This is a genomic window from Corynebacterium silvaticum, from assembly GCF_002162115.2.
In the GTDB taxonomy this organism is placed as follows: domain Bacteria; phylum Actinomycetota; class Actinomycetes; order Mycobacteriales; family Mycobacteriaceae; genus Corynebacterium; species Corynebacterium silvaticum.
Genome location: NZ_CP021417.2, coordinates 1,555,176 through 1,612,846, shown reverse-complemented (window position 1 = coordinate 1,612,846; position 57,671 = coordinate 1,555,176). Strand labels below are relative to the sequence as shown.

The window sequence follows — 57,671 nt, the reverse complement described above, 5'->3', positions numbered from 1 at the left end:
TCCGTTGCGCGACCGGATCGATATTATTGTCCGAACTCAATCAAAGGGACCGTTGTTGTCTGCTGGATATGAGGAATCAAGTTCCACGATTGCACAGCGGGTGTCGGAGGCTAGAGAACGCGCGAGGTTTCGTTGGCAAAAAGCAGGGTACGGTGTTCAAACAAATGCGGCGATGAATCCGCACGTGTTGCGTCGAGAATTTCCGGCAGATTCTGCGGGAATGGCGCTCCTTACGGCTTACCTTGGCGACGGAAGTATAAGCCATCGAGGTGCGGATAGAGCTTTAAAAATGGCGTGGACGCTCAGTGATTTAGATGGTGCAGCTATTCCTGACCTGGGGCACGTAGCACAAGCACTGGAGCTACGCGATGATCAATCATTGGGGGGCATTGGTATGAACGACCGTTTGAAAGCATGGGCGTATTTATCGCGAGTATTTGAAGGGCAGAACCGAGAACTTCAGCGGTTGTTACGGAAAGGGATTGACCCAGAGCGAATAGCCCACGCAGTAAAAAACCGTGAAACTTGGCTTGGCGCGGCACTCTTGAGATCAACACAGGCTCGCTGCCACTGCGATAACGCGCAAGAGGATCTGAATCGGATTTCAGATCTTGGTGGTCGGCTTATCACTGCAGAGGATGATGAATGGCCCCGCCATCTTTTTGATAGTGCATTTAGCTTTGCCGAATCTGGAAAGAGTGACCACAACCGTTCATATCAAGAGGATGCGGTGATGCCGCATGCGTTGTGGGTTTTAGGAAGAAACGTATCGGAATGCACGCAGCAGTCAGTTTCGGTGGTGGGAACGCGCGCAGTGAGTACATACGGAAGGGAAGCAACGAAGCTCCTGGTGGCTGGTTTGGTAGATCATCAGTATTCGATTGTCTCCGGTGGTGCCTTGGGCATAGATACGCAAGCGCATACAGAAGCGCTTAATAGATCTGGAACTACAATCGTGGTAGCGGCTAGAGGGCTGGACAAAGCATACCCATCGAGCAACGCCGGCTTGTTCCGTGCCGTTATGCAAAAAGGATGCATGGTGAGCGAATATGCGCCAGGTCTGTCTCCGCACCGCCATCGCTTTCTTACTCGTAATAGATTGGTAGCTGCTTTATCTCTGGGGACAGTTGCAGTAGAAGCTGCGTGGCGATCAGGTGCATTAAATACGCTGAGCTGGGCAAGCGCTCTAGGGCGCGTGGCTATGGCTGTGCCGGGTCCAATTACTACCGTTGGCTCTCTTGGGTGCCATGAACGGATACGAAACCATGAGGCGGAACTAGTCTGCAGTGCAGATGAGATCCGGGCCTTGATTTCTAAAATTGGCGAGGTCGACGTTAATGAGCAATACGAGATATCGTTCGCCCCTAATGCTGTGCAGAAGTTGACCCGGAACGAACTCCGAATTTATGACTCTCTAGGTTTAGAAGCTGAGGTAACAGAGATTATTGCTAGGCGTGCCGGTGTTTCTATCGGCTTAGCCGTCCACTTATTACTTGAGCTATCAAGCAAAGGGATGGTGCAAAGAGAAGGCGCCGGTTGGCAACGCAACGCGCAGTTTTCTTAATGGTAGATAGACCATCGCCGTGAATAATTATCAATCTTTTTATTGCGAAGGGGTTGCATATTTTGTACCCACAGCTTAAAGTTAGTCAGGCAAGCCTAATTTAATCTCTGATCGGGTTCGGGCTGGTTCTTGATCGGAGATGCCGAGGCTGAAGGCTTTTTAGTGATCGTGATGCGGTCTTTTAACGCCAGACGTCTTCGCGCTATGGTTATGCACTATGGGTGAGTCAGATTCAAGAGCGGAGCTACCGGAAACGGTGGTCTCCGCTCTTGTCTATGTGGGGAGAGGCTAGGGCGCAATGGTCCAGATGGTAGCTCTGATAGACGACTTTATTGAGCACTTGGAACTTGTATCGGGTAGGTCTCCCGCCACTCTTAAAGGCTATCGCAGTGACCTTAATACTTTTGCTGGCCAGAAACCTGAGCTGAAAGATTTTACCCTGGACAACTTGCGGGGCTGGCTGGGGGAGGCGGTGGCAGAAGGAAAATCGCGTGCCACCCTTGCGCGCCGGGTGGCGGCTGCTAGATCGATGAGCTCGTGGTTGCTTAAGCAGGGATATATTGAGACTGATGTGGCTGCTCGGCTGGTCGCGCCAAAGGTGGGGCGGCATCTACCTAAAGTGTTAGCCGCGGGGCAAGCGGAGTCGGTGGTTGAACATCCGGCGTCGAAAAGCGAAGCGGAATTTGCGCGAGATCGAGCTGTCCTTGAGCTGTTGTATGCAACCGGGATTCGGGTATCGGAGTTATGCGGTATCAACCTTGAAGATATTGACTGGCATCGAAAAACGATAAAAGTCCTGGGTAAGGGAGATAAGCAACGAGTCGTTCCCTTTGGGCAGGCCGCGCACGACGCACTGGCTCATTGGCTGGAAATCGGGCGGCCGATAATGTGCAAGGATACGGTTGAAGCAGCGCTGTTCCTGGGGGTTCGAGGTGGGCGGTTGGATCCGCGCCAGGTTCGGAGGCTTGTCGACGCGGCGGGTAAGGAGGCCGGAATCGCAGGCCTGGGGCCTCACTCGGTGCGTCATACTGCCGCCACTCACATGCTTGACGGTGGTGCCGACCTGCGAATCGTTCAAGAACTGCTTGGTCATTCGTCGTTGAACACTACGCAAATTTATACCCATGTGAGCTCCCAGCGTCTCAAAGAAGCATTTAAACAATCACATCCGCGGGCATGAGATTGGGTTAGCCCGAGAGAGGTTTGAGCCCCGGATGGTGGGGGCGTCGAGAAGCGATAGGGGGTTCACGTAGTCGTAGTGGCCGGTGAAAGCGCCCCAGTGGAGTCCGGGATCGCCATTAGTGCTGGGGGCCAGTTGCCCAATCACGTCTCCTACCTGGACTGAGTCGCCTTTTCTTAGGACGGTGAATACCGGCTGATACGTGGTTCGTATTCCGTCGGGATGATCGATAGATAGTGTGGGGGTTCCGGCTACGGCTCCGGAGAATGCGACTATTCCGGTTTCGGCGGCAAGTACGTTTGCGCCTACAGCTAAGTCGAGGTCTACGCCGCGATGGCCGGGCAGCCAGTTATATTCGGGTTTTTTAAAGCCCTTGAGGACTTTTTGCGCAGATCTGTTTCCGGAAGCAGGGTCTATGTAGCCGTATGCGGCGGGAGAGGTGGAGAAGACTGCAGTAAAGATGAAGGCAAGAATGACTAGTTTTGGTGGAAAGAGTTTTATCTTTTCTGGCAAGGGGGTTCTCAAATGAAAAAGCGTCATGGATCTGATATTTTTCGGTGCTGCTTTGAAAAGGGAATAGGAAAAGTATGAGCTGTGGAATCTGGGACGAAAAGAACTTTTTGTTACTTATGGGGTCGTGGGGGTTATTGCATGTGTGGATAGGTGGAATATCTATTTTGTTTCCGGGAAAGAGTCGGTCTAGACTAGCTCGCTAGCAGTGTGTCCTGAGTTTGGCATGCTGACTACGCGCAGTTCTGGCGTCACTTTGCGGTGGCAGCGAAACAACGTGGTCCCGTACTTCTTGCCTTAAAGAAGCTATGGGTGTTGATTTTCGTTTCAGTTCTGCTAGGACACGGGGAGAACCCGTGAAAATATGACAACCACAATTTTTAGAGAAAGGAAGCGCTCATGGCAGTTGTAACCATGCGAGAGCTTCTCGATGCTGGTGTTCACTTCGGTCACCAGACCCGTCGTTGGAACCCGAAGATGCGTCGTTTCATCTTCACCGACCGTAACGGCATCTACATCATTGACTTGCAGCAGACCCTGACCTTCATCAACGAGGCTTACGAGTTTGTTAAAGAGACCGTTGCTCACGGTGGCACCATCCTTTACGTTGGCACCAAGAAGCAGGCTCAGGAGTCTGTGAAGAACGAAGCTGAGCGCGTTGGTATGCCTTACGTGAACCACCGTTGGCTCGGCGGTATGCTGACCAACTTCCAGACCGTCTCCAAGCGTCTGCACCGCATGAAGGAACTGCAGGCTATGGACGCTGCAGAGAACGGTTATGATGGCCGTACCAAGAAGGAAATTCTCATGCTTACCCGCGAGCGCACCAAGCTTGAGCGCGTTCTTGGTGGTATTGCAGACATGAACAAGACTCCTTCTGCAATGTGGGTTATTGACACCAACAAGGAGCACATCGCTGTTTCTGAGGCTCACAAGCTGAACATCCCTGTTGTCGCAATCCTTGACACCAACTGCGATCCAGATGTTGTTAACTTCCCGGTCCCAGGTAACGATGACGCTATCCGCTCCATCGACGTCCTTACCCGTGTTATCTCCAGCGCTGTTATTGAAGGCAAGAAGGCTCGTGAAGAGCGCGCTCTTGCTGCAGCAAAGGAAGCTGCCGGTGACGCAAACAAGACTGAGGTTGCCGCAAAAGTAGAAGCAACTGAAGAAGTTGCAGCAAAGGTTGAGGCACCTGCAGAGGTCGCAGCTGAGGCTGAGGCTAAGTAAAACTTCTTTTGCTCCCGCTGCTTTGGCAGTGGGTAGCATAAGCTAGGAGCCCCCAGCTCCAGAGCGAGGAAGCCAAAATAATTGAAGTTGGCTTTTGATGCTCGGGGTGGGGGCTCCTTGTGGTTTTATCTTTCCTTAATCTGCGAAGCATTTTTGGGAAAGAGCCACTGAGACTTGAGACCTTAGGGTCATTGTGATGAATAGTGTGACATCTTTCTGCACAAAGCGCGAGAGTCAGATACGCTAAACATCGAAAATCTTCAGAATTTTTCCTACATGAGGAGGATCGCCCCGATAATGGCGAACTACACTGCTGCAGACGTAAAGAAGCTCCGCGAGATCACCGGTTCCGGCATGCTTGACTGCAAGAAGGCTTTGGAAGAGAACAACGGCGATTTTGATAAGGCTGTTGAGGTTCTTCGTATTAAGGGAGCTAAGGACGTCGGAAAGCGTGCTGAGCGCAACGCTACCGAGGGCCTGATTGCTGTTTCCGGCAACACCATGGTCGAGATCAACTCTGAGACCGACTTTGTTGCTAAGAACGCTGAGTTCAAGGAGTTCGCTCAGAAGGTTGCAGATGCTGCTGCCGCTGTGAAGGCTAACTCTGCTGAAGATCTTGCTGCTGCTGACGTTGATGGAAAGCCTGCTGCTGACGCTATTCAGGAGCTCTCCGCAAAGATCGGTGAGAAGCTGGAACTTCGTCGCGCAGCGACCTTGGAAGCTGAGAACCTCTCTGTTTACTTGCACCAGCGTTCTGCTGACCTTCCCCCAGCTGTGGGCGTTATGGTTGCGTACACCGGTGAAGGAGATGCTGCTAAGCAGGCTGCACATGCTGCAGCTATGCAGGTTGCTGCTCTCAAGGCTGCATACCTGACCCGTGAGGACGTTCCTGCTGAGGTCGTGGAGAAGGAGCGCTCCATTACTGAGCAGATCACTCGTGAAGAAGGAAAGCCTGAGCAGGCTATCCCGAAGATCGTCGAGGGTCGTCTCAACGGCTTCTACAAGGATGTCTGTCTCGTAGAGCAGGCTTCCGTTGCAGATAGCAAGAAGACTGTTAAGCAGGTCATGGATGAGGCTGGCGTTACCCTGACCGGTTTCGTTCGTTACGAGGTTGGCCAGCACTAATTGGCCACTAGGCTTTGCCTAGTTTGTGGGAAGGTTCCCCCTAGGCGAACTATTTTGGAGTCAGACTGAGCGATCAGATCTGGACTTAGGAATAGCTCGCAAGGGGAGCCTTTTTGCTTTTTAATGAGAACCTACGCAGCTGTGCTACAGATACAAGTCCTATTCGGAGTGGGATGCGCTGTCGAAAGATATATGCGAGTAGAATCCTTTTCGATTCGTATTCTGTTGCCTTGCGCCCTGGATAATGGGGTTGGAGCAGAGCGGGCTTTATATAGTGCTGGGCGGTTTATTGCGCCCTAATAACCTATGTAAACGTCTTGAAATGCGAACTATCGTGCCAAAAAGAGAGCAAAATATGGCTCGGGCTACGTCAAGTGCCTGAGAGTCGGAGAGGTTTACTGCAATGGCTGAAGGTGCCACCAACTCGCGGACCGGATACAAACGAGTGATGCTGAAGCTTGGCGGTGAAATGTTCGGCGGTGGTTCCGTTGGCATTGATCCCGACGTTGTACAAAATGTTGCTCGTCAGATCGCTAGTGTTGCTCGGAATGGTGCAGAAATAGCTGTTGTTATTGGTGGCGGAAACTTCTTCCGTGGTGCACAGCTTCAGCAGCGTGGGCTAGATCGTAACCGTTCCGACTACATGGGAATGCTCGGAACTGTCATGAACTGCCTGGCTTTGCAAGATTTCCTTGAGCAAGAGGGCATCGACTGCCGTGTGCAGACTGCCATCAACATGGCTCAGGTAGCTGAGCCGTACCTGCCTCTTCGCGCTAAGCGCCATCTGGAAAAAGGCCGTGTGGTTATTTTCGGGGCAGGAATGGGTATGCCGTACTTCTCTACAGACACGACGGCAGCGCAACGCGCCCTGGAGATCGATTGTGAAGTGCTTCTCATGGCAAAGGCTGTGGATGGCGTGTACAGCGATGATCCTCGCACTAATCCAGAAGCAGAGCTATTCAGCGACATCACTCCTCGTGAAGTAATTGAAAAAGGTCTGAAGGTCGCAGATGCGACAGCCTTCAGCCTGTGCATGGACAATGATATGCCGATTTTGGTGTTTAATCTTCTTACAGAAGGCAATATCGCGCGTGCGGTGGCGGGGGACCAAATCGGAACCTTGGTCAAGTCCTGATAGATTAAGTACCTATTGAACTACCGAGTTTTTCCGAAATAGAAATACTCGTGGAAATGGGCGTCTGCGTTGACGTTTTATAACGCATGTGACGCTCCATGACACGTGGTCTTTTAAAAAGAGGGATTTTTTATGATCGACGATATTTTGCTCGAATCTGAAGAGCACATGGGCACAACAGTCGAAAGGACGAGGGACGACCTCGTTAACATTCGTACTGGACGCGCAAATCCAGCAATGTTCAACGGAGTCATCGCCGATTACTACGGCGTTCCTACGCCCATCACGCAAATGGCAACAATTTCTGTGCCTGAAGCTCGTATGCTTTTGATCAAGCCTTATGAGATGTCGATGATGGGCGAAATCGAAAACGCTATTCGGAATTCAGATCTCGGTGTAAACCCTACAAATAACGGACAGGTTTTGCACGTCACCGTTCCTCAGCTCACCGAGGAACGTCGTAAAGAGATGGTGAAAGTTGCCAAGTCTAAGGGTGAAGACGGAAAGATTGCGATCCGTAACGTCCGCCGCAAAGGCATGGATCAGCTAAAAAAGATCCAGAAGGATGGCGACGCCGGTGAAGACGAAGTTCAGGCAGCAGAAAAAGAACTAGACAAGATCACCGCCAAGTACGTGGCTCAGGTTGATGAGGTTGTTTCTAAAAAAGAAGCAGAGTTAATGGAGGTCTAGGACTCCACTAGGACTCCTCAGCCCACGGCGTGATGCGGATATTAATGTTACGCCGAGGAAAATCCTTATGCAGAGGGCATTCGCTATATGCGTGTGCCCTCCGTGTCTTGTTGACTTTAAGGATTGAAACCTTACATTGAGCGATAAGCATATGATGCTTATGCTTTACCAATTCACTCCCTCGGAGGACCTGCCACATGAATGATGCCGTTAAAGGATTTGAGCATCTTCCAAAGCCTAAAAATTCTGCTGGGCGAGATCTCAAAGCTGCCATTAGCATTGGCGTGGGTCTGGGGGGATTGGTTTTATTAACCATCTTTGTCATCCCAGATGCGTGGTATCCATTAGTTGCAGTTGCTATAGCTCTTGCTACTGCTGAGGTACACGCAAGGCTGAGCGAAGCAGGTTACTTAGTACAGCGGTGGGTGCTCATTATCGGTGGCCAGGTCATGCTGTGGCTCAGCTGGCCCTTTGGCACGCGAGGTCTTGTAGCTGGTTTTGTGGCCGCTGTTTTGGTCACCATGTTTAGCAGACTTTTCCACCATGGTGCGCACATGCCGCCGAAAAACTATTTGCGAGATACCGCGATGGCGATTTTTGTGCTGACGTGGGTTCCGCTTTTTGGCAGTTTTGCGGCTATGCTATCGCAGTTTCAAAATGACGTAGCCCCTGGAGCATATTTCATCGTAACCTTCATGCTGTGTGTGGTTGCGTCTGATGTCGGTGGTTATGTGGCTGGAGTGATGTTCGGATCCCACCCGATGGCTCCCGCAGTGAGTCCAAAGAAATCATGGGAAGGTTTCGCAGGCTCAGTTATCTTTGGGATGACCGTTGGCGTGCTGAGCGTCCATTTCCTGCTGGATTACACCTGGTGGTGGGGCCTGATTCTGGGGTTTGGACTGGTTATTTGTGCAACCTTGGGCGATCTGGTGGAGTCGCAGTTCAAACGAGAACTTGGCATCAAGGACATGTCCTCTATGCTTCCAGGCCATGGCGGCCTTATGGACAGGCTTGACGGAATGTTACCTTCTGCGATGGGCACATGGCTGGTTTTGAGTTTTATTTCTTCCGTTTAGGTTGATGTGCTTTAAAAAGAAAGATGGGGCGCTGCTGAGCAGCGCCCCATCTTTTTGAGACTATTGATGCTTGGTGATCTGGCGTCGCAGCTGGAACATACGTACTCCGCCGACGAGAGCCATGATCAACGCTCCCGTAATGGAGGCTAGGAGAAAACCAACTCCTACTGGCACGGAAAACTCCCACACAAACATGTGAAGAACCACTTTTTCCTGATTCTGCAAAATAAAGATAAGCAGAAGGATCAGCAATAAAGCGCCGATGATGAGGGCAATCCAGGTGCCTCCAGCAAACGTCTTTTTTACTGTTTGTTTGTTGGCAGGCGCGGAAGAATTCCCGATGGGATCTTGCGTCGTGACGCTTAGTTCTGTGGAGGGGAGTGCTTCATTGGATTCGTTGTGAGAACCTGAGGGAACAGAGGGGAGTGGCAGATCAGAGCCGGGCTCAGGTGAAGAAGAATCACGGAAGGCATCTTTGTTACGCATGCTTCCTATTCAACGTGATGGGCGTCCTAATATCCAATGAGAGGCGGTAACAATGCGGATACAATTTTCTTGGTAGCAGGCTGCAGAGGTATCGCAGAAGTCTCAAGGAGGCACCATTAGCATTGTTTGTTGCGATGCCGTTCCATATTTTAAGGCGTGACGTGACATGATAGTACTGATGACTACGCCCACTGACCCCACTCAGCCTGTTGAAAGTCCTGTAGCTGTACCTGAAGCACCTGCACCAAACGCCTCGGGTAACCGACGTGCCTCGACGCCGGTAAAGTTGAATTTTTCCCAGCCGTGCCGGAGCATGCCGCCGAAGCATTTCGCGGACTATTCGGTGGAAGAACGAATCAGCGCGTTGAGCGAATTGGGGCTTCCTAAGTTCCGAGCAAACCAGATTGCTCGGCATTATTATGGTCGCCTTGAAGCAGATCCTCGCACGATGACTGATTTGCCTGCTGCTGTACGCGAAAAAGTACAAGAGAAGTTGTTCCCAGCCCTTATGACACCAATTCGTGCCATTGAAACGGATGCTGGTGAGACTCAGAAGACGTTGTGGAAACTGCACGACGGTACTTTGCTTGAATCGGTCTTGATGCGTTACCCGAACCGTGCGACGTTGTGTATTTCTTCTCAAGCAGGGTGCGGCATGGCATGTCCGTTCTGCGCTACCGGACAAGGTGGATTGGATCGTAACCTATCCACGGCAGAGATCGTGGACCAAGTGCGTGCGGCATCGGCGATGATGAACGCGGAAGGTGGCCGGTTATCCAATATCGTTTTTATGGGCATGGGCGAGCCGTTGGCTAACTATAAGCGCGTAGTATCTGCAGTCCGCCAGATTACCTCTCCTATTCCGGAGGGCTTTGGTATCTCGCAGCGTAACGTGACTGTTTCTACAGTGGGGTTGGCTCCAGCGATAAGAAAACTTACCGAGGAAGATCTATCAGTTACCCTCGCTGTTTCCCTGCACACCCCAGACGATGAACTACGGGATACTTTGGTTCCTACCAACAATCGTTGGGAAGTTGCAGAGGTACTGGATGCCGCACGGTATTATGCCGATCGCTCGGGTCGGCGCGTATCTATCGAATACGCTCTTATTCGTGATGTCAACGACCAACCATGGCGTGCAGACATGCTTGGAAAGAAGTTGCACAAAGCTCTAGGCTCGCTTGTCCACGTAAATCTCATCCCGTTGAACCCCACGCCTGGTTCTGAGTGGGATGCGTCGCCGAAGGATCGGCAAGATGAGTTTGTTCGACGCGTCATCGCTCAGGGAGTACCGTGCACTGTTCGAGACACCCGCGGACAAGAGATCGCTGCGGCATGTGGCCAATTAGCAGCAGAAGAACGTTGATGCGCTAAAAACCAGCGGCCAAGGGAGGGGCCGTCGATAAGCGTTCTTCCCTGGACATAAAACAAAGCGATCCTACCTTGTATATCTAAGGCAGGATCGCTTTGTTAGTGATCTTTTAAGCTTCTGGGATGGAGCGCAGGTGGCGAACACGCTCAGGCTCAATGTTGAGGGCGCGCAGCTGGGAGTCGCTGAGCTTTGCGTACTCGCCGGTGCAGGTTGCCTGCTCGTAGGTCCAGTCCTTTTCCTTATAGCCGAGGGGCTGGTTGTGCGCGGTAAGGGTGCGCACCTGTGTGCCTTGAGGCTTAACCAGCAAGTAGATCAGGCCGGCCGCAATCAAAACTGCGAATGTAAACAAGAAGATGGTTTCTACGTGGCTCTGGTGATTACCAAAGTTGTAGCCGAGGAGGAAGATTACTGAAATCCAACCCGAAATCTGGATTGCTCGCATTCCGATGCTGTGCCAACCCCAAGCAGCAGAAGGCTCGTCCAAAGTGGACACGCCATGATGAATCTCAGGGGCGATTTCGTGGGAACCAGCCACGTTGTTCTCCTTGTCTCAAAGCACTGCGTCATCTCGACAAGCTCTGTTGAGCTTAAGTGGGTGTTGCAGAGTGGGTACGCGTAAAGATTTACCGCTTATTTTTGCATATTCCACTGGCTAAAGCGATTTTTGCCGGAGGGTTGTGAAGACGAAGAAGCGGCAGAGAAACGGCGTACAAAGCCTGTAGTAAGACATGACCGGGGCACTAGGCATCGTGCGATGATTATTTTAGATAATTCTTCGTCCAAAAGTTGGCTCCCATTAGGGGGTGGTGTGATGAAAATATTGATGCTCACAATCCCGCGTTTTTTGGTGTCTGTACCACTGATTTTGGTGGCAAAGACCGGAATGGGGCGATGGTTTTGTGTCGTTTACAGCCCGCGGAGAAGATGAAACGGATTACAGGTCGGAACTTTAATGTCTCTGGGGGGGCTCGGCGACAGACTTAGAGACAAGCTCCCAACAAGTCCCTCGCGTAGGAGGGATGGGGCTGTGTAGGAGCGATGATGCAGAAAAGACTGTAAATGAACAGGGGATAAACGCGGATCGCAAAATGCTGCGATAATAGCGGAGTGAGCAAGCGAATTTTAATCCTAGGCAGCACTGGTTCTATCGGCACTCAAGCCCTCGAAGTTATTCAGGCGAATCCGGAGAGGTTTCACGTCGTTGGAATTGCGGCAGGGGGGCGTGATCCGCATGCAGTGATAGAGCAGGCATGGATGTTACACCTTCCGGCTCATGCTGTTGCTGTTGCTGATCCGCAGGCGGCGCACGCTATCTCCGTTGCGCTTGGCGGCCAGGTGCTGAGCGGGGACGATGCAGCCACCCGGCTTGTTCAAAGCATTGAAGCCGATACCGTTTTGAATGGCTTGGTGGGGTCGTTAGGACTTTCAGCCACGTTAGCTACCATCGAGAGCGGGGAAATCCTTGCGTTAGCTAATAAAGAGTCGTTGGTGGCTGGCGGAAGATTCGTTACTAATAAGGCGCGTGCAGGACAAATTATCCCTGTGGATTCCGAGCACTCAGCGATGGCGCAGTGTTTGCGTTCTGGTACGCGCTCCGAGGTTGCACGGTTTGTCCTGACGGCTTCAGGTGGACCGTTTCGGGGTTGGACTAGGCAGCAGATGTGGGACGTGACTCCGCAACAAGCTGCAGCACACCCCACATGGTCGATGGGGCAAATGAATACGCTGAACTCGGCGACCTTGATAAATAAAGGGTTGGAATTAATAGAGGCAACATTGCTTTTCGACGTCCCCGCGGATCGCATTGACGTCACGGTGCATCCACAGTCAATCGTGCATTCCATGATTACTTTTTCAGATGGTGCGACTATCGCCCAAGCATCCCCGCCCTCCATGAAGCTACCAATTTCTCATGCCCTGGATTGGCCTGCGCGCGTTCCCGGCGCGCAGCCGAGCCTTGATTTTTCTTCTGCAAGTTCTTGGGATTTCATGCCGGTGGACGATCACGCTTTTCCTGCTATTCGCCTCGCGCGTGAAGTCGCACTGGCTGGGGGAACCTATCCGGCGGTGTATAACGCTGCTAATGAAGAAGCCGCTGCGGCTTTCCTTGCAGGAAGGATTCGTTTCCCTCATATTGTGGATACCGTTGAAGAAATCGTTCAGCATGCATCCGATTTCGCAGGTGAACCACATTCTGTAGATGAGATTTTGGAGCATGAAAAAGAAGCCCGACGCCGCGCAAACCTATTTGTGGATAAACTAGCTCAGAAATAGTTGAGATTACTCGTTGCTATACTCAGCTTTTCTTCAAATAAGGAGTTTTAGTTAGTGCTGTCTTATTTTATTGGTGTTGCCGCGTTTGCTGTTGGTATTGCCGTCACCATCGCGTTGCATGAGTGGGGGCATTACACTGCGGCACGAGCGTGTGGGATGCGGGTTCGCCGTTACTTTATTGGCTTTGGTCCCACGGTTTTCTCCTTCAAGCGGGGTCACACGGAGTACGGTTTTAAAGCTGTGCCCTTGGGTGGATTCTGTGATATCGCAGGGATGACCAACCAAGATCAGGTAACACCAGAAGAAGCACCGCACTCAATGATGCATAAGCCATGGTGGCAACGCATAATAGTGTTGCTCGGCGGCATTTTGATGAATATTTTGGTGGCTTTGATTGTCCTCTACGGGGTGGCGATTACTGCGGGGTTGCCCAATAATCATGTGGACACCACTGCCACGGTGGGAGAGACCTCGTGTGTAGCCCCTAAGCAGATTGATGCTGCAACTTTGGCTCCTTGCAGCGGCGCAGGACCGGCGGCAGAAGCTGGTTTGAAACAAGGCGACAGGATCGTCGCCATTGATGGACAAGCTATGCGCTCATTTGTCACGGTCAGAGAGTATGTCCGCGATAAAGCGGGAAAGACCATAGCCGTTACCGTGGATCGCGATGGATCGCAGCTCACGCTTAACGTTCCGGTGGCAAGCGCTTTGCGGTTAAACGCCAAGGGCGAAGAAGTCTCAGTCGGCGCGATCGGCGTATCTAGTGCGCCATTGAAAGACGTTATTCTTCATTACAACGCAGTCTCGGCCGTGGGCGGAACATTGAGTTATGCCGGTGACATGCTCGGGGCCACGTTCAAGGGACTTGCGTCATTCCCCGCGAAGATACCCGGTGTGGCGGCTTCAATCCTTGGGGGACAGCGCGACCAAGAGAGCCCAGTCAGCGTTGTGGGTGCCTCGCGCATTGGCGGTGAATTAGCGCAAAAGTCCCTGTGGAGCATGTTCTTTTTGCTGCTGGCCAGCCTGAATCTTTTCCTCGCTCTGTTCAACCTGATCCCGCTTCCGCCGCTTGATGGTGGACACATTGCGGTTGTGATCTATGAGAAGCTTCGCGACGCCCTCCGCAAGGCACGCGGCCTAGAACCCGCAGGACCCGCCGATTACACCAAGCTCATGCCGCTGACTGTTGGTGTTGCGGCACTCCTTATGGGAGTGGGAGCGCTGGTTATCATCGCCGATGTGGTCAACCCGATCAAACTATTCGGGTAATAACAGCCAGGCCGGCTTCGGCTGAAAACGATCTGCGTGGAGCCGGTCTGGTAGCGCTTATACACCGCGATGAGCGCGTGCGGTGCTAGAATTTGGATTCGTCTGATTTATCCCATTGTGATGGGTGTAGCCCATTTCTGTACAAGGAGCATGCTTAGTGTCAACCACCACTGGACAACCGATTGGTCTTGGCCTTCCGGATGCGCCGCCACCGGTATTGGCTCCACGTCGTAAGACACGCCAGATCATGGTTGGAAACGTAGGGGTCGGTTCTGACTACCCGGTGTCTGTTCAATCGATGACAACGACTAAAACGCATGACATTAATGCGACGCTTCAACAAATCGCGCAGCTGACAGCCAGCGGCTGCGACATTATCCGCGTGGCGTGTCCTAAGACTGTCGATGCTGAGGCGCTGCCGATCATTGCTAAAAAGTCTCCCATTCCTGTGATCGCGGATATTCATTTCCAGCCGAAGTACATCTTTGCTGCTATCGACGCTGGATGCGCTGCAGTGCGTGTGAATCCAGGAAACATCAAAGAATTTGATGGACGGGTAAAAGAAGTAGCTAAGGCCGCCGGCGATGCGGGAATCCCCCTCCGCATCGGTGTTAACGCTGGTTCCTTGGACAAACGTCTCTTGGAAAAGTATGGCAAAGCTACCCCGGAAGCACTCGTAGAATCCGCGCTGTGGGAAGCCGGGTTGTTTGAGGACTGCGGATTCGGTGACATCGCCATTTCCGTAAAGCACAATGATCCTGTGGTGATGGTTGAGGCTTATCGTCAGCTGGCTGCTCAGAGCGATTACCCGCTGCATCTTGGTGTCACAGAGGCTGGCCCTGCTTTCCAAGGCACAATTAAGTCTTCTGTGGCTTTTGGTGCACTCCTCTCGGAGGGCATTGGCGACACTATCCGGGTTTCTTTGTCTGCAGATCCGGTGGAAGAAATTAAGGTGGGCGATCAGATTTTGCAGTCGCTCAACCTGCGCGAGCGTGGCCTGGAAATCGTTTCATGCCCCTCCTGCGGACGCGCACAAGTTGACGTGTACACCTTGGCAGAGGAAGTCACAGCAGCATTGGACGGAATGGACATTCCGCTACGCGTTGCCGTAATGGGATGCGTGGTAAACGGCCCAGGAGAGGCTCGCGATGCGGACTTGGGGGTTGCCTCCGGCAATGGCAAGGGCCAGATCTTTGTTCGCGGCGAGGTCATCAAGACTGTCCCCGAATCACAGATCGTGGAGACTTTGATTGAAGAAGCAATGCGTTTGGCAGAAGCTGAAGGGCTAGAAATCAAAGAAGGTGCTGGCCCGCAGGTGAAAGTAACCCGCTAAAAACGACAAAACTCCCCGTAGTTCTATGCCTGACACGTGAGGTATAAGACTGTGGGGAGTTTTCTTATGTGGTTTTAGGGGACACCGTAGTTTTCCCACCACAAACATAGTGGTGTCGCGGATAAAGTTTGTTCACTAAATGTTAGCCTTACGCCCATGAGCATGCCCACTAATTCAACTCTGAAAACTATGGTCTCGCTGGTGATCTCAGTGTGTTTGTTTTCTGGAACATTGGTGGCATGCACGCCCAAACCTGCGTTAGCAGACCCCACTGCCAAGGCATTCCTTGCAGACCTTACAGACTCCAACTTCAGTGCCGCGGGCGCTCACACTGATAGCGCTGACAAAGTAAGTTCAGTGCTGGAGTCCTCGTGGAAAGGCCTCCAAGCGGAAAGATTGCGTACAGAGATCACCTCGGTGGATACAAAAGACACAATTGCGACGGCTAAATACACCATGACATGGGATTTACCGCGTGATAGAACTTTTAGCTATGAAACATCCATGACGCTTAATCGAATAAACGGAGAATGGAAAATCCGTTGGCAGCCATCTGCTTTGCATCCTCGTCTGGGTGCGAATCAACATCTAGAATTGCGGGCGATTAATGCGGAGCGCGCGAGCGTAGTTTCTTCCGATGGTGCGGAGATTTTGGTGCCGGGGATTAAATACCGATTGCTTATCGACGCCGCCAGCGTGGCAGATAAAGATACGGTTGCACGCACGGTTGCGGCCCATTTACATTCGGCTCGAAGCCATGATGAAACCATCCCCGATATCAAAGCCAATGAACTCGCAGACAATCTTAAAGCAGCAAAAGGGCGCTACTCTGTTGCACTACTGAGTCAGCAAACGGGAGAGGCCTTGCAGGGACAGCTTATTGGTATCACCGGGGTGACACTGAACAAAGAAGCGGCGTTGGTCAATAAAGACCCGCGTTTTGCCCCAGACATCATCAAGCGAGTCTCAAATATCGTTGATAGCCAGCTGGAAGGCGACAATGGTTGGACGGTGTCCTCGGTTACGGCTGATGGCGCGGCCTTGGAAAATATTGAATATCACGCCCCAAAGGTAGCTCCTGCCGTCAAAATCAGCATTGATCAAAAAGTGCAGCAGGCCGCGGAATCTGCCGTGAATTTGCGAAAAGACATGAAGACGATGATCGTTGCGATTCGGCCTTCTAGCGGGGAGATCCTAGCCGTTGCACAGACACCCAAGGCAGATGAGGAGGGTGATCTTGCGCTGAACGGTCAATTCCCTCCGGGATCGACGTTTAAGGTGGTCACGGCTTCTGCTGGTATACAAGACCAAGGGCTAAATTCTGGAAGCATTGTTCCGTGCCCGGGCACGATGAATATCTACGGGCGAACGGTGACCAACTATAATGCTTTTTCGCTGGGAAACGTCCCCTTGCAAAAGGCCTTTGCACGATCGTGCAACACTACTTTTGCTAACATCTCTGAAAAATTAGCGCAGGGACACCTAAAACAAATCGGAAGCCAATTTGGAATTGGCGTGGATTATGACATCCCTGGTTTGAACACGCTCACTGGCTCGATTCCAGAAGGGGAGACCCCGCTTGATCGCACGGAGGCTGGGTATGGGCAGGGGAAGGTTTTGGTCTCCCCATTTGGCATGGCTTTGATGTCCGCTACTGCTGCGGCAGGAAAAACACCGACTCCGACGTTAATCTCCGGGCGCGAAACAAAAATGGATAAGCATCCTGAAGCATTGCGGCCAGAAACTATCGATCAACTTCGTTCCTTAATGGGCGCAGTGACCAAACCCGGTGGAACCGCCGCCGGTATGAGGGCTGGTGGGGAGATCTTTGGAAAGACGGGTGAAGCCGAAATTAATGGAGGCTCTCATGCCTGGTTTACGGGGTATCGAGGAGACCTAGCCTTTGCCACCCTCGTTGTCTTGGGCGGCGGCTCTGAGGACTCCGTGGCAATAACCGATAATTTTTTGAGGAATCTCGATGAGCTTAATGCCCATTGATCAGGCTGGAAGCCTCAAGGTTGTGGGGTAACGGGAGGCGTCGGCAAGCTTAATTGCTTAAAGGGATAGCATGGGAAACATGTCTTATAATCGTAAACCCCTTGTTCCCGGAAAACAGAGTCCTACGCGTGAGGTCCCAGCACATATCGATCGCCCTGAATATGTATGGAAAGATACTGTTCAAGAAGCTATCGGAGAACCTTTTGTTCAGACTCCTGAAACAATTGAAGCCATGCGCGAGGCCTCCAAGATTGCTGCCAATGCTTTGCACGTGGCGGGGGCTGCTGTAGCGCCAGGGGTGACTACCGATGAGCTCGATCGCATTGCGCATGAGTATATGTGCGATCATGGCGCCTACCCATCCTGCTTGGGGTATCGCCATTTTCCTAAATCGGTGTGTGTGAGCCTTAATGAGATCGTCTGCCATGGAATCCCGGATTCCACGGTCATTCAAGATGGCGACATCGTTAACATTGACGTCACCGCATACAAAAATGGGGTACATGGCGACACCAACGCAACGTTCCTTGCCGGCAACGTGTCAGAAGAGCATCGACTGCTTGTCGAACGCACCAAAGAAGCAACGCTTCGCGGGATTCGCGCTGCAAAGCCCGGCCGTGAGATCAACGTGATCGGTAGGGTAATCGAATCGTATGCTAAGCGGTTTGGTTATAACGTGGTCACTGATTTTACCGGGCATGGGATCGGAACCACTTTCCATAATGGACTTGTAGTTTTGCACTATGATTCTGATGTTTATCAGGACGTATTAGAACCAGGTATGACGTTAACGGTAGAACCCATGCTTAATCTGGGAGGCCTCGATTATCGTATTTGGGAGGACGACTGGACTGTGCAAAACACCGATTACAAGTTCAGCGCGCAGTTCGAGCACACTTTGGTTATTACCGAAGACGGTAATGAGATTCTTACTATCCCGGATGCTGATCTCGAAGTTAAATAGTTCCCCTATCAGTCACTATTCTGGGTAATCTGACTGTTGTCTGCACATCAGTGCGGTGTTTCGCTAGATATCGGTTGTCGCCTTTTGGGGTTTATATGAAGTCATTTCTCGTTGCCGGATGTACCTCGGATGCTGGAAAATCTGTAGTGGTGGCTGGCCTGTGCCGTGCTTTCGCCCGACGCGGCATAAGAGTCGCCCCGTTTAAAGCCCAAAACATGTCCAATAACTCGGCGGTGACACCCGACGGCGGCGAGATAGGACGGGCACAGGCACTACAAGCGTTTGCGTGTGGGCTCGTCCCTAGCACGGCTTTTAATCCCATTCTGCTAAAACCAGGTTCGGATCGGACCTCACAGCTCGTGGTGAATGGCAAAGTCACCGGTAATGTGAGCGCTCGCAGCTATATTGAGCATCGCACCAATCTCAAAGCCGTAGCGGCAGAAGCCCTTAATGCGTTGCGGTCCGAGTATGAGGTAGTGATTTGTGAGGGAGCGGGATCACCTGCAGAGACGAATCTCAGGGATACTGACGTTGCAAATTTTGGGCTAGCTGAAGCCTGTGATCTTCCGGTGTATCTGGTGGGGGATATAGATCGTGGGGGCGTCTTAGCTCATTTTTTTGGCACTCATCAGATCGTGTCCGAGCAGGATCGTGCGAGGATCGCAGGGTTTGTTGTTAATAAATTCCGGGGAGATCAAACGATCCTCGAACCAGGGCTTGCCGACCTAGAGAAGCGACTCGGGGTGCCTACCGTTGCCGTTTTACCCTTCATCGAAGGACTGTGGATAGATGCGGAAGACTCACTCCAATCGCAGATAGGCGCTGCAGTTGGTCCGGCTGTTCCTGCTCTTGGCACGCAGCGTTTGCGAGTAGCAGCGGTGCGGCTTCCCCGGGTATCCAATGCCACCGACGTAGAAGCTTTGGCATGCGAACCTGGGGTGACTGTTACGTGGACTGTAGATCCTGACCAAGTGCATGAGGCAGACCTGGTAGTACTTCCTGGTTCCAAAGCGACGGTGAGCGATCTGGATTGGTTAAGGCGCACCGGTATCGCAGAAGCCATGAGAGAACGCGCCAATCGAGGGGCTCCAATTGTGGGAATCTGTGGTGGTTTCCAAATGATGTGCGCGAGCATCGATGACCCAGTGGAGTCGGGAGCCCAACAGCCAGTAGCAGGATTAGGGATCTTTGATATTGATATAGCTTTCCACCCGGAGAAGACCTTGATACGGCACGAGCATGGGGGCTATGAAGTCCATCATGGCCGAGTCGTACGCTCCACCGAGGATCCGTGGATAGGGGAGGAAGGGGCGGTTAAGGGCGCAAGCTTTGGTACGCATCGGCACGGATACCTCGAATCGGATACGGCGCGTAGAGAATTCCTGCAAAGAGTCATTGAGATGACCGGGCGAACGGGCTTTATCCTTGACCCTCGGACGTCTTTTCAGGGCGAGCGCGACAGACAACTTGATCTGCTAGCAGACAGCATCGAGGCGCATTGGAACCTTGATGCTTTCATCCGTGATCTTTCTAGCGACGTTGTCTCATGAGTCGCTAGTCATACATCAAAAGCTACCGTGACATTGTTATGCGGCCTGGATTTCTTGGCGGGAGTCCTCGATCTCGGATGGAGTAACTCCGCGTGATACTGAGGTCTCCAACCCTGGACGATATGCGGCAGCTTTGCTTTCTGCTCGAACATGATGGCCAGGTAACAACATGGCCGACATGATGCTAAGAAGGCAGCAACCGGCATAACTTAGCGTGAGAACATTCGCGTTGAGTGCTATTCCCGTGATGATGTGCACGCAGAAAAAAAGTTGCACTACGCCTAAAACGGCTGCTGCAGTGACCAACAAGAGAACGGAAACATTATTACGTAAAGACGTACGCAAGAGCCACGCTATCGACGCAATAAGGGCTGCCAGGGTAAGCAGCACCAGTGTCAAAGACAAGACCGCTGGGTACCCGGAGGCAGTAGAAAATTTCCCAGAAATAGAAAGCCATGCGTTGATCAGTGGTAAAAGCACCACAACTGTTGAAACCCAGCGTAATCGGGGCGGAAAGAACAACAGGCTGCCGATAAAAATTGCTAGGCCAGCGGAAGGCATTGCGATAGTGACCAAAATGATGTTGAGGTGCGCATACAAGGCGCTAGGAAAAACGCGGGAAAATACGATCAACATGCCCGTCGCCAAAATGACAAAGCTAGGCACAGCGATGAGAAAAGAGGAGAGAAAGCACTGTGATTTTCTGGAAAACGAATTTCTTATTGTGCGAGGAGCGCCTGGACTATTGACGAGGGCGACAAGCGCAGCAGCTGCCCCCGCTGCCATACTCATAGCCAACACGATTGCTGTGACGCGACTGTCGCGCATCGTCGCAGAAGCGAGCGTAGCTAGAGCAATACAAATGGCAGTGGACATGCTTACGACGGCACACCGAAGCCTACGAACCTGAGCAGTAGACCAGTGCGATGGAGTCTGATTGTGCAGAATAGCGGTCTTACGGTCGTATAAGCTCATATACCCTCGTGATCCATTGGTCTTTCGGCATGACATTTCCTCATGAAAGATGGCGCTAAGACCATGCTTCCATCGAGCCACAGAATGATGAAAGACTGCATCGGAAGATGAAGACGTCGACAAGCTTTCTGTGGAGTGTGTCTCATAGATTACGCTTCTGGGCTGAAATGTGGGCGAGCGCACGCCGAGGTGGAGCGCAAAATATGGGAGAAAGCAATAAAAGTCGCACATGACCAAAGTGGTAACACCTGCGACTTTTAGGTTAAGCCTCTGCTAAAGGCCTAAGAGAAATCAAGACCTAGGAGAGCATTTTCCGTTAATTCCGGAAGCGCTGGATGGATCCAGTATTGCTTGGTGGCTACGTCACGGACGTCAAGCTTAAAGGCCATAACAGTAATGAGCTGCTGCGCTAGCGTAGAAGCCTGTGGGCCGATAAAGTGCGCACCCAGCAACATCCCGGTATCTTTGTCCGCGATGAGCTTTGCAAAGTGCTCGGTGTCTTCCATCGCCCAACCATAGGCAACATCGCCATAGTTCTGGATCTTGACCGTGATGTTGTATCCGGCGGCGCGAGCTTCATCTTCCGTCAAACCAACCGTGCCGATTTGTGGATGGGTAAAGACCGCAGCAGGAACATTCTCATGGGGCATGGGCTGGAGATCTTCTGGGTGCACAAGATTGTGTTTTACTGCCCGCATTTCAGCATTGGCCACGTGCTTAAGCAAGTATGGGGAAGACACATCGCCCAAAGCCCAAACATCGGGAGCCGTTGTGCGTCCGTACTGATCAACCTTGATTCGGCGACCGTCCATTTCTACGCCAGCTTTGTCCAGATCCATGAGGTCGCCATTGGGGATTCGGCCGGTGGCTACCAGGAAGACTTCGCCTTCTGCGGTGGATCCATCATCCAGAGTGAGAGTAACCACGCCATCGTTTTCCGTGATGGAGTCGATGGTGCGTCCCAGCCTGCAATCCAGTTTTTCCTTGGTGATCTCAGTGAATCGATCAGAAATATCGGAATCAAGCTGACGCAGGAGTTTCTCGGATCGGTTTACCACAGTAACTTTTACTCCGAGAGCATCAAAGACATGGGCAAACTCCATGGCGATGTAGCCGCCGCCCATAACCACCATGGACGCAGGCAAGGACTCCAAACGCATGATGTTCTCGTTGGTGTAATAGCGCACGCCTGAATCAATGACTTTTTGATCGATAAACGGGCGAGAACCGGTAGCGATGACAATACGGTCACCAGAAATGATTGCTTCCTCGGAGCCCTGACCGGTGCGTATGGTTTTCGGTGCTATGAAAGACGCATGCTGGTCGTAGACATCGATGTTGGGAGTCTTGGGGCCGCGTCGATACTCTTCACCCGAGGCGGATATAGGGTCGATGCGGTCACGGAAAACTCGGTTGACAATAGACGGCCAATCCACAGCGGACACCTCAGCTGAAATGCCGTAGCGTTCAGACTCGCGTACCGCTAAAGCGATCTCAGAAGCGTACACAAACATTTTGGTTGGTATGCAGCCAACATTGAGGCAGGTTCCGCCAAAGGCGCCTTTTTCTACTATCGCAATGGACTTATCATGAAACTCAGGTCCAGGAATGGAATTCCCGGATCCCGTTCCGATAATGATCAAGTCGTAGTGTTTGTGGGCCTGCTCGCTCAAGGATTACTCGCTTTCTTAAAAAGTGACGCATGAGGTGATGTGTTAAGGACTGGCTATCTCTATGAGAAATAGCGTAAAATTGGCAAACGCAAAAGGTAAAAGGGCTACTCTTTTTGCCTTGTCGGATGCGTGCGTCTTAAAGTTCAACGCACCATAGCGTCAGCACATTCCCTCAGACATAAGAAATATTAATGAAAAACCTTTAATATTCCATATACTGCATCCGGGGCGGCGGTGCGTGGAAGGGAGCATGTTTTGATGTATCGGTACTTTAGTGGCCTAAGAATTCTCGGGATTTAACCATCGGTCACATGCCTGGAATACATGGGTAAGCGCGGCATGGCTCGATAGGAAGACATCATGTTTTGCTCCTGGAATGGCTTGAACCGTGACCTGTTGAGAAAGGTGGGGTCCCCACTGGTTGATGTGCTCTACGTTGATCACTGCATCGGCGTGGGCGGCCAGTGGCAGTGCCGATGCCGAGGAATCCGAGCTCAAGCACAGCAATGGAATGCCACAATCTATACGGCCTTGGTGGATAAGCCGTTGCGCCTTGTCGACGGCCGAGACCCAACCGACAAATTTTTTGTGGCCTCCAAAAGGTTTCCACTGAAGGTTGTAATCCCATTCGCCTTCGCCATGAACATGCAAACTTTTTCCGTAAACAGAGAATGATTTTGTCTTCAGTGCGACGCGCGGGCGGATTTTAGCGGTCATGGTAATGATAGGGCGAGCGATCCTGACGATGGGAGCAGGGGCCATCATGCTCAGCCAGGGGCTATTTAAAATCGCGCTGGGAAATCGGGCATGAGCGAGAGGGTTGGACACCCTCAGATAATTAAGCCAATGGCATGCGATCAATCCACCTGTGGAGTGTGCGATGGGGACGATCGTGGGATGCGTTTGCAACAGGGCTTGAGCTGCAATATCGAGTTCTTGAAAATAAATATTGAGGTGGGATGCGTAGTGCCATGTCTGGCCTTCGCGGTGTGACCTGCCACATTTCCTCAGGTCCAATGCGTAGACCGCAAAGCCTTGGGCGTAAAAGTGCTCTGCGACATGGCGGTGAAAAAAGTAGTCCGTCATGCCGTGTACAAAGAGCAAAGCGGGGCGTTGGTTGTACTGGTCTAGGGTGTTTTGGTCAGGGAGATGGCGCACGAGGCTGCCAAAAATCTCGCCCTCGTTGCCCTCTGAGGTTGGGTCGTCACCGAGACTGAACGTGGCGCATTGATAGTCGCGTCCGAGTATGTCGGTGTCCCAGTGAAGCTTCATGCTTATGACTTTAGATCGGATAATGCAGTGGGTGGGAGATGAAAGCGTGCAATATTACACAGTGGAGTGCAGTATGGAGAGTGTTACATCACTAGGAGCTTAACTTCTTTCGTTTTCTGGAATTGAGATATTGGCGCACGGTCACATTGAGGTCTGCGAGCGGATGTGAGGGACTGGGTAGGGTTTATTAAGGGGTGTTTGACGGGTTTTTCTAGTGAGAAAAAGCGCACAGGATTTGCATGAGGGGTATTCGCGATTTTGCTAAAGGAAAGCTGTTTGGGAGTGGGCCTGCCCATTTGCGTTTTGTGGATATGACAGCAATCCCGTTTATCGTGGACGGGTGTGCAAACTAGGGGTATTCGGGGGTGGGGAAATACTGTTTTGCGGGTGTATTTCATTGATGTATGCTCTCTTTTTCTTACCCCCAGTGGATCAGGCGTAAGCTGTTTTCTAGTGAACTGAAGAAATTCGGCCGGACTGATTTTTTGAGCTGGCTACTTAAGCTGTTGGACAGTGGATTTTATCGTTACCGTCTTCGGCTTTTGTTGACTGTCAGGGATAATGTTCTGATGGTTACGCGATGCGGATGTTGCTCTTCTGCGTCGCATCGAGAGCTCAGTTTCTCATGGTGTTAAGGCGCCGTGGTTATGAGTCATGCTGTTTTTCTAGTTCATGAACAATCCGGGAAATGCGGAAACGTAAAACTCAAGGAAGATTGAATATGGCAGATTCCACCAACGCGCAACGCGTCACGGACGAAGTAGACGTTGCCCTGATCGGTGGCGGCATCATGAGTGCCACCCTTGGTGCTATGCTCCGCACACTTGAACCTAGCTGGTCTCAGGTCCTCTTTGAGCGTCTCGACGCACCTGCTCAAGAGTCATCCTCGCCGTGGAACAACGCAGGAACAGGGCACTCGGCTCTGTGTGAGCTGAACTACACGCCGGAAGTGAACGGGCGTATTGAAATCAATAAAGCTCTGGGCGTAAATGAAAAGTTCCAAGTTTCTCGCCAGTTCTGGTCTTATCAAATTAACCAAGGGGTTCTTCCGAATCCTCGCGAGTGGATTAACCCTGTACCTCACGTTTCCTTTGCTCGCGGTGAATCGCAGGTTAACTATTTGAAGAAGCGTTACGACGCTCTAGCTAACCACCCGTTGTTCCCCAACATGCAGTACACGGACGACCGCAGCGTGTTCAATGACATGCTGCCGCTGATGGCTGATGGCCGCAGTGAATTTGAGAAGGTCGCAATTTCCTGGACTGATGCTGGCACAGATATTAACTACGGATCTCAAACTCGCCAGTTCCTCAAAGCAGCCGAGGCGAATGGCACCAATATCCGTTATGGTCACGAGGTCAAAGACATTACTCGTGATGGCGGTAAGTGGAAGATCAAAGTCAAAAACGTTCATACCGGTGATATTCAGGTCATTCGTGCGAACTTTGTCTTCGTCGGCGCTGGTGGGATGGCACTCCCTCTGCTCCAAAAGTCTGGTATCACGGAAATACGCGGTTGGGGCGGTTTCCCTGTGTCGGGTCAGTGGCTGCGCTGTACCAACCAAGAAATCATAGAGCAGCATTCGGCGAAAGTTTATGGCAAAGCATCCATCGGTGCGCCTCCGATGTCGGTACCGCACTTGGATACCCGAGTCATTGATGGGGAAAAAGGCTTGCTGTTTGGCCCTTATGCAGGCTGGACCCCAAAGTTCTTAAAGAAGGGCTCGTACTTCGACCTTGTTAAGTCGATCCGTCCGACAAACTTGATGTCTTATCTAGGCGTTGGTGCTCAAGAATTTGGCCTGACCAAGTACCTCATTACTGAGGTACTCAAGGATCAATCTGCTCGGATGGAGTCTCTGCGCGAGTACATGCCTAATGCTCGTGATGAAGACTGGGAGCTGATTACAGCAGGTCAGCGTGTGCAGGCTATCGAGCCTGTTGTGGGACCGCGATTCTCTTCTTTGGCTTTTGGTACTTCCCTCATTAACTCCGCTGATGGCTCTATCGCTGGCATCCTTGGCGCGTCGCCAGGCGCCTCTATCGCGCCAGCCGCAATGTTGGAGCTGCTTGAGCGCTGCTTTGGTCAGCGCATGGTCGAGTGGGGCGACAAGATTAAAGAAATGATTCCTTCCTACGGGATTAAGCTTGCTACAGATAAGCGACTATTTGAAGAGATTTGGGATTATACCCAGACAACGTTGCAGCTTGATCACGATTAAGCGGTCAGTTTTCAGCGTTGGGTAGGCCTTGATCTTGAAACGATTCCTAGTGGTGCTTTAATGAAAAGGCACTGCTAGGTTTTGTTATTTTCTAGGAGAAATTGAAGCACTATGGGCACTGGTGGACGTACGTTGTATCCGTTTTCGGCAGTTGTAGGGCAGGATCGATTAAGACTTGCACTCATTTTGTGTGCGATTTCTCCGCGTATTGGTGGTGTGATCATCCGTGGGGAAAAGGGAACAGCGAAGACGACCACGGTGCGAGCTTTTGCCAGTTTGTTGGGAGACGCTCCGTTAGTGGACCTTCCCATCGGGGCCACGGAGGATCGAGTTGTGGGCTCCCTTGATATGGAAACGATCTTGACCACGGGAAAAGCTCACTACAATCCCGGTTTGCTTAGCCAAGCAGACGGCGGAGTGCTGTATGTCGATGAGGTAAACCTGCTTGCAGATCACCTGGTTGATTCTCTCTTAGATGCGGCAGCGACAGGGCAGGTTACAGTCGAACGAGACGGTATTTCGCATTCTTCTCCTGCCAATTTTGTGCTTGTGGGGACCATGAATCCGGAGGAGGGGGAACTGCGTCCGCAGCTTCTTGATCGTTTTGGTTTGGCCGTCGATGTCGTGGCTTCCAAAGAGGTTGAGGTGCGCGCAGAGATCATGCGGCGTCGGCTTGCATTTGAATCGAGTCCACAATCTTTTGTTGAATCATGGGCACAGGAGGACGCATCAACGGCGCAGCTGATACACGAGGCGAAGCAACGAGTGCAGCAGCTGCAGCTTTCCGACGTTAACCTGAGCCGGATTGCGCATCTTTGTGCGGCATTTGATGTTGATGGGATGAGGGCCGATCTGGTTATTGCTCGAACTGCGCTAGCCCACGCTGCCTGGCGTGGGGCCTCGACGGTGGAAGATGAGGATATTCGCATAGCTGCAGAGTTGGCTTTGCCACATCGTCGTCGCAGAGACCCATTCGATGAACCTGGCTTAGCTCAGGACCAGCTGGATCAGGAAATGGACAATGCTCAGGAACAGCATCCAGATGTGGAAGACAATGCGGAAAGTAACTCGGAAGAGCCCCAGGGCGAGACAAACCAGAATGAGATAGAAGAAAAATCTTCGGAGGCGCAGTCGGAACAGCCCACCAGTGATGGTCAGGAGGAACGCGCTACTACTGGCGCTCCCTTTCGTCCCACGGGTGTTTAAGCGCAAAGGCATAGGTGAACAGGGAGTTCCAGGACGGCGCTCGAAAGCATATTCCTCGCATGGCGCAGATGTGCGCCCAGTGCGTTTTGGACATGGCTTGAATCTTGTGGGGACCGTTTTCGCGGCGGCTGATCGCGGGGCGCGATTGGAAGGAAAGATGATCGACTTCCGGCCAGAGGATTTGAGAGGGTCCTTAAGACGGGGGACGGAATCAAACCTGATTATTTTTGTCGTTGATGCTTCCGGCTCTATGGCCGCTCGGGATCGCTTGGCTTCAGTTACAGGTGCAGTCCTATCGATGCTTCGGGATGCGTATCAGCGTCGGGACAAAGTAGCCGTGGTGTCCGTGCGCGGCAGTGCCCCTGAGCTGGTGTTGCCTCCTACTGGCTCAATTGATGTTGCAGTGCGTCGTTTGCACAATGTAGTGACGGGTGGCCGGACTCCGTTGGGCGAGGGGCTTTTGATTGCCCATGATGTGATTCGTCGTGAGCATGTGAAAGAACCTGGTCGCCGCGCTCTTCTCGTCGTATTGTCAGATGGCCGTGCCACTGGAGCTTCTGGTTTGGCGGGATCGAGATCCGCAGCTCGCCTCATCGCCCGTCATGGTTTAGCTGGCTCAGTGGTGATCGATTGCGAGAAACCTGGGCGCGTGCGCCTGGGGTTGGCTCAGGAGTTGGCGTCTCACCTGGAAGGCATATGTATTCAGCTCAAGGAGGTGAATGCAGATTCCGTAGCTGGAGTCATCGACGCGGTGTGAGCGAGATACTTGGGAAAAGTGCGTGAGATGTCAGTCCGGACAAGTAGAATCGATGTGTCTTCCGATATCGATTCAAGCAAGGAAGGAGATCTTCTTATGCCTCAGGGGAAAGTAGATCCCGCGTCCATACCCGATGATGGTTTAACCACGCGTCAGCGCCGCATGCTGCCTGTTACTGCCGTTCATACTGGGCAAGGTAAAGGAAAATCGACGGCTGCCTTCGGGATGGCTATGCGCGCTTGGAACCAGGGGATGAATGTAGGCGTTTTTCAGTTCGTCAAGTCTGCTAAGTGGAAAGTTGGCGAAGAAGCCATCTTTAGGCAACTGGGTAAGCTGCATGAAGATTCTGGCATAGGCGGAGTCGTAGAATGGCACAAAATGGGGGAGGGCTGGTCGTGGACAAAGAAGCAGGGTTCTGATGATGACCATGCCCGCGATGCCCATGATGGTTGGGTTGATATCAAACGTCGGATAGCTGCGCAAGAGCATGATTTTTATGTTCTTGATGAGTTCACATATCCCATCAAATGGGGATGGATCGATGTAGATGACGTTGTAGAGACTCTGAAGAACCGTCCTGGCACTCAGCATATTGTGATAACCGGGCGTGATGCGGATCCGAAGCTTGTCGAGGTAGCCGATCTTGTTACTGAGATGACAAAAATAAAGCATCCGATGGATGTAGGACGTAAAGGTCAAAAAGGCATCGAATGGTAACTGCAGTACCAGGGGTTGTGATAGCTGCAACCTCGTCCGGGTCGGGTAAAACAACTATTGCGACGGGTTTGATGGCTGCGTTGGCTCAGCGCATGGTAGTTGCCCCGTTTAAAGTCGGACCCGATTATATTGATACGGGTTACCACGGGATGGCCGCAGGCCGGGTGGGTCGAAACCTAGATTCTGTCATGTGCGGCCGAGCTGCTTTGGGACCTCTCTACGCACATGGTGCGCAAGGAGCAGACATTGCGGTGGTGGAGGGGGTTATGGGGCTTTTCGACGGCCGCATAACCGAAGGCTCAAATACCGCGGATGCTCGCGCTCAGGGGTCTACCGCAGAAATTGCTGCTGAACTGGGTCTTCCCGTCATTTTGGTCGTTGATGTTCGTGGAATGAGCCAGTCTGTGGGGGCTGTGGTCCATGGATTTGCCACTGCCGATGATGCCGTGCGGGTAGCCGGTGTGATTTTGAATAAAGTTGGTACTGATCGGCACGCTGCGGTGTGTCGGGAATCGGTAGAAGCTGTGGGGATCCCAGTTTTGGGGGCGATCCCTCGGGTCGATGATGCAGAGGTTCCCTCGCGCCACCTGGGTCTGGTCACGTCTACGGAGCTTGTTCAGGCTCGTTCCGTTGTTGCCGAGATGGCTGCAATGGTAGAACAATATGTTGATCTTGATTCTTTGATTTCCCTTGCGCGCTGCACTTTTACGGGAGCTGCGTGGGATCCCGTGGTTGCAGTGGGGGATCGCGTCAGTGCTTCATATAGTCCACGAATCGCGTTGGCCGGTGGACCTGCATTTTCCTTTACGTATGCGGAGCACGTAGAGCTTTTGGAAGCCGCAGGGGCGGAGGTTCTTGCCTTTGATCCGCTGATTGATGATCTGCCGGATTGCGATGGTCTCATCATTCCGGGAGGTTTCCCGGAGGAATATTGTGAAGTACTGGCAAAGAGGGAAGACCTGCAGCACAGTATCGTAAGTCGCATTGAACAAGGCATGTCAGTTCATGCTGAGTGTGCGGGACTTTTGTGGCTGCTAGATACTCTCGACGGGCACCGGATGCTCGGAGTTATTTCTGCACAGGCGGCGATGAGGCGTCGCCTTACGCTGGGATATCGAGATGCCGTGGCACTGAGTGATTCGGTGATGTACCGTGCTGGCGAGCGCGTCACTGGACACGAATTCCATCATACGGCGCTGGTCAAAGCAGATGCTTCTGGTTGGGAGTCTGCATGGGGATGGCATACCTGGGACGGTGTGGCGGCACGTGAGGGGTTTGTCCACGGTAATGTCCATGCTAGTTATCTCCACGTTCACCCAGCGTCCGTACCGCGGGCAGTGAGAAGGTTTGTTGATGCCTGCCAGTGAAAAGCCACAGGCGTTGACCCTAACAACGCCTGATGGGCCCTTGAGCATCATAGGACATGATGGTTTTGTGCTGGCTAGTGGCTGGACTGAAGATATTGCGGCGCTGGCCTCTTTGGTGCACAAGGAGTTCGCACTGGGGCCCGTAGGGCAGGGAATTGATCATGTGGAGCTTGATGCTGCGCATGCCGTGTTGTGTGATGCGAGCGTGGCAGTCTCTGCTTATTACTCAGGGGAGGTAGACGCGGTGAAGCAAATTCCTGTCAAGCAACACTCGGGGCCGTTCCGCATGCGAGCATGGGATGTTTTACGGGAGGTCCGGCCTGGGGAAACTCTTACGTATACCGAGTATGCGATTCGATGCGGCAATGAAAAGGCTGCGCGAGCTGCTGCTAGTGCGTGTGCTATGAATGCTGCTGCGTTGTTTGTGCCTTGCCATCGTATTGTGCGTAGTGACGGAACCCTCGGCGGTTTCCGCTATGGCATCACGATAAAAGAGAGTCTCTTGAACCGGGAGTCCCCACATTTCATCGAATGAGGACCTGGCGGGGTAGTGGCTTGCGGAAGCTAGATGAAAAAGGTATTCATTAGTGAATGTCTTTCTCATCTACTCCAGTCACAGTGCTATCCGGATTTCTCGGCTCGGGGAAAACCACCCTTCTCAATGACCTGCTAGGAAATCGCGAGGGTCGCAAAATTGCGGTGATCGTTAACGATTTCTCTGAAATAAACATCGACGCAGCCCTCATTGCAGGAGAGGGACACCTGGAACGTGGCGAGGACCGATTTATTGAACTCACCAACGGTTGCATTTGTTGTACCCTGCGCGATGATCTTGTGGAATCAGTGGGGTCACTAGCTAGGTCGGGGCAGTACGACCACATCGTGATCGAATCAACGGGTATATCGGAACCCATGCCCGTTGCGGCTACGTTTGAATGGGAATGGGAAGACGGAACCCGCTTGGCGGATGTTGCTCCGATTGACACGATGGCAACGCTTGTCGACGCCACCCAGTTCCTGGACTACATGTCCAAAAAGACCTACCTGGTAGATCGCGACTTGGGAGCTACCCCGGAAGACGATCGTACAATCGCCGACCTACTGGTAGACCAGGTAGAATTCGCGGACCGGATCTATGTGACTAAAGCCGATCTGGTGCCCACAGAACACTACGAGGCGACTGTGGCTTTGGTGCGCAGAATGAACCCGCGCGCGAGCGTCGAAAAGCTTATCGACGGCCGCGTCATTCCAGAAAAAGGCGAGCCGCGATCAGCAATTTCTGATGTGTTGGGAGCCATGGCCTATGACGAAGCCACAGCTCGGACGTATCAGGGGTACATGGATGAGCTGACTAATCCGCACACTCCTGAGACAGAAGAATATGGGATTAGCTCTGTGGTTTTCCGTGGCGATAGGCCTTTTGATCGCGAGCGATTGATCCAGGCGCTGCATTCAATTTCCGGACTCGTGCGCTCCAAGGGGCACTGTTGGGTCTCGGATCGGATTGATATGGTTCAAGTGTGGCACCAAGCAGGGCCGGACCTGCGCATCGTCCCCGCGGGCTATTGGCAGCAGGCAGGCCTCGAACCGAGCAATGAGATCGTCCTTATCGGAGTGCATTTTGACCGCGAGGATGCGGTGCGCAAACTCAGCCAGGCAATGCTTAATGATACGGAAACAATGCTGCTCCTAGCTCAGCGGACTTAGCTTGGAGAACCCGGTACCCTCGGCGCGCTACGTGCCACAGTAGGTGATATAAGGGGCAGCGTCTTGAGGAGCAGGCTGTTCAAGATCTTCACTACCGTCGAGGCGGTCAAAAGGTGCGGTCGTGGCTGCAAAGAGCCGATGGAAATGCGAGAGATCCCCGCGTTCAGCATGCAACAACGCTTCCTCTACGAGGTGATTTCTGGGAATGTACACCGGATTGTGCGGGGGTACGGCTCCGCACATGTCACGGGTAGTACACCAGTCGCGCGCCCAGGGGAATTTTTGCTGTGTCGTACCATCGCTCAAACTTCGTAGGAAAGTCGTGAGATCCGCTGTATGGCGAGTCAGCAACTCCGGCAAAGCATCGAGAAGCTTTTCTGCACCAGCGTTATCGGGATCTACTCCTACCGCCTGACCCATTTCCGCCAACCACGCAGCGCGGTAGTGGGAAGCGAAACTATCGATTTCTTCCCTCGCTGACTCCATTCCGATGAACGGAAGGAGTGTCTCGGCCATCCGAGCAAGATTCCATCCAGCTATGGCAGGCTGCTGACCATAGGCGTAGCGTCCGCCCTGATCAATGCTGGAAAATACCGTTTGAGGATCGAAAGTATCCATAAAGGCGCAAGGGCCAAAATCGATACTATACCCACTCAACGTGGTGTTATCTGTATTCATCACACCATGGACAAACCCGAATCGCATCCACTGCGCGACTAAGCGAGCCTGTGACAGGACCGCCTGATGCAAAAGCTCTCGCGCGTTTTCCAGCTCATTGTCGCTAGGTTGAGCTAGGATCCGATGGCTCGCATAGCGCACGGTATCGCGAAGAATCTCGGGACCGCTGATCGCCGCAAACTGTAGCGTTCCCACCCGCAAATGATGAGGAGTGACTCGAACGAGGACGGCTCCCGGCTGGGGACGTCCCCTCATCACGGTTTCACCGGTTGTGAACACAGCTAACGATCTACTACTAGGCACACCGAGCGCGTGGAGAGATTCAGAAATGAGATATTCGCGCAGCATAGGCCCGAGGACGGCCCGGCCATCGCCCCCTCTAGAAAAATCTGTTGGGCCCGAACCCTTAAGGTGAACGTCGTAAAGCAAAGGCGCACCAGATGCCTCCCCGCAGAGGTGGCGATCTGCGCGTAGCTCTCCGACTAGCAACGTCCGACCGTCACCGAGCAGTGGGACAAAATTACCAAACTGGTGCCCAGAGTACGCTTGCGCATGCCCATCGGCATGGAATAGATCACATATATTTTCTCGCGTGATACCCAGCGCTGCTCCCACCTCATCATTAAAAACAACCAGCTGAGGATCAGGCCACTCACCAGAACGGTGAGCGACCGCAAGGCCGGGGAGTTGTTCTGCAAAGGTATGAAGAAACGTGGGATACGACATAGCTACTACCGTAGCGCGGATTCCCACCTATGATCTTTCCCTTATAGGGAACCCAAATAGGACTAAGCGCACTCACTGTTTAAACTTGTTCTTCATGACTTCCCAGCAGAATCAATGGCAGGCCCCAGTCTCACTTATCGGCGGTGGCCCAGGAGCATGGGACCTGATTACTGTCAGAGGGATGCGTCGGCTGCAAACAGTGGACGTAATTTTGGCGGATCATTTAGGCCCGGCGTCGGAGCTGGATAAGCTTTGCGACGTTGCCACGAAAGAAATCATCGACGTATCCAAGCTCCCATACGGTAGGCAAGTAGCCCAGTCGAAAATCAACGAGCTACTCATCCATCACGCACAGTTAGGAAAAAGAGTCGCTCGACTTAAAGGCGGCGACCCATACATCTTTGGCCGAGGCTTTGAAGAACTACAGGTTTGTGCAGCACAGGGGATTGCCTGCGAAGTCATCCCCGGAGTAACAAGCGCCGTTTCCGTACCAGCGCTGGCCGGTGTTCCCATCACCCAACGAGGCCTTGTACACAGCTTTACCGTGGTCTCTGGGCACGTGCCACCGCATCACCCGGAGTCTCTCAACAACTGGGATGCGCTAGCACAAACACAAGGAACCCTGAGTGTGATCATGGGAGTGAAAAACGCACCAGCCATTGCCGACGCGCTTATCTACGGCGGCCGGCCAGCCTCCACTCCCGTGGCGATAATCCAAGAAGGCGCGACGGAACAACAGCGCTCCTATAAATGCACGCTGGGAACCCTGGCCAGTACCATGCGTACACAGGAGATTAAGCCACCCGCCGTATACGTCATCGGAGAAGTCGCTGGACTAGACGCACAACCAGCACATACGTAAAAACACGCAGATATGAAAAGACGAGAGGGCGCTTCAAATTGAGGTGCCCCCTCGTGTAAGTGCCAGATCAGTTCCGAACCTCAAAAGTCAATTCTGTTGCTCCGGTCTGCTCTATTGCTAAACCAGCTTTTTGGGCGACCTTTTCTACCTCCTCAGTAGAGGAAGGGTGCGCATCACTGAGCACCAACACTCGCGCTAACTCACCTTTGTAATGCTTATTAAAATGGCTGATGACTTTTCGCACCCCATTAGGTTGCACCGACTCCACGCGCACCGTAGTCGCGCCGGGAACTTTCCCCAACTGCTGATAGGTGCCAGAGCGCAGATCCACGATAAAGTCGTCAGTATCACTTAACGCTGTGGTAATTGCTGAACCCCAGCGTTTTTTCATTGTTGGGATTGTTCCATCTGCGCTGGGGACTTTACTAGATCCAGATAGCCGGTATCGCGGGATAGGGTCTGAAGCCCCTATGACGCCAAACAACGCTGACCCGATAGCAAGGCGTGACCATGCAGAAGGCGGAAGAGTAGGCGCGTCGAGGGCGTCGTAAAGCACACCGGTATAGCGCAGTAGCGCTGGCATCGTAGGCGCACGAAGCAGCTCTGTATTAGCTACAACTTCTTCCCGAAGCTTCTCGCTTAATTTCAATAGTGTTAGGGCTTGATCGGGGGATAGTGAGCTCAGATCCTTAGAGATGGATTCCCTTATCGGGTTCAACGAGGGGAAGGATAAAGCATCCATATTGAGTGGAGCATCATCACCGCCGATGGCTTTAGTCTCTGAAGGAGGTAACACAATGAGCATGTCCATAACCCTAGCGGGTATATTTCTTACTCATGATCACACGTCTTTCCACGCTCTTCCTGCGCACCCTGCGCGAAGATCCCGCAGATGCTGAAGTTCCTAGCCACAAGCTGCTAGTTCGTGCCGGATACATTCGCAGAGCTGCACCAGGTGTTTACACGTGGCTGCCCTTAGGGCTGCGCACACTCAAAAAGATCGAAAATATTGTGCGCGAGGAGATGGATGGAATTGGAGCTCAAGAGCTACTTTTCCCAGCGTTGTTGCCCCGCGAGCCCTACCAGACAACTAACCGGTGGACTGAATACGGCGACTCACTTTTCCGACTCAAAGATCGCAAGGGTGCAGACTACCTTTTGGGCCCCACCCATGAGGAGATGTTTGCCGGAGCAGTGAAAGACATGTACTCGTCGTACAAGGATTTCCCCGTCATCCTCTACCAAATCCAAACCAAGTACCGGGATGAAGAGCGCCCACGCGCTGGTATTCTTCGTGGCCGCGAATTTGTGATGAAGGATTCCTACTCCTTCGATATGACAGATGACGGACTTGAGTCCTCATATCAGCGCCACCGGGGCGCATATCAGCGCATCCTTGATCGCCTAGGTGTTGAGTATGCGATCTGCTCTGCGACGTCTGGTGCGATGGGTGGGTCTGCTTCCGAAGAATTCCTTGCAATCAGCGAAAACGGTGAGGACACCTTTGTGCGCGCTACGCAGGGTGACTACGCCGCTAACGTGGAAGCCGTGATCACGCAGCCTGGCGTCGAACGCTCCCTTGAAGGGCTGCCTGAAGCTATGGAGTACGACACCCCTGCCTCTGAAACCATTGAGTCCTTAGTGGCATGGGCACAGACCGCTGGTATCACGGTTGAAGGCCGTGAGGTTGCGGCCTCGGATACTCTGAAATGCATCGTCGTGAAAATTACAGAACCCGGTGCTGAGGACCATGAGCTTGCCGGCATTCTGCTTCCAGGAGACCGTGAAGTAGACATGAAGCGCCTGGAAGCTTCGCTAGAGCCTGCAGCGGTAGAACTTGCTACTGAGGCAGATTTCAAGGCGAACCCCTTCCTCGTGAAAGGCTACGTTGGCCCTCGCGCATTGATCGCACATGGTGTTAAGCTTTTTGCTGATCCTCGTGTGGTCACCGGAACCTCATGGATTACTGGTGCAGACGCTGATCAACGCCATGTAGTTAACCTCACCGTTGGTCGTGACTTTGAGGTGGAAAACTACATCGAGGCTGCCGAAGTTCGTGAGGGCGATCCAGCGCCAGAAGGTCAGGGCACGCTCACCCCGGCTCGCGGTATAGAGGTCGGGCATATTTTCCAGCTTGGACGTAAATATACCGAGGCCTTTGACATGCAGATCCTTGATGAAAACGGCAAGCGGGCGATCCCCACAATGGGATCCTATGGCATCGGTGTCTCGCGACTCATGGCGGTGCTTGCCGAGCAGCGTCATGATGAGAAGGGACTTAATTGGCCCATTGAGGTTGCGCCTTTTGCTGTTCACGTGGTCGTGGCAAACAAAGATGCGGCAGCCATCGAGGCCGGGGATACGTTGGTTTCTGAGCTCGACGCAGCGGGCATCGAAGTGCTTTTCGACGACCGCCCTAAGGTAAGCCCTGGCGTGAAATTCAAGGATGCGGAGCTGCTAGGAATGCCGTATGTGGTAGTCCTGGGTAGGTCTTTTAAAGAAGGAAAAGTTGAGCTGCGCGTCCGCGGTAAAGAAGCTGTGGAAATTCCAGCTGCTGAAGCTACTGCACAGATTATCGATATGATCGGTGCTTAAGAGCGCTCTTAGGGGCCGGAAACCTTTGTGGTCTAACCACCCCTAAAAACGACTGCGTGCCCCCGTCGTGAGTGTCACTGGCGGGGGCACGCAGTCGTTTTTAGCGTGCTGGTCGGGGCTGTGGGAGCGCCAACCGCGGTCTGGGCTGCAAAGGCTAAAGCTAGTTCTTTCCAAGAAGTGGTTTTAGCTGCAGCGGCCGTAGCAATCCAATAATCTGTGGTGTCTTTGCGCAGGGCCTCAATGTAGTCGGCAGTACTTTGGGCATCAAAAGGCTGTTGGTACTTTTTCAACTCATAAGCAGACTCAGGTTTGGGGAACTCCCCAGTGGGCGCGAGGCTGCTTTGTAGGATGCTGATGCGATTTTGATGGGTGTCAATGGAATCGTTGACGGCTTGCTTGAGTAGGCCACTAGCAGATGCGGTGGCAATGCCCAGGCCATAGACGATGGAATATTCCCAGGCGAGGGCGTCTCGTGCCGCATCTGCGTCGATTTTAATGTCGGAAGACTTAAGTTTTTTATTCACCGAGGGGTCGAACAGTGCTCCTCCCGTAGTCGGTGCTGCTGCCCCTACCGATACGAGATCAACAAGTTGGTTGGCAGCGAGCAGCATAGATCCCTCTGGCAGATCGCCAGCGCTAGACACGAGCTCTTGAGCTGCTGCTGTAGCTGCATCTACGGGACTGCTGTTGCTATCGAAATCAAGGTGCGCTTTTTCTATAGCGGAATCTAGAGCCGAGTCGTCACAAGAAGAGGGGAGCGTACCGTCATTTTTGTGTCCGCACACGCGTTGGATCTCTGTGCGTAGTTCGGCAAGGCCGGCGCGTCGAAGCGCGGCATAGGGAGCGTCACTGCTATCAAATACTTTTGCCTCCGTGGAGGCTCGCGCTGCTAGGCGCGTCAGTGTGGTGTCTGGCGCGGGATGCGGAGTAAGGCTGCATGCACTAAGCATGCCGCCGGAAACCACTACGGCCAATAGGAATCGAGATGCTGCAGAACGAGTCACAAAAGGAAAGTGTACTTCCATACTCGGATGCCTTTGTGCGTCGGCTACGATAACGGGCATGGCATTTCCCTCTACCGAAGTCTTAACCGAGCTCATAACGCCGATCGCAGTGGCGCATAACATGGATCTTGAACACATCCGAGTCAACCGCGCAGGCAAGAAAACGCTTGTCGCAGTGTCCTTGGATTCTGAAAACCGGCCGGATTTGGATCAGCTGGAAGTAGTATCCACAGCTATCTCTGAGCTTTTCGACGCCCAAGAAGCTTCTGGTGCCTTAAGCTTTGGCCCGGGATACACGCTGGAGGTCGGTACTCCTGGAGTGGACGTGCCCCTTACCAAAGCACGTCAGTGGCGGAGAAATCGTCACCGCTTGGTCGCCCTTGACATTGAAGGAAAGAAATCGATCGAGCGGATTGGGGCAGTAAGTGATGATGAAACTCGAGTGATCGTGGTTAAGCGACAGGGGAAAAAGATCTCGGTTCGTTCGATTGAATTGGGAGAAAATACTCAAGCAGTGGTAGAAATTGAGTTCGCGAAGCCCGCAGAAGCGGAGCTTGAGTTCACGCAACTAGATTTTGATGCCGCCTTGGCTTTGGAAGAGGAAAACAAGTGAATATTGATATCCACGCACTTAAGCTCATTGAGTCCGAGCGGAAAGTTCCTGTAGAGGAATTGATTGAGACGATCGCTCGTGCGCTTCTTTTCTCCTACCGCGAGTTTAAAGACACCAACGTTGAAGAAAACACTCGTGCTCGCGTGGACATTAGTGCCACCACAGGGCTTGTCTCTGTCATTGTTTCTGAGCTCGATGAAGAGGGCAACGTTGTTTCTGAATATGACGACACACCCGCTAACTTTGGTCGTGTCGGCGCGCAGGCGGTTCGCGATGCAATCAAAAAGCGTTTGCGTGAGGCAGAAACCTGGAAAGCCTATGATGCATATAGCGAGTACGAAGGACGCGTAGTTTCTGGCATTGTTCAGGCAGACGCATATGCAAACGAGCGAGGAATTATCGTTGTTCACCTGGGAACTGAGGCTGAGGGGCAGGACGGCATCCTCATACCTGCTGAGCAAATTCCTGGTGAAAAACTAGTTCACGGCAACCGCGTAAAGTGCTACGTCGTAAGAGTGAACCGTACTCCGTGTAACCTTCAGATTAATTTGTCTCGTACCCACCCTGAGCTGGTGCGCAGACTCTTTGAGCTGGAGATTCCTGAAGTTGCTGACGGATCGGTAGAGATTATCAGCATTGCGCGCGAGGCTGGGCACCGTTCCAAGGTGGCTGTCCGTGCGAATGTTAAAGGCCTGAATGCCAAAGGTGCGTGCATCGGGCCTCGTGGCCAGCGAGTGAACAACATCATGAACGAGCTGAGCGGAGAAAAGATTGACATCATTGATTTTGATGAAGATCCGGCAAAGTACGTGGGTAACGCCCTTGCGCCGTCCAAGGTTGTGCACGTAGAGATCACTGATCTTGAGGCTCAAGCTGCTAAGGTCACGGTGCCTGATTACCAGCTTTCCTTGGCCATTGGTAAAGAAGGGCAAAATGCTCGTTTGGCTGCACGCCTAACAGGTTGGAAGATCGATATCCGTTCTGACGCTAGCTAGTCCTTTATATCGCTCCTTGAACTGCGATAGATGATGAATCTATACGGCAGTAAGAGGGGCGTTTTTATTCCTGCAGCCTGAAAATATGCCGGGTTCACTTCCCGATAAAGACGGCAAAGCGGAATTATTTGGTGTTTGACGTTTCCAACTTCATCTTTGTGGAGAATATGGCGTACACTACTTAACGGCCCATCTGCAGCTTGTGTGATGGACACTAGAACGGTGTTGAGCACAAGCAAAAGACAATATGAGATGTGAAGCGAAAAGGAGACGAATGCCAGCGGCTTTGTATGGTGACTCCCCCGGAGGAGATCTTTCTAAGCCTACGCGGACGCGTATCCGTACCTGCATCGCTACCAAAGAATCGCAACCCGCTGAGCAACTTCTTCGCGTTGTTTTGCGCAAGCAAGATGATGTAGCAGGGGAATCGCATCATTCTGTTTATTCGGTGATTGCTGACCCACGTAAGCGTCTGACAGGACGCGGAGCATGGATCGCGCCTACCATCGATGCACTGGAGCTAGCTGAAAAGCGCCGAGCATTCGCTCGCGCGTTAAGGGTGTCTGCGGAAGTAGACACAGGTCATGTACGAGAGTACCTAGCAGCGCTTGGCGCTGGACCCGACATTACAAGGAAGACCGAACATTGATGAGCATACGATGAAGCATCAGCGATGAACGTCAAAGTAACTTAGGTAGGAAGTCGACGTAAGCCCTCCGGGGTTAAGGCTTCCTTCCGTAACTCAAGGAGAGAAGTGCCCGGAAAGCTACGTGTACATGAGCTAGCTAAACAGCTCGGTGTAACAAGCAAGGAACTACTTGCCACGCTGAAAGAACAAGGCGAGTTTGTAAAGACTGCATCTTCGACCATCGAACCTCCGGTGATCAAGAAGATGAAGCAGCATTATGCTGCGAACGATGTGAGCGCTGATCAGGGATCTGCGAAGGTTGCCCCTGAGGCTGCAAAAGCTCCGTCAACGTCGGCTAAGCCTGCAGCGCCTAAGCCGGCTTCTGCGAAGCCAGCCGCTCCAAAACCCGCTGCCGCAAAACCTGCAGCACCCAAGCCGGCTTCTGCGAAGCCAGCCGCTCCAAAACCCGCCGTTAAGCCCGTACCTAAGCCAGGTTTCAGCGCTTCCCAGGCTGATGCGCCTAAGACTCCGGGTTCTGCTCCTAAGCCAGGTGCAGGAGCATCTCCTTCTGCTATGCCTCGTCCGCAGGCGCGCCCAGGCGGAAATGCGCCAAAGCCGGGTGGACGTGCTCCTCGCGTAGCCAACAACCCGTTCTCCAGCGGTGAGCGGTTCTCCAGCGGTGAGCGCCCAGCGCCTCGTCCTGGTGGCGGCAACCGCCCTGGAAATGGCCCACGCCCAGGTGGCGCTCCGCGTCCGGGTGCAGGTCGTGGTGCTCAAGGCGGCAACAACGCTGAGCGTCAGCCTCGCCCAGGTGGTCGCGGCGGTCAGCAGCGTCAACAAGGCGGCAACCGTCCGCAGCAAGGTGCTGGTCAGGAGCGTCAGGGCGGCGGACGTCGTCCAAGTCCTGCAATGATGCCTTTACACCCGAATCCAGGGCAGATGCCTTCTCGGAGCGCCGGCGGCCGCAATGGTGGCCGCGGCGGTGCGGGTGCCCAAGGCGGAAACCGTGGACCCGGAGGCGCAGGCTTTGGCGGCGGTCGCCCAGGTGGCGGTGGAGCTGCCGGTGGTCGCGGCGGACGTCGTGGCGGTACCGCTGGTGCATTCGGACGCCCAGGTGGCGCTCCACGCAAGGGACGTAAGTCGAAACGTCAGAAGCGTAATGAATACGAGGCAATGCAGGCACCAAACGTCATTGGTGGCGTTCGCCTGCCCGACGGTGGAGGCGCGACGATTCGTCTTGTCCGGGGTGCTTCGCTTTCCGACTTCGCTGAGAAGATTAATGCAGATGCTGCGGCACTCGTCCAGGCACTCTTTAACCTTGGCGAGATGGTAACGGCAACTGCATCTGTGAGCGAGGAGACATTGCAGCTCCTCGGCGAAGAGATGAACTACAAAGTTGATGTTGTCTCGCCTGAAGATGAAGACCGCGAGCTTCTCGAGTCCTTCGACCTGCAGTTTGGTGAGGACGAGGGAACTGAAGAAGATCTGGAGAAGCGTCCTCCTGTGGTGACCGTTATGGGTCACGTTGACCACGGTAAGACCCGCCTGTTGGACTCCATCCGTAAGTCCAACGTTGGTTCCGGTGAAGCAGGCGGCATTACGCAGGGCATTGGTGCTTACCAGGTCGCTGTTAACGTCGACGGCACCGATCGTAAGATCACCTTCCTTGATACCCCGGGTCACGAGGCCTTCACCGCTATGCGTGCTCGTGGTGCTAAGTCCACGGATATTGCTGTGCTTGTTGTCGCTGCTGATGACGGAGTTATGCCTCAGACCGTTGAGGCCATCAACCACGCTAAGGCAGCAGATGTACCGATCGTGGTCGCAGTGAACAAGATCGATAAGCCAGGTGCATCCCCGGATAAGATCCGTGGACAGCTCACTGAGTACGGCCTCGTTCCTGAGGACTACGGCGGAGACACCATGTTCGTTGATATTTCTGCAAAGCAGAACATCAATATCGATGGACTACTGGAGGCTGTTCTTCTTACCGCAGATGCTTCACTGGATCTGCGTGCTAACCCTGACATGGACGCGCAAGGCGTGGCCATTGAGGCTCACCTGGATCGTGGCCGAGGCCCAGTGGCTACAGTCATCGTCCAGCGCGGTACGCTGCGCGTGGGAGACTCTGTTGTCGCAGGTGATGCTTATGGTCGCGTGCGTCGCATGGTCGATGAGTACGGACATGATGTTGAAGAAGCAGGACCTTCCCGTCCTGTTCAGATGCAGGGCCTTAACGGTGTCCCCGGCGCTGGCGATAACCTCCTTGTGGTTGAAGACGATCGTGTTGCTCGTCAGATTGCTAACCAGCGCAATGCGCGCAAGCGTAACGCTCTGGCTGCAAAGACCCGCAAGCGCGTCTCTCTTGAGGATCTGGATGCAGTTCTTAAGGAACACAGCACCCTCAACCTCATCCTCAAAGGCGACAATGCTGGTTCCGTGGAAGCCTTGGAAGAAGCATTGCTCAAGATTGAGGTCGACGACGAAGTTCAGCTGAACATCATCGACCGTGGCGTCGGTGCTGTTACACAGACAAACGTCTCCTTGGCTGCTGCTTCTGATGCCGTGATCATTGCCTTCAACGTTCGTGCTGAGGGTAAGGCAACGGAAGAAGCCAACGCTGAAGGCGTGGATGTTCGTTACTACACCGTCATCTACCGTGCGATCGAGGAAGTTGAGCAAGCGCTGAAGGGCATGCTCAAGCCAATCTACGAAGAGCGAGAAGTTGGACGTGCAGAGATTCGTGCAATCTTCAAGGCTTCTGCAGTTGGCCTGATCGCAGGTTGCATGGTGGAGAGTGGAAAGGTGCGTCGTAACGCTACGATTCGTTTGCTTCGCGACGGCGCCGTAGTGGCAGACAAGGCGACTATTGAATCGCTACGTCGTGAGAAAGACGACGCCACCGAGGTCTCCGCAGGTTACGAGTGCGGTATGGTCTTGTCCTACCCGGATATCCAGGTTGGCGATATCATCGAGGTATTTGAACAGGTAGAGGTTCCACGTTCTTAATAGTGGCTGCTTAACCCGATAACTACTCAAAGCGGCGCTGACTCTCATGACTAATGTTGAGAGTCAGCGCCGCTTTTATCCTGTGTTTATCATGCAGATCGGACAAAGAAGTCCGTTTTGGATAAGACAGAGTACGTTTCCGCTTTGATAAAGCAGATAAGATAATTGCGTTAGTCGACAAAAGGCTGCAATAAATAGATGAAAAAGAGGTTGAAAAATGGTTGATCACGCACGTGCCGCCAGGCTGGCTAAGCGTATCCAGACGATTGTGGCTACGGCTATTGAACGAGAAATTAAGGACTACCGGCTGGAGTACGTCACTGTTACAGACACCCGGGTTACAGGCGACTTGCATGATGCAACCGTGTATTACACAGTGCGGGGCCGTTCCATTGAAGACACTCCAGATGTAGAGGGTGCAGCTGAGGCTCTCCACCGTGCGCGAGGCCAGCTACGAAAGATCGTGGGAGACCAGCTGAGCGTGCGTTTTACCCCAACGTTATCTTTCGAGCTAGATACAGTTCCAGAGTCTTCGGCGCATATGGAAGATCTGCTGGCGCGCGCTAAAGCACGTGATGCAGAGCTTGCTGAGCTGAAAAAGAATGCAAAACCAGCAGGGGAAGAAAATCCCTATAAAATGGACGTCGATGAGTAAAACCTGCGTTCAAACATCGTCGGACAAACCGTTGGATTGGTCAGCTACTGAAAGAATCATCAGCAAAGCTGAAAGAGTGTGCGTTGTAGGCCATATCAATCCTGACCCGGATGCTATCGGAAGCGTTTGTGCGACGACGCTTGCCCTGGAGCAGCTGTCTAAGGAAGCCATAGGAGTCATCGGCCAACGCACGCCCTTAGAACGCTCTTTGCTGGATATCCCCAGAGCCACGGATATTCTCACTGTGGATAGGCTTCCTGAGTGCGATGCAATTATTGCCGTGGACTGCGGCGCCGTGGGGCGGCTGGGAGCACTTCAGCCACAGGTTATGCGCGACATTAGCCGGGTCATTCTGATAGATCATCACAGTACAAATCGCGGTTTTGCAGGAGTCAACCTGATTGACTATCAGGCGGAATCAACAACGAGTATTTTGCGGGATTGGTTCCAGCACCTGAAAATTACGCTGACTAAAGATATCGCGTATGGACTTTATGCTGGGCTGGTGTCGGATACGGGTGGTTTTAGGTGGGGCCGGCCGGAAATGCATGCCCTGGCTCAAGAACTTGTTGATACGGGCCTTAAAATCCGGAGCATCGGGCAGCAGCTTTTTAGCAGTGATTCCGTCCCAGATCTTGCGATGATCGGTACGATCCTTTCTCGTCTTCGGGTGATGCATGTCAACAACGTATCGGTCGTTGTGGCCATCGCACAGTACGACGATGTCCAGGGGCATTCGACTCATGCTGTAGAAAAAATCGCGGATCTGATCCGCGGTTCAGACGGCACGGATATAGCCGTGGTCTTCAAAGAATATAAAAGAGGAGAATGGGCGGTTTCGCTGCGTTCGGAAGATCTCGATATTTCCATTTTGGCCCGTACCTTGGGCGGCGGTGGGCATATCAGGTCATCAGGCTACGTCACGTTTGGAACGGTAGATCACGTAGTCGCAGAACTTAAAGCGGCGGTTCAGCGGGTCTACTAAACGAAACTGTGGGGAACAATATAAGGCATACTGCTGTTGCAGTAAAGGCCTGTACGAGGCATGTTCTTCTAGGAGAAGACGCGGAGAGAAAGAGTATGTCCGGTGGGAAGAGCACAAGAAGAAATAGCAGAGATTAGTCCAGCAACGATTCTTCGCTTGGCGCTTCCTGCACTGGGAGTGCTGGCGGCTACGCCGCTTTATCTGCTTTTTGACACCGCAGTAGTGGGCAAACTGGGGGCGGCCTCCTTAGCAGCACTTGGAGCAGGGACCACGATATATGCCCAGGTGACTACTCAATTAACGTTTTTATCCTATGGAACAACGGCGCGTTCAGCTCGCCTTTTTGGTGCGGGTAAAAAGAAGGAAGCCGTGGCTGAGGGCATGCAGGCTACATGGCTTGCGCTTTTCGTCGGGACCATCTTGGCGCTTGTTGTTTTTATGGGGGCTCCGACGTTCACATTCTGGCTTAGCGGTTCCTATGAGGTGTCCAACGCAGCAACGAGTTGGCTCAGAGTAACAGCTATAGGTATCCCGCTGGTCCTTGTCGTGATGGCAGGAAATGGGTGGCTAAGAGGGATACAAAACACCCGGTTACCGTTGATTTTTACCTTGTCGGGTGTTGTGCCGGGGCTGGTGTTAGTACCAATCTTGGTTAACCAGCATGGGCTGGTGGGCTCGGCATGGGCGAATATCGTTGGGATTACTATTACGTCTTTGCTGTTTATTCTGTGCCTCTTTCGGGAGCATGAAGGCACTATTCGTCCGAATTGGACCATCATGCGTTCGCAGTTGTCCCTTGGTAGGGATCTGATCGTGCGATCGCTATCATTTCAGATTTCTTTTATCTCAGCAGCAGCGGTAGCTGGCCGCTTTGGTGCAGAGTCTTTGGCAGCACACCAAGTGCTGCTCCAGCTGTGGAGTTTTCTCACGCTTATTCTCGATTCGCTGGCTATTGCGGGCCAGACGTTGACAGGGGCTGCACTTGGTGCAAAAAATGTTGCTCGAGCGCGTCGTGTAGGACAAATATCTGTGTTGTATTCCACCATATTTGGCGTGGTGCTTGCCGTAATATTCGCTGGTGGTTTTCACCTGATACCAGGAATTTTTACGTCAGATGCAGGGGTTCTTCAAGAAATAAGTGGGCCGTGGTGGCAGCTGGTTCTCATGATCGTTGTGGGTGGCGTCGTGTTTGCCTTTGACGGAGTATTCTTAGGTGCCGCTGACGCCGCGTATCTGCGAACCGTATCTTTGTTGTCAGTGCTCGGAGGATTTTTACCTGGCGTATGGTTGGCTTTGCTCTTCGACGCTGGCCTGATAGGCGTGTGGTGGGGGCTAGTTTCCTTTATCTCTCTTCGAATGATCGCGGGAATATGGCGCTTTTATTCGATGAAGTGGGCTTATAGCAAAGATGTGGGAGACGGGAATATTCCAGCCCCGGAGAGTCGATGAGCGAATCCCCGCTGACAATTGCAATAATTGGTCTTACGTTTGAAACAACCTAGGTACGCAAGGAGGTCACATGGCACAGACCCTATGGGCTGTTGCGGACCTTCATGCAGCAGTTCGAGCTAATGGAGAACACATTGATTCTCTTAAGCCCAAGGACCCCTCTGATTGGCTGATTGTCGCCGGAGACGTTGCAGAACGCACCAGCGTAGTCGTGGAGGTTCTTCATAAATTACGTAAGCGTTTTGCCTGCGTTATTTGGGTCCCGGGAAATCATGAGCTGTTCTGCAGAAGAACGGATACGCATCAAGGGCGAGCAAAATACGACGAGCTCGTGCGTGCGTGTCGGAAGATCGATGTTCTGACACCAGAAGATCCTTTCCCAGTTTTCGGCGGTGTGACCATCGTGCCGTTGTTTACGCTTTATGATTACTCTTTCCGCCCGCGCGGAATGAGCATAGAACAGGCTGTTGAGGCTGCCCATGAAAAGCAAATTGTGCTTACAGACCAGTTTGCTATCGCCCCATTCGTGGATATCCGTGCGTGGTGCTGGGACCGTTTGGCGTATTCGGTTAATCGGTTAAGCAGAGTAAACGGACCTACGATCCTGATCAATCATTGGCCGCTTTCCCAAGAACCTGTGGATAGGATGCAGATCCCAGAGATTGGGCTATGGTGCGGAACTCGGCACACTATGTCATGGGGAAGCCGATACAGTGCGAAAGCAGTGATCTATGGGCACCTGCATCTTCCTGGAATAATGCGCATTGATGGTGTGCCGCACGTGGAGGTATCCCTGGGATATCCCCGGCAATGGCAGCAAAACATAGAGTCACGTCCCTGGCCTTTTCCTATCATGCATATCGATGATGCCGGAAAAGCAACCATGGGCCCGGGACTTGAGCCGGATGAATCGATGACACAGAGTGCGAACAAGGGGGAGTCGTGAACAACGAGATCCAGCTTGATCAGTCGCTCTTTCCAGAAGCTGCACGCTATGTGTCTCTTACCACCGATCCCGGAATCATAGACTTGGGCAAGTTTAATGAGCTGCATCCGCTGGAACGGGCTCTTGTCGCACACGCGGTTCCGCTCCGTAAAGCGGAATTTGGAGATGCGCGGTGGTGCGCCCACCAAGCCCTCGCTAAGCTGCAACGAGACACAGGTGAACCAATTCTGCGTGGTGAGCGAGGCATGCCGTTATGGCCAGCTTCTGTTAGTGGATCTTTGACCCACACTGATGGTTTTAGGGCCGCAGTTGTTGCTCCTCGGCTGCTTATCAGATCGATGGGAATCGATGCAGAAGTCGCCGAGCCGCTTCCAGAGGGCGTTATCGGTTCGATCGCTCGAGAAGGTGAACTCGAACAGCTTGAACGTTTGCGCAGCAATGGTATCTCGTGCGCAGATCGAGTTTTGTTCTGCGCGAAAGAAGCTACCTACAAAGTGTGGTTTCCGTTGACGCACCGCTGGTTAGGCTTTGAACAAGCAGAAATAGACATTAGAGACGATGGATCTTTTGTGTCTTATCTGCTTGTTCGTCCCACTCCCGTTCCTTTTATAGAAGGGCGCTGGATGGTGAAAAACGGCTACGTAATAGCTGCAACTTCTGTTGTATAAAAGGCCGTCAATATTTCGACTCGGCTAGGAGAGCGTGTTGGGACGCGCCACGAAAATGGAAGAAAGCCGCTTGCCTTTTTCCTTGATAAGCGCGATGGCCTGGCCATTGGGTGCTACCGCCGCGTGAACCTCTGCTAAGCCTCGTGGTTGGAGCCATTTCCCCATGGAGAGGTCTGTGGCCTCAGACTCTGTTACCTCTAATGTGGGGTAGCACCGAGTTAAGGATTCATCCAAAGAAAGACTGAGCTTGGGGGCAGCGGCGAGATCGTCGAGAGTGATGGCATCGGAAAGAGCGAAGGGGCCCACGGATAGGCGTCGTAAAGCTGTGAGGTGGCCACCCACGTGGAGGGCTTCTCCTAGATCGCGAGCGAGGGAGCGGATGTACGTTCCCGATGAACACGTGACCTCTACATCGATGTCAATAAATTCCGGTGACAAGGTGCGCGAAATATCGAGGACATCGAAACGGTAAATAGTGACCGGACGTGCAGGGATCTCCACTTCTTGTCCCTCGCGCACCATCTGATGGGCTCGTTTCCCATTGATTTTGATTGCGCTGACTGATGCTGGGCGTTGCATGATATCTCCAGTGAGATTAGCTATCCCAGCAGCAATTTCATCGTCAGTGATCGCGGATACCGTGGACGCATCGGCAGAAAAAACTGACTCGCCTTCTTTATCGTCGGTGGTGGTGGCCAGTCCGAGCCTGATAGTTGCTCGGTAGGACTTGGTCGATGCAACCATATGGGCAAGAAACTTTGTCCCTCTTTCGATTCCCACAACAAGAACACCGGTAGCCATGGGGTCGAGGGTGCCCGCGTGGCCAACCCGTTTGGTGCCAAAGATGCGGCGCAGGCGCCCAACTACGTCGTGCGAGGTTATGCCAGCGGGTTTATCTACGACTACGAGTCCAGAAGTGGAGAGGGGATCAATCATAGTTAGCAGTCTATGGCTAAACTGTCCAGAGTGGATATCTGGCATCATATTGAAGACATTCCGGCGGATCTAGACGCCTCGGTCATCACCATTGGCGTTTTCGACGGTGTCCATCGTGGGCACCGGACCCTGATCAGCGCTGTAACGCAACGAGCGCGGGCACTCGGTGTTCCGAGCATCCTGGTTACGTTTAACCCTCATCCTTTGGCGGTGCTGCGGCCGGAAAAGATGCCTCCACTTTTGGGGACGGTTACCCAACGTGCGAATCTCGTAGAAAATCTTGGCGTTGACCATATGTTTGCCATGAATTTTACGGCCAACCTTTCGCACCTGTCTCCGGAAGAATTCTTTGTCTCTATTATTAAAGACAAGCTCAAGGCCAAGGTTGTAGTGGTGGGGGAGAACTTTACCTTTGGCTATAAAGCGTCCGGTAACACGGAAACTTTGAAGACTTTGGGGGAAAAATACGGCATCGACATTCGTGTGCTGGAATTGCTGGCAGAAGACCAGACCGTGGTTTCTTCTTCTGTAATACGTAAAGCTCTCGCAGAGGGAGACGTGCGCCGAGCTAATTGGGGATTAGGGCGGGACTTTTCAGTCAGCGGAGACGTGGTGCGAGGCGCTGGTCGGGGCGGAAAAGAACTTGGCTATCCGACCGCCAATCTGTACTTCCCGGATTCTATTGCGCTGCCAGAAGACGGCGTGTACGCAGGCTGGCTACAGATCACCTCTGCAGCACCCATCGAAGGTGACATGGTTGCAGGAGTGCGGTACCCGGCGGCGATTTCTGTAGGTCATAACCCTACGTTCGGAGACCAGCGTCGTAGCGTTGAATCTTTTGTTCTTAATCGTCATGCTGATTTGTACGGGCATTCCGTTACCGTTGAATTCGTGGACCGTATTCGCGGGATGGTGAAGTTTAGCGGTATAGAAGAACTGCTGGAAGCAATAGCACAAGACGTGGAGACTACTCGCGAAATTTTAAGAGTTGACGAACCTCGTAAACCCTAAATAAGGAAGACAGAGAATGGCAAAGAAGGTAATCCTCGACCTGGACACTGGCATCGATGATGCGTTGGCACTGGCCTATGCTCTAGGTTCTCCAGAGCTGGAACTCATTGGTGTCACTGCGACATATGGCAACGTACTTGTCGACGATGGTGCGCGCAACGATCTAGCACTCCTCGAACTATTTGGGCGCCCCGATATTCCAGTTTTTGTTGGTGAACCTCATGCGCGGGCCAAAGATGGGTTTTCCGTTTTAGAAATTTCTGAGTTTATCCACGGAAAAAACGGCATTGGTGAGGCAAAGATGCAGCAGCCTCAAACCAGTGTGAGTGATAAAACCGCAGTTGATTTCCTGATTGAATCGGTGGCTTCCTATGGCGATGACTTGGTCATTATCCCAACAGGCGCCATGACTAACATCGCCGCGGCAATGGATAAAGACCCAGATTTTGCAGCTAATGCTCATATCGTTTTCATGGGAGGCGCGCTTACGGTTCCCGGGAATGTGAACACGTGGGCTGAGGCAAACATCAACCAAGACCCAGAATCCGCAGACATGATGGTTCGAGACTGCGCCGATGTGACGATGATCGGCCTTGACGTAACACTCCAAACGCTGTTGACGTATGAGGAGACTGCCACGTGGAGGACGTTGAACACCGAGGCCGCAACAGTGCTTGCCGACGCCACCGATTACTACATTCGCGCCTACGACACGATAGCGCCCCACCTTGACGGCTGCGGGCTGCACGACCCTCTGGCCGTTGCAGTAGCCGTGGATCCAAGTCTGGTCACTACTCTTCCTCTGAATCTTAAAGTGGACACCGAGGGGCCGACGCGGGGACGAACAATCGGTAATGAGGTCAAACTGGGAGATCCGCACAAGAATGCCCAGGTGGCAGTGGCAGTTGACGTAGAGCGCTTCCTCAAAGAATTCATGGAACGCATTACGCGAGTGCTGGTAGGAAACGCGGTCGGTAGATAAAACAGACCGGGAGAATCTACGTCTAGGCGAGGAAACTCGAAAATCCCTTTGTTTCTGTCCTTTCTATGGTAGTGTTCCTTCCGTTCTCTTCACTGCGGTCCACAGCAGTGATAGGAATGGTTTGATAATGAGAAACCCCCGGTTTCCTTTTATCAAGTCATATTTATGTGGACTGAAATAACTAGGAGTTTTCTCATGGCTTTGAGCAATGAGCAGAAGAAGTCCATCTTGGCTGAGTACGGTCTGCACGAGACCGACACCGGTTCCCCTGAGGCACAGGTTGCGTTGCTTTCCGCACGCATCAACCAGCTGACCGAGCACCTGAAGTTCCACAAGCACGATCACCACTCTCGTCGTGGTCTGCTGCTTCTCGTTGGTCGTCGCAAGGGCCTCTTGAAGTACCTCGCAGACAACAATGTTGATCGCTACCGTGATCTGATTGCTCGTCTGGGCTTGCGTCGATAAGCTTTTCGACGTTAAAGCGGCGCCCCGTGGTTTTAGGTAAAACTAAAAGCCACGGGGCTTCGCTATGCTTAAGATGCGAAAACGTGTTAAAATCCTGCCGTTGCATTAGACGCAAAACCTTTTTTGGAAACACGCGGCACCGATGACCGTTGTGAGAAGGAATATCCACGAGGAGACCTGCACTTTGAGCAAGGCAAAAAACATCGAATTCAACGTAGATGAAGAATTCGGTATTACCGAAGCGATCGCCACCATTGACAACGGCGACTTCGGAACCCGTACCATTCGCTTTGAAACTGGCCAGCTGGCCAAGCAAGCCGACGGTTCTGTCACCACGTACCTGGATGATGAGACGATGCTGTTGGCCACCACGACGGCCTCTAACCAGCCGCGTGAAGGATTCGACTTCTTCCCACTAACGGTGGACGTCGAGGAGCGCATGTACGCAGCGGGCCGCATTCCAGGTTCGTTTTTCCGTCGCGAGGGACGTCCCTCCACTGAGGCAATCTTGGCTTGCCGCCTGATCGACCGCCCGCTACGTCCGACTTTTGTTAAGGGACTGCGCAATGAGGTCCAGGTTGTTATCACCGTCTTGTCCATCAACCCAGAAGACTACTATGACGTTGTTGCAATCAACGGCGCATCAGCTGCTACCCAGCTTTCCGGTCTTCCGGTGTCGGGTGCGGTAGGCGGAGTTCGCATGGCTCTTATCGCGGATGAAGCACATCCCAAGGGTCAGTGGATTGCATTCCCGACCCATGAGCAGCACGAAAAGGCTCTTTTTGAGCTCGTTGTTGCCGGACGTCTTGTCGCTAAGAAGCAGGGTCGTAAGACTGTCGAAGACGTTGCCATCATGATGGTGGAAGCAGGTGCTACTGAGAACGTTGTAGAAAAGATCAAGGGTGGCGCTCCTGCGCCGACAGAAGAGATCGTTGCACAAGGCCTAGAGGCAGCTAAGCCTTTCATCGAGGTTTTGTGCCGAGCACAGGCTGGCCTGGCAGAACGCACAGCTAAGGAAACTCAAGAATTCCCACTTTTCCCACCGTATTCGGACGTTATTTACGATGCTGTGGAAAAGAAGGTTTCTAAGAAACTGCGTCAGCTGTTGACCATTAAGTCAAAGCAAGAGCGTGACGACGCCACCAACGAGTACATGGAATCGATCGAGGGCGAGTTGCTCGCAAAATTCGGTTCTGAGGATGAAGCTGCTGCATCGAAGGCTATTCGCGCTGCTTATAACGCAGTGATGAAGAAGCTTGTGCGTCACATGATTCTCACCGAGCACTTCCGCATTGATGGCCGTGGTGTGACTGACATTCGCGATCTTGGAGTAGAGGTAGAGCTGGTTCCACGTGCGCACGGTTCCGCTCTATTCGAGCGCGGTGAGACACAGATCTTGGGTGTGACCACGCTAGACATGCTCAAGATGGAGCAGCAGATTGATTCGTTGTCGCCTACATCGTCTAAGCGCTACATCCATCACTACAACTTCCCGCCGTACTCCACCGGAGAAACTGGCCGTGTGGGTTCCCCGAAGCGTCGCGAGATCGGCCATGGAGCGCTTGCCGAGCGCGCCCTTATGCCGGTGATCCCTTCCCGCGAGGAGTTCCCTTACACCATCCGTCAGGTTTCGGAAGCCCTCGGATCTAACGGTTCTACCTCTATGGGTTCGGTGTGTGCCTCAACGCTCTCGCTATACAACGCGGGTGTTCCTCTGAAGGCCTCAGTGGCTGGTATCGCTATGGGCCTGGTGTCTGATGAAGTTGACGGAGAAACCCGTTATGTTGCTTTGACAGATATCCTTGGCGCTGAGGATGCCTTTGGTGACATGGACTTCAAGGTTGCTGGAACTCGTGACTTTGTGACGGCCCTACAGCTGGATACCAAGCTTGATGGCATTCCTTCCAAGGTTCTCGCGTCTGCGCTTGCACAGGCTTATGAAGCCCGCGAAGCAATTCTGGACACCATGGCTGAGGTCATTGAGAGCCCAGATGAGATGAGCGACTATGCTCCGCGCATCACGACTGTCACTGTTCCACTCAGCAAGATCGGTGAGGTTATCGGGCCTAAGGGCAAGATGATCAACTCGATCACCGAGGAGACCGGAGCAAACATCTCCATTGAGGAAGACGGAACTGTCTATGTTTCCGCGACCTCCGGAGCTGCCGCTGAAGCAGCGATCGAAAAGATCAATGCTATTGCTAATCCGCAGTTGCCCAAGGCTGGTGAGCGATTCCTCGGAACCATCGTTAAGACCACCGCTTTTGGTGCATTTGTTTCTCTCGTACCTGGTCGTGACGGCCTCATCCACATCTCTAAGCTCGGCAACGGTAAGCGCATAGAGAAGGTAGAAGACGTAATCAACGTTGGTGACAAAGTCGAGGTGGAGATCCTCGATATAGACAACCGCGGCAAGATTTCCTTGGCACCGGTGAAGGAAGACTAGTCTGCACACACAAGGCTAAGGTGGGATCGCTTTAGGCGCTTTCTGCCTTATCCTTACTTCTGCTCCCCAGTGATGGGCATCGCTACTGTTGTATATGAGTGACGGGATCTTTATGGCCGCGTCGAGAAGCTTGTACGCCGTAGGGATACCCGCAGTGGGGAGCATTGGTGTATCCTCCACGAGCCTATTTTGTAGTCTACAAAAGCGGAATTGCTTAATGTTTTGACCCAACCACAAACGAAAAGGAACAGTGACATGGCCATTAAAGTAGGAGTCCTCGGGGCTCGTGGGCGCGTTGGTCAAGCCGTAGTAGCGGGTGTAAACGAATCCAAAGATCTTGAACTTGTTGCCGAGATCGACCGCGATGATGACCTGAGTGTTCTCGTTGACAATGGGGCAGAGGTAATCGTTGATTTCACCACTCCTGATTCTGTCATGGGCAACTTGGATTTCTGCATCAACCACGGTATTTCTTGCGTCGTGGGGACTACAGGTTTTACAGCAGAGCGACTCGCTCAAGTGGAAGAATGGGCGGAGAAAAATCCTTCGGTGGGCGTGCTGATCGCCCCTAACTTTGCTATCTCGGCTGTATTAACTATGGTCTTTGCCCGCCAGGCAGCTAAGTTCTTCGATTCTGCTGAAGTTGTTGAATACCATCACCCCAATAAGTTGGACGCCCCCTCAGGAACCGCTATCCACACAGCACAAGGCATAGCCGAGGCTCGTAAGGAAGCAGGGCTCGGCGAGCAGCCCGATGCAACAAAAGATTCGCTTGCAGGTTCCCGCGGAGCCGATGTCGACGGAGTTCCGGTGCACGCTGTGCGCATGACCGGCATGGTTGCGCATGAGGAAGTTATTTTTGGGGCCCAGGGTCAATCCTTGACTATTCGCCAGGATTCCTACGACCGTACGTCTTTTGTCCCCGGAGTTTTGGTAGGGGTACGGAAGATCCATGAGCATCCTGGTCTTAGCGTTGGCCTAGATAAGTACCTCGATATCTCATAATGGCTGTAGAAACTCATCTCGACGTGCAATTGGTGGCCTGCACGACGTTTATTACTCCTCCTACTGGTATCACGTGGGCTTGCGATCCTGCCGCTAAAGATTCTGAAGCGTTAGTGGAGTTTGCCGGCCGCGCATGCTACGAGACTTTTGATAAACCAAATGTGAGGACTGCCCAGAACGATGCCTACCTCCGACACATTATGGAGGTAGGGCATATGGCGCTTTTAGAACATGCTACGGCTTCTTTATATATCCGAGGTTTGTCTCGATCAGCGGCGCATGAGTTGATGCGGCATCGACATTTTTCTTGTTCGCAGCTCTCACAGAGGTTTGTCCATCACGAGGATTCTCACGTAATCATCCCGCCGTTGATTGCGGAAGACCCTGAATTGCGACGTCTTTTTCTCCACGCAGTAGATGAATCGCGCTTTGCTTTTATCGAGGTTTTGTCTGCGCTAGAAGAAAAATTAGCTAAAGAACCGAATGCGCTTCTTCGAAAGAAGCAAGCTCGCCAAGCAGCACGCGCGATACTTCCCAATGCCACAGAATCGCGAATACTCGTCACCGGGAATTTCAGAACATGGCGTCACTTCATTGGGATGAGAGCTACAGAGCATGCTGATGTAGAAATTCGAGCGCTGGCAATCCGATGCTTGCATCTGCTGAAGGAACAATCGCCGGTATTGTTCGGTGATTTTGAGGAGTCCACGCTTGCCGACGGCTCCTGCATGGCGACTAGCCCGTACGTCACAGATTTTTAATGAAATTTTTGCTGTGGAGAATATGAAAGCCGGAAGAGAAAGTAACTCTCAACGAGGGTGACTTGACCCGACACGCGGGAGAATCCTTGCCCCGATGTCAACTTCCGGCTCATTTGCGGGTAACCTTAGGGCACATGAGCACAGGTTTGACAGCGAATACGGGTAGCGACTACTTCGGTACCGTCACCGTAGCGATGGTGACACCGTTTGATGCCACAGGGAAACTCGATGTTTCTGCAGGGCGGAAGCTTTCCGCACACTTGGCTGACAACGGAATCGACACGCTGGTGCTCGCCGGAACCACCGGTGAGTCTCCAACTACAACGCTGCAAGAAAAAATTGACCTGCTCAAGGCCGTTAAGTCGGAGGTCGGTGACCGCGTTAAAATTATCGCGGGCGCTGGAACAAACAATACTTCGGCTTCGGTTGATATGGCTCGTGCGTCTGCTGAAGCTGGCGCCGATGCCCTTCTGGTAGTAACCCCTTACTATTCAAAACCTAGTCAAGAGGGGATCTACCAGCATTTTCGGACAGTTGCGCAAGCCACTGACTTGCCAATCTGCGCTTATGATATTCCGCCACGTTCGGTTGTTCCTATTCAACCGGATACTCTGCGTCGTCTTGCTGAGATCCCTACGATCAAGGGAGTGAAAGACGCAAAAGGCGATATTGCCGCTGCTACACCACTCATCGAGGAAACAGGACTTGCCTGGTACTCAGGTGATGACCCACTTAACCTCCCATGGCTGTCCGTGGGCGCGGTGGGCTTTATTTCCGTGATTGGTCACTTGGCACCAAAAGAATTGCGCGAACTGCATACAAGTTTTAATAACGGCGATCTTGCGCGTGCGCGTGAGATTAACGCAAAACTTTCATCATTAGTCGCCGCTCAAGGACGTTTGGGTGGCGTAAGCCTCACAAAAGCCGGATTGCGGCTACAAGGTATTGAGGTCGGAGACCCGCGACTGCCTATTGTCGCACCAAGCGAAGAAGAGCTTGAGCGTCTCCGACACGACATGAATAAATCTGGAGTTCTATAAATATGACTGAACCACGTAACCGTTCTCGAAAGGTTACTCGTAAAGCTGGCCCGCCGGAGACTACTGAAACACCAGTATTCCAAGCCCCTGACGCATCTGTAGAGGCACCAGCGAAGGCTGAGACGGAGAAGAAAGCTTCAGACGAAGGCTCTTCCAACCAAGATGCCAGCTCTAAAGGCAACCGCGGCCGCTCCAACTCGGGACGAGCCGGAAACGGGACGCGCAATGCTCGCTCACGCCGTGGTGACAATCCTCAGAATAATAAGAGCAACCGAGGCCGTCGTAACGTGGTCAAATCCATGCAAGGTGCGGATCTGACCGAGCGTCTTCCGGAGCCCCCCAAGGCGCCTAAGAATGGCCTGCGCATCTACGCCCTTGGCGGTATCTCTGAAATTGGTCGCAATATGACCGTTTTTGAGTACAACAACAAAATGCTGTTGGTCGACTGCGGTGTCCTTTTCCCCTCGTCTGGTGAGCCAGGCGTGGATTTGATCTTGCCTGATTTTGGCCCGATCGAAGACAAACTGGACAAGGTCGAAGCGCTCGTTGTTACTCACGGACATGAGGATCACATTGGGGCTATTCCGTGGCTACTGAAACTGCGCCCAGACCTGCCCATCTACGCTTCCAAATTTACGTTGGCTCTTATCGCTGCAAAGTGTCGTGAGCACCGTCAGCGTCCTAAGCTGATCGAGGTAAATGAGAAGTCTGATATTAACCGTGGGCCTTTTAACATCCGTTTCTGGGCCGTTAACCACTCGATCCCGGATTGCTTAGGTCTTGCCATTAAGACTGGTGCAGGTTTGGTGATCCATACCGGTGACATCAAGCTCGATCAGACCCCAACAGACGGGCGTCCTACCGATCTTCCCGCACTGTCTCGCTTTGGTGATGAGGGCGTTGACCTCATGCTCTGTGACTCCACCAACGCAACTACGCCGGGCGTTTCGGGCTCCGAAGCCGATATTGCGCCGACTCTGAAGCGCCTTGTCGGTGACGCAAAACAGCGCGTTATCCTAGCGTCGTTTGCCTCCAATGTTTACCGCGTTCAGGCTGCGGTAGATGCCGCAGTGGCCTCGGGTCGTAAGGTTGCATTCAACGGGCGTTCCATGATTCGAAACATGGAAATCGCAGAAAAGATGGGTTACCTGAAGGCTCCTCGCGGAACTATCGTCAGCATGGATGATGCAGCAAAGATGGCGCCGCACAAGGTTATGCTCATCACCACGGGTACGCAGGGTGAGCCCATGGCTGCCTTGTCGCGCATGGCGCGTCGTGAGCATCGCCAGATCACGGTTCGCGATGGCGATCTGATTATCCTTTCTTCTTCCTTGGTGCCTGGTAACGAGGAAGCCGTGTTCGGCGTTATTAATATGCTGGCGCAGATTGGTGCGACCGTCGTGACGAGCCGCGATGCTAAGGTGCATACCTCCGGTCACGGTTACTCCGGTGAGCTTTTGTTCCTCTACAACGCAGCTCGTCCGGTGAACGCTATGCCGGTGCACGGAGAGTGGCGCCATCTGCGGGCCAACAAAGAACTGGCAATCTCCACTGGTGTGGA

General features: G+C 52.8%; 50 protein-coding genes and 1 pseudogene (2 of these 51 cut by a window edge). 41 read left to right on the top strand and 10 right to left on the bottom strand.

Going from position 1 to position 57,671, the window contains the following annotated elements; all coding sequences use genetic code 11:
- From CBE74_RS19955 to CBE74_RS19945, 3 genes and pseudogenes are all read left to right on the top strand, one after another.
- Positions 1–373: pseudogene (locus CBE74_RS19955) on the top strand (YifB family Mg chelatase-like AAA ATPase) (its annotated part extends 1,154 nt beyond the left edge of the window); the annotation flags it as partial.
- Positions 374–394: 21 nt separating this feature from the next.
- Complete coding sequence (gene dprA / locus CBE74_RS19950) at positions 395–1,564, top strand: DNA-processing protein DprA (RefSeq protein ID WP_087454910.1); 1,170 nt, start codon at positions 395–397, stop codon at positions 1,562–1,564.
- A gap of 298 nt (positions 1,565–1,862) precedes the next feature.
- Positions 1,863–2,744, top strand: coding sequence for a tyrosine recombinase XerC (locus CBE74_RS19945; RefSeq protein ID WP_087454189.1), 882 nt, complete (start codon positions 1,863–1,865; stop codon positions 2,742–2,744).
- Here CBE74_RS19945 and CBE74_RS19940 read toward each other — a convergent pair.
- Positions 2,727–3,284, bottom strand: a complete 558-nt coding sequence (locus CBE74_RS19940; RefSeq protein ID WP_087454188.1) for a M23 family metallopeptidase — start codon at positions 3,282–3,284, stop codon at positions 2,727–2,729. The genes CBE74_RS19945 and CBE74_RS19940 overlap by 18 nt on opposite strands.
- Before the next feature lie 369 nt (positions 3,285–3,653).
- Between CBE74_RS19940 and rpsB the strand changes: the two genes are divergently transcribed.
- The 5 genes from rpsB to CBE74_RS19915 all read left to right on the top strand — a co-directional run bounded on the left by rpsB (position 3,654) and on the right by CBE74_RS19915 (position 8,510).
- Complete coding sequence (rpsB, locus tag CBE74_RS19935) at positions 3,654–4,484, top strand: 30S ribosomal protein S2 (protein WP_087454187.1); 831 nt, start codon at positions 3,654–3,656, stop codon at positions 4,482–4,484.
- A 297-nt stretch (positions 4,485–4,781) separates the two neighbouring features.
- A complete protein-coding gene (gene tsf, locus CBE74_RS19930) occupies positions 4,782–5,609 on the top strand; it encodes a translation elongation factor Ts (protein ID WP_087454186.1) in 828 nt (275 codons plus the stop codon).
- A gap of 403 nt (positions 5,610–6,012) precedes the next feature.
- Positions 6,013–6,744, top strand: coding sequence for a UMP kinase (pyrH, locus tag CBE74_RS19925; RefSeq protein ID WP_087454185.1), 732 nt, complete (start codon positions 6,013–6,015; stop codon positions 6,742–6,744).
- A gap of 132 nt (positions 6,745–6,876) precedes the next feature.
- The gene (frr, locus tag CBE74_RS19920) at positions 6,877–7,434 is read left to right on the top strand and encodes a ribosome recycling factor (protein ID WP_087454184.1); all 558 of its coding nucleotides are present in this window, start codon (positions 6,877–6,879) and stop codon (positions 7,432–7,434) included.
- Positions 7,435–7,631: 197 nt separating this feature from the next.
- Positions 7,632–8,510 (top strand): phosphatidate cytidylyltransferase, encoded by an 879-nt coding sequence (locus CBE74_RS19915; protein ID WP_087454183.1) that lies wholly within the window; start codon positions 7,632–7,634, stop codon positions 8,508–8,510.
- Between the two features lie 60 nt (positions 8,511–8,570).
- Here CBE74_RS19915 and CBE74_RS19910 read toward each other — a convergent pair whose 3' ends face one another.
- On the bottom strand, positions 8,571–8,996 hold the full coding sequence (locus CBE74_RS19910) for a LapA family protein (RefSeq protein WP_087454182.1): 426 nt from the start codon (positions 8,994–8,996) through the stop codon (positions 8,571–8,573).
- Between the two features lie 313 nt (positions 8,997–9,309).
- On the opposite strand from CBE74_RS19910, the gene rlmN reads away from it, so the two are divergent.
- A complete protein-coding gene (gene rlmN / locus CBE74_RS19905; protein ID WP_216605301.1) occupies positions 9,310–10,362 on the top strand; it encodes a dual-specificity RNA methyltransferase RlmN in 1,053 nt (350 codons plus the stop codon).
- Positions 10,363–10,477: 115 nt separating this feature from the next.
- Here the strand turns inward: rlmN and CBE74_RS19900 are convergent, their stop codons facing one another.
- Positions 10,478–10,903: a DUF2631 domain-containing protein gene (locus CBE74_RS19900; RefSeq protein ID WP_087454180.1), complete on the bottom strand. Its 426-nt coding sequence runs from the start codon at positions 10,901–10,903 to the stop codon at positions 10,478–10,480.
- Positions 10,904–11,475: 572 nt separating this feature from the next.
- Here CBE74_RS19900 and dxr point away from each other — a divergent pair.
- The 6 genes from dxr to CBE74_RS19870 all read left to right on the top strand — a co-directional run bounded on the left by dxr (position 11,476) and on the right by CBE74_RS19870 (position 19,756).
- Positions 11,476–12,642 carry a 1-deoxy-D-xylulose-5-phosphate reductoisomerase gene (gene dxr / locus CBE74_RS19895; protein WP_087454179.1) on the top strand — a complete coding sequence of 389 codons (1,167 nt, stop codon included), beginning with the start codon at positions 11,476–11,478 and terminating at the stop codon, positions 12,640–12,642.
- Positions 12,643–12,696: 54 nt separating this feature from the next.
- Positions 12,697–13,911 (top strand): M50 family metallopeptidase, encoded by a 1,215-nt coding sequence (locus CBE74_RS19890; RefSeq protein WP_087454178.1) that lies wholly within the window; start codon positions 12,697–12,699, stop codon positions 13,909–13,911.
- Between the two features lie 157 nt (positions 13,912–14,068).
- Positions 14,069–15,244, top strand: a complete 1,176-nt coding sequence (gene ispG, locus CBE74_RS19885) for a flavodoxin-dependent (E)-4-hydroxy-3-methylbut-2-enyl-diphosphate synthase (RefSeq protein ID WP_087454177.1) — start codon at positions 14,069–14,071, stop codon at positions 15,242–15,244.
- Positions 15,245–15,400: 156 nt separating this feature from the next.
- Positions 15,401–17,242: a penicillin-binding transpeptidase domain-containing protein gene (locus CBE74_RS19880; RefSeq protein ID WP_087454176.1), complete on the top strand. Its 1,842-nt coding sequence runs from the start codon at positions 15,401–15,403 to the stop codon at positions 17,240–17,242.
- A gap of 70 nt (positions 17,243–17,312) precedes the next feature.
- Positions 17,313–18,206: a type I methionyl aminopeptidase gene (gene map / locus CBE74_RS19875; RefSeq protein WP_087454175.1), complete on the top strand. Its 894-nt coding sequence runs from the start codon at positions 17,313–17,315 to the stop codon at positions 18,204–18,206.
- A gap of 95 nt (positions 18,207–18,301) precedes the next feature.
- Entirely contained in the window at positions 18,302–19,756 is a 1,455-nt protein-coding gene (locus tag CBE74_RS19870; protein ID WP_171483192.1) for a cobyric acid synthase, read from the top strand.
- Positions 19,757–19,792: 36 nt separating this feature from the next.
- On the opposite strand, the gene CBE74_RS19865 is transcribed toward CBE74_RS19870, so the two are convergent.
- From CBE74_RS19865 to CBE74_RS19855, 3 genes are all read right to left on the bottom strand, one after another.
- The gene (locus CBE74_RS19865) at positions 19,793–20,731 is read right to left on the bottom strand and encodes a hypothetical protein (RefSeq protein WP_087454173.1); all 939 of its coding nucleotides are present in this window, start codon (positions 20,729–20,731) and stop codon (positions 19,793–19,795) included.
- Between the two features lie 281 nt (positions 20,732–21,012).
- Positions 21,013–22,404, bottom strand: coding sequence for a mycothione reductase (gene mtr, locus CBE74_RS19860; protein ID WP_087454172.1), 1,392 nt, complete (start codon positions 22,402–22,404; stop codon positions 21,013–21,015).
- Positions 22,405–22,683: 279 nt separating this feature from the next.
- Positions 22,684–23,676, bottom strand: a complete 993-nt coding sequence (locus CBE74_RS19855) for an alpha/beta hydrolase (RefSeq protein ID WP_087454171.1) — start codon at positions 23,674–23,676, stop codon at positions 22,684–22,686.
- A 721-nt stretch (positions 23,677–24,397) separates the two neighbouring features.
- Between CBE74_RS19855 and mqo the strand changes: the two genes are divergently transcribed.
- The 7 genes from mqo (at position 24,398) to CBE74_RS19820 (ending at position 31,651) form a co-directional block, all read left to right on the top strand.
- Entirely contained in the window at positions 24,398–25,897 is a 1,500-nt protein-coding gene (gene mqo / locus CBE74_RS19850) for a malate dehydrogenase (quinone) (protein WP_087454170.1), read from the top strand.
- 111 nt (positions 25,898–26,008) lie between these two features.
- A complete protein-coding gene (locus tag CBE74_RS19845; protein WP_087454169.1) occupies positions 26,009–27,103 on the top strand; it encodes a magnesium chelatase ATPase subunit I in 1,095 nt (364 codons plus the stop codon).
- Positions 27,048–27,860 (top strand): vWA domain-containing protein, encoded by an 813-nt coding sequence (locus CBE74_RS19840; protein ID WP_216605259.1) that lies wholly within the window; start codon positions 27,048–27,050, stop codon positions 27,858–27,860. The genes CBE74_RS19845 and CBE74_RS19840 overlap by 56 nt, the downstream gene beginning before the upstream one ends.
- A gap of 96 nt (positions 27,861–27,956) precedes the next feature.
- Positions 27,957–28,577: a cob(I)yrinic acid a,c-diamide adenosyltransferase gene (gene cobO / locus CBE74_RS19835; RefSeq protein ID WP_087454167.1), complete on the top strand. Its 621-nt coding sequence runs from the start codon at positions 27,957–27,959 to the stop codon at positions 28,575–28,577.
- On the top strand, positions 28,571–29,944 hold the full coding sequence (locus CBE74_RS19830; RefSeq protein WP_087454166.1) for a cobyrinic acid a,c-diamide synthase CobB: 1,374 nt from the start codon (positions 28,571–28,573) through the stop codon (positions 29,942–29,944). The genes cobO and CBE74_RS19830 overlap by 7 nt, the downstream gene beginning before the upstream one ends.
- Positions 29,931–30,479, top strand: a complete 549-nt coding sequence (locus CBE74_RS19825; RefSeq protein WP_087454165.1) for a methylated-DNA--[protein]-cysteine S-methyltransferase — start codon at positions 29,931–29,933, stop codon at positions 30,477–30,479. The genes CBE74_RS19830 and CBE74_RS19825 overlap by 14 nt, the downstream gene beginning before the upstream one ends.
- Positions 30,480–30,535: 56 nt before the next feature.
- Positions 30,536–31,651, top strand: coding sequence for a GTP-binding protein (locus CBE74_RS19820; RefSeq protein WP_087454164.1), 1,116 nt, complete (start codon positions 30,536–30,538; stop codon positions 31,649–31,651).
- A gap of 27 nt (positions 31,652–31,678) precedes the next feature.
- Here CBE74_RS19820 and CBE74_RS19815 read toward each other — a convergent pair whose 3' ends face one another.
- Positions 31,679–33,055: a protein adenylyltransferase SelO family protein gene (locus CBE74_RS19815; protein ID WP_087454909.1), complete on the bottom strand. Its 1,377-nt coding sequence runs from the start codon at positions 33,053–33,055 to the stop codon at positions 31,679–31,681.
- Between the two features lie 94 nt (positions 33,056–33,149).
- Here CBE74_RS19815 and cobA point away from each other — a divergent pair, with 94 nt between their 5' ends.
- On the top strand, positions 33,150–33,917 hold the full coding sequence (gene cobA / locus CBE74_RS19810) for a uroporphyrinogen-III C-methyltransferase (protein WP_087454163.1): 768 nt from the start codon (positions 33,150–33,152) through the stop codon (positions 33,915–33,917).
- A 67-nt stretch (positions 33,918–33,984) separates the two neighbouring features.
- Here cobA and yaaA read toward each other — a convergent pair whose 3' ends face one another.
- Complete coding sequence (gene yaaA / locus CBE74_RS19805; protein WP_087454908.1) at positions 33,985–34,722, bottom strand: peroxide stress protein YaaA; 738 nt, start codon at positions 34,720–34,722, stop codon at positions 33,985–33,987.
- A gap of 32 nt (positions 34,723–34,754) precedes the next feature.
- On the opposite strand from yaaA, the gene CBE74_RS19800 reads away from it, so the two are divergent.
- Positions 34,755–36,512, top strand: coding sequence for a proline--tRNA ligase (locus tag CBE74_RS19800; protein WP_087454162.1), 1,758 nt, complete (start codon positions 34,755–34,757; stop codon positions 36,510–36,512).
- 74 nt (positions 36,513–36,586) lie between these two features.
- On the opposite strand, the gene CBE74_RS19795 is transcribed toward CBE74_RS19800, so the two are convergent.
- On the bottom strand, positions 36,587–37,516 hold the full coding sequence (locus CBE74_RS19795) for a DUF4439 domain-containing protein (protein WP_087454907.1): 930 nt from the start codon (positions 37,514–37,516) through the stop codon (positions 36,587–36,589).
- A 58-nt stretch (positions 37,517–37,574) separates the two neighbouring features.
- Between CBE74_RS19795 and rimP the strand changes: the two genes are divergently transcribed.
- The 9 genes from rimP (at position 37,575) to CBE74_RS19750 (ending at position 47,464) form a co-directional block, all read left to right on the top strand.
- Positions 37,575–38,129 carry a ribosome maturation factor RimP gene (gene rimP, locus CBE74_RS19790; protein ID WP_087454161.1) on the top strand — a complete coding sequence of 185 codons (555 nt, stop codon included), beginning with the start codon at positions 37,575–37,577 and terminating at the stop codon, positions 38,127–38,129.
- Entirely contained in the window at positions 38,126–39,124 is a 999-nt protein-coding gene (gene nusA / locus CBE74_RS19785; protein ID WP_087454160.1) for a transcription termination factor NusA, read from the top strand. Before rimP ends, nusA begins: the two co-directional genes overlap by 4 nt.
- 274 nt (positions 39,125–39,398) lie before the next feature.
- On the top strand, positions 39,399–39,773 hold the full coding sequence (locus CBE74_RS19780) for a YlxR family protein (RefSeq protein ID WP_087454159.1): 375 nt from the start codon (positions 39,399–39,401) through the stop codon (positions 39,771–39,773).
- Positions 39,774–39,878: 105 nt separating this feature from the next.
- Positions 39,879–42,761: a translation initiation factor IF-2 gene (gene infB / locus CBE74_RS19775; RefSeq protein WP_171483193.1), complete on the top strand. Its 2,883-nt coding sequence runs from the start codon at positions 39,879–39,881 to the stop codon at positions 42,759–42,761.
- Between the two features lie 217 nt (positions 42,762–42,978).
- Positions 42,979–43,416 (top strand): 30S ribosome-binding factor RbfA, encoded by a 438-nt coding sequence (gene rbfA, locus CBE74_RS19770; protein ID WP_087454158.1) that lies wholly within the window; start codon positions 42,979–42,981, stop codon positions 43,414–43,416.
- Positions 43,409–44,401, top strand: coding sequence for a DHH family phosphoesterase (locus CBE74_RS19765; protein ID WP_087454157.1), 993 nt, complete (start codon positions 43,409–43,411; stop codon positions 44,399–44,401). Before rbfA ends, CBE74_RS19765 begins: the two co-directional genes overlap by 8 nt.
- A 102-nt stretch (positions 44,402–44,503) precedes the next feature.
- Entirely contained in the window at positions 44,504–45,850 is a 1,347-nt protein-coding gene (locus CBE74_RS19760) for an MATE family efflux transporter (RefSeq protein ID WP_087454156.1), read from the top strand.
- 70 nt (positions 45,851–45,920) lie between these two features.
- Positions 45,921–46,796 (top strand): metallophosphoesterase family protein, encoded by an 876-nt coding sequence (locus CBE74_RS19755; protein WP_087454155.1) that lies wholly within the window; start codon positions 45,921–45,923, stop codon positions 46,794–46,796.
- The gene (locus CBE74_RS19750) at positions 46,793–47,464 is read left to right on the top strand and encodes a 4'-phosphopantetheinyl transferase family protein (protein ID WP_087454154.1); all 672 of its coding nucleotides are present in this window, start codon (positions 46,793–46,795) and stop codon (positions 47,462–47,464) included. Before CBE74_RS19755 ends, CBE74_RS19750 begins: the two co-directional genes overlap by 4 nt.
- A 24-nt stretch (positions 47,465–47,488) precedes the next feature.
- Here the strand turns inward: CBE74_RS19750 and truB are convergent, their stop codons facing one another.
- Positions 47,489–48,400 carry a tRNA pseudouridine(55) synthase TruB gene (truB, locus tag CBE74_RS19745; RefSeq protein ID WP_087454153.1) on the bottom strand — a complete coding sequence of 304 codons (912 nt, stop codon included), beginning with the start codon at positions 48,398–48,400 and terminating at the stop codon, positions 47,489–47,491.
- Between the two features lie 12 nt (positions 48,401–48,412).
- Between truB and CBE74_RS19740 the strand changes: the two genes are divergently transcribed.
- The 8 genes from CBE74_RS19740 to CBE74_RS19705 all read left to right on the top strand — a co-directional run.
- Positions 48,413–49,411 (top strand): bifunctional riboflavin kinase/FAD synthetase, encoded by a 999-nt coding sequence (locus CBE74_RS19740; protein WP_087454152.1) that lies wholly within the window; start codon positions 48,413–48,415, stop codon positions 49,409–49,411.
- Between the two features lie 16 nt (positions 49,412–49,427).
- Positions 49,428–50,393, top strand: a complete 966-nt coding sequence (locus CBE74_RS19735; protein WP_087454151.1) for a nucleoside hydrolase — start codon at positions 49,428–49,430, stop codon at positions 50,391–50,393.
- A 195-nt stretch (positions 50,394–50,588) separates the two neighbouring features.
- Entirely contained in the window at positions 50,589–50,858 is a 270-nt protein-coding gene (gene rpsO / locus CBE74_RS19730; RefSeq protein WP_013242127.1) for a 30S ribosomal protein S15, read from the top strand.
- 142 nt (positions 50,859–51,000) lie between these two features.
- Positions 51,001–53,304 (top strand): polyribonucleotide nucleotidyltransferase, encoded by a 2,304-nt coding sequence (locus tag CBE74_RS19725; RefSeq protein WP_087454150.1) that lies wholly within the window; start codon positions 51,001–51,003, stop codon positions 53,302–53,304.
- 255 nt (positions 53,305–53,559) lie between these two features.
- Positions 53,560–54,309 (top strand): 4-hydroxy-tetrahydrodipicolinate reductase, encoded by a 750-nt coding sequence (gene dapB / locus CBE74_RS19720; protein ID WP_087454149.1) that lies wholly within the window; start codon positions 53,560–53,562, stop codon positions 54,307–54,309.
- Positions 54,309–55,070 (top strand): FAD-dependent thymidylate synthase, encoded by a 762-nt coding sequence (gene thyX, locus CBE74_RS19715; protein ID WP_087454148.1) that lies wholly within the window; start codon positions 54,309–54,311, stop codon positions 55,068–55,070. The genes dapB and thyX overlap by 1 nt, the downstream gene beginning before the upstream one ends.
- 134 nt (positions 55,071–55,204) lie before the next feature.
- Entirely contained in the window at positions 55,205–56,110 is a 906-nt protein-coding gene (gene dapA / locus CBE74_RS19710) for a 4-hydroxy-tetrahydrodipicolinate synthase (protein WP_087454147.1), read from the top strand.
- 2 nt (positions 56,111–56,112) lie between these two features.
- On the top strand, positions 56,113–57,671 hold the 5' portion of the coding sequence (locus tag CBE74_RS19705; RefSeq protein ID WP_087454146.1) for a ribonuclease J. It continues 493 nt past the right edge of the window; the window shows 1,559 of its 2,052 coding nt (coding positions 1–1,559); its start codon is at positions 56,113–56,115; the stop codon falls past the right edge of the window.

Bases quoted from the DNA above. Each gene is read 5' to 3' on its own strand.
- dprA (WP_087454910.1), top strand. From the start codon at position 395: ATGAACGACCGTTTGAAAGCATGGGCGTATTTATCGCGAGTATTTGAA.
- CBE74_RS19945 (WP_087454189.1), top strand. From the start codon at position 1,863: ATGGTCCAGATGGTAGCTCTGATAGACGACTTTATTGAGCACTTGGAA.
- CBE74_RS19940 (WP_087454188.1), bottom strand. From the start codon at position 3,284: ATGACGCTTTTTCATTTGAGAACCCCCTTGCCAGAAAAGATAAAACTC.
- rpsB (WP_087454187.1), top strand. From the start codon at position 3,654: ATGGCAGTTGTAACCATGCGAGAGCTTCTCGATGCTGGTGTTCACTTC.
- tsf (WP_087454186.1), top strand. From the start codon at position 4,782: ATGGCGAACTACACTGCTGCAGACGTAAAGAAGCTCCGCGAGATCACC.
- pyrH (WP_087454185.1), top strand. From the start codon at position 6,013: ATGGCTGAAGGTGCCACCAACTCGCGGACCGGATACAAACGAGTGATG.
- frr (WP_087454184.1), top strand. From the start codon at position 6,877: ATGATCGACGATATTTTGCTCGAATCTGAAGAGCACATGGGCACAACA.
- CBE74_RS19915 (WP_087454183.1), top strand. From the start codon at position 7,632: ATGAATGATGCCGTTAAAGGATTTGAGCATCTTCCAAAGCCTAAAAAT.
- CBE74_RS19910 (WP_087454182.1), bottom strand. From the start codon at position 8,996: ATGCGTAACAAAGATGCCTTCCGTGATTCTTCTTCACCTGAGCCCGGC.
- rlmN (WP_216605301.1), top strand. From the start codon at position 9,310: ATGCCGCCGAAGCATTTCGCGGACTATTCGGTGGAAGAACGAATCAGC.
- CBE74_RS19880 (WP_087454176.1), top strand. From the start codon at position 15,401: ATGAGCATGCCCACTAATTCAACTCTGAAAACTATGGTCTCGCTGGTG.
- map (WP_087454175.1), top strand. From the start codon at position 17,313: ATGGGAAACATGTCTTATAATCGTAAACCCCTTGTTCCCGGAAAACAG.
- CBE74_RS19870 (WP_171483192.1), top strand. From the start codon at position 18,302: ATGAAGTCATTTCTCGTTGCCGGATGTACCTCGGATGCTGGAAAATCT.
- CBE74_RS19865 (WP_087454173.1), bottom strand. From the start codon at position 20,731: ATGAGCTTATACGACCGTAAGACCGCTATTCTGCACAATCAGACTCCA.
- CBE74_RS19855 (WP_087454171.1), bottom strand. From the start codon at position 23,676: ATGAAGCTTCACTGGGACACCGACATACTCGGACGCGACTATCAATGC.
- mqo (WP_087454170.1), top strand. From the start codon at position 24,398: ATGGCAGATTCCACCAACGCGCAACGCGTCACGGACGAAGTAGACGTT.
- CBE74_RS19845 (WP_087454169.1), top strand. From the start codon at position 26,009: ATGGGCACTGGTGGACGTACGTTGTATCCGTTTTCGGCAGTTGTAGGG.
- CBE74_RS19840 (WP_216605259.1), top strand. From the start codon at position 27,048: ATGGTCAGGAGGAACGCGCTACTACTGGCGCTCCCTTTCGTCCCACGG.
- cobO (WP_087454167.1), top strand. From the start codon at position 27,957: ATGCCTCAGGGGAAAGTAGATCCCGCGTCCATACCCGATGATGGTTTA.
- CBE74_RS19830 (WP_087454166.1), top strand. From the start codon at position 28,571: ATGGTAACTGCAGTACCAGGGGTTGTGATAGCTGCAACCTCGTCCGGG.
- CBE74_RS19825 (WP_087454165.1), top strand. From the start codon at position 29,931: ATGCCTGCCAGTGAAAAGCCACAGGCGTTGACCCTAACAACGCCTGAT.
- CBE74_RS19820 (WP_087454164.1), top strand. From the start codon at position 30,536: ATGTCTTTCTCATCTACTCCAGTCACAGTGCTATCCGGATTTCTCGGC.
- CBE74_RS19815 (WP_087454909.1), bottom strand. From the start codon at position 33,055: ATGTCGTATCCCACGTTTCTTCATACCTTTGCAGAACAACTCCCCGGC.
- cobA (WP_087454163.1), top strand. From the start codon at position 33,150: ATGACTTCCCAGCAGAATCAATGGCAGGCCCCAGTCTCACTTATCGGC.
- yaaA (WP_087454908.1), bottom strand. From the start codon at position 34,722: ATGCTCATTGTGTTACCTCCTTCAGAGACTAAAGCCATCGGCGGTGAT.
- CBE74_RS19800 (WP_087454162.1), top strand. From the start codon at position 34,755: ATGATCACACGTCTTTCCACGCTCTTCCTGCGCACCCTGCGCGAAGAT.
- rimP (WP_087454161.1), top strand. From the start codon at position 37,575: ATGGCATTTCCCTCTACCGAAGTCTTAACCGAGCTCATAACGCCGATC.
- CBE74_RS19780 (WP_087454159.1), top strand. From the start codon at position 39,399: ATGCCAGCGGCTTTGTATGGTGACTCCCCCGGAGGAGATCTTTCTAAG.
- rbfA (WP_087454158.1), top strand. From the start codon at position 42,979: ATGGTTGATCACGCACGTGCCGCCAGGCTGGCTAAGCGTATCCAGACG.
- CBE74_RS19765 (WP_087454157.1), top strand. From the start codon at position 43,409: ATGAGTAAAACCTGCGTTCAAACATCGTCGGACAAACCGTTGGATTGG.
- CBE74_RS19755 (WP_087454155.1), top strand. From the start codon at position 45,921: ATGGCACAGACCCTATGGGCTGTTGCGGACCTTCATGCAGCAGTTCGA.
- truB (WP_087454153.1), bottom strand. From the start codon at position 48,400: ATGATTGATCCCCTCTCCACTTCTGGACTCGTAGTCGTAGATAAACCC.
- CBE74_RS19740 (WP_087454152.1), top strand. From the start codon at position 48,413: ATGGCTAAACTGTCCAGAGTGGATATCTGGCATCATATTGAAGACATT.
- CBE74_RS19735 (WP_087454151.1), top strand. From the start codon at position 49,428: ATGGCAAAGAAGGTAATCCTCGACCTGGACACTGGCATCGATGATGCG.
- rpsO (WP_013242127.1), top strand. From the start codon at position 50,589: ATGGCTTTGAGCAATGAGCAGAAGAAGTCCATCTTGGCTGAGTACGGT.
- CBE74_RS19725 (WP_087454150.1), top strand. From the start codon at position 51,001: ATGACCGTTGTGAGAAGGAATATCCACGAGGAGACCTGCACTTTGAGC.
- dapB (WP_087454149.1), top strand. From the start codon at position 53,560: ATGGCCATTAAAGTAGGAGTCCTCGGGGCTCGTGGGCGCGTTGGTCAA.
- thyX (WP_087454148.1), top strand. From the start codon at position 54,309: ATGGCTGTAGAAACTCATCTCGACGTGCAATTGGTGGCCTGCACGACG.
- dapA (WP_087454147.1), top strand. From the start codon at position 55,205: ATGAGCACAGGTTTGACAGCGAATACGGGTAGCGACTACTTCGGTACC.